Genomic DNA, 57,671 nt, shown 5'->3' on the forward strand with positions numbered 1-57,671 from the left:
CTCGGTAAACTTGCTTTTTTTCATGTGACAGTTAAAATTTAAAGTTAGAAAATTCTAATTTTAAGCTGTCCTATTTTTAGGGAAGGCTACAGAAAATTGTGTGTAAAATAAATTGCCAGAGCAATTTGATTTTATAAAACAATCGAGCGCTTGGTAGCGGCTATTTTACATAACGGCTAATTATAGATACAAATGTTTTAAAAAACGCTGCGAAGCAAACCGCTTAATAGTTTAATGACCCAAGTTCCAATTATTCTTATGAAAACAAATGCTTCTGGGATATTTTACATAATACTACATTATAGCTATCAAATGGACTTCTCTCTTAAAATACCAATGATAACATTTGTACTATAATGTACCGCGTTATGTAACTTTGCTTGGGAAAAGCAAAGTTTTCTTCTACAATTTCTCTTCAAATTTTTCTTCTAAAAACTTTCTCTGAAAAGGTAATGGAACACTTATTATGCGACCCGACTAGCTTGTCCGCCGAATCCGCTTTTGGCGGAGAAGGAGGATAGGTGGGGAGTGTAATGTGTGTGGAATGATTAGATGTTCCTAGGTTTTTATTTCTAGAGTTAATATATTTGGTCTATAAAAATTTTCGCCAACGAAAAAATGGAAGGTACCAAAATAACCACAAAAGAAGCTGCATCAAAATTAAATCTAACTCCGCAACAAGTTCGAAACCTTTGCCGGTATGACAAATTACCAGGAGAAAAACTTGGTAACTCCTGGATTATTAATGAGGAGGAAGTTGAGTATTATAAATCTAATAATAGTTGCGGTAAAACTGAGGATAAAAAATTATCCAAACAAGAAAACACGAATAGATTTAAGTTTAATGAACCAATAGCTCTTTCGTTTTTTACAGGCGCAATGGGATTGGATTTAGGTATAGAGAAAGCAGGCTTTAAAACATTATTGGCCTGTGAGGTTGATAAAGCTAGTAGAAAGACGATAATTCGTAATAAGCCGGAAATAGCATTAATAGGTGATATTCGCGACTATAGTGCTCAGGATATTCGAGAAAAAGCTGGTCTAACTGAAACGGACGAAATTGATTTAATTATTGGTGGCCCACCTTGTCAGGCTTTTAGTACGGCGGGTAAAAGGAAAGGATTTGAAGATGAGAGAGGCAATGTTTTTTTAAAGTTCATAGAAAGAATTCTTGAATTACAACCAAAGTATGCAGTAATAGAGAACGTTAGGGGTATATTATCTGCCCCTTTAAAACATAGGCCACATAATCAAAGAGGTAAGGAGTTTGATGATTTAGAGTTTCAAGAGTTAAAAGGCGGTGCTTTATTAAATATTGTAAATACAATGCGAGATAATGGTTATGGTGTAAGCTTTAATCTCTATAACTCAGCAAACTTTGGTACCCCACAAAAAAGGGAACGTGTAATCATCATTGCTTCTCGTGATGGTAGTAGATTGCCATATTTAACTCCTACGCATTCTGAAAATGGCGAGTTTGGTTTACCTAAATGGACAACTTTCGCGGATGCTGTAAATAATTTGACTTCTGATTCAAAGAATCATGTCAATTTTCCAGAAAAACGACTAAAATACTACAGAATGCTCGGTCCGGGGCAGTATTGGAAGGATTTACCATTAGAAACTCAAAAGGAGGCAATGGGTAAATCATTTTATTCTGGTGGTGGGAAAACAGGCTTTTTTAGAAGGTTAGCTTGGGACAAGCCATCCCCAACTCTTGTAACGCACCCTGCAATGCCAGCAACAGATTTAGCGCATCCCGAAAAAAACAGACCTTTGACTGTTGAAGAGTACAAGAGAATTCAACAATTTCCTGATGATTGGAATATCGAAGGAAGTTTGATTGAACAGTATAAACAAATTGGAAATGCCGTTCCTGTAGGATTGGGAAAAGCGGTTGGCAAAGCTATTTTGGCCCATATGAATGATAAGGTGCCTATCCAATACAAAGATTTCAAATATTCAAGATATACATCAACTAACGACAGAAGCTGGGAATTGAATATTATGAAAATAATGAATCAATATAAAATGGTCATTTGATGAATGATTTGAATCTAGATGACGTAAAGCAGTACGTTGAGGATAACATTGGCACTTTCCACAAGAAAAGAACAGATAAGCTGGCCGACCTTGAGTTAAAGACAATTCTAAAAAGGAAAAATCCCTATTTATTTAAAGCCAAAAATGTTTTGGTTGCTGCTGAGATAATCCAAGGTATTTTAGATGCATGGGTTTCATCAAGTGAAGAAGGTATTTTTGGCGACTGGCTCGAAGGACTTGCAATTTTTGTAAATCAAAAAGTATATGGCGGTTGGAAATCTGGTATGGATGGTATAGACTTGGAATTTGATAAAAATGGTGCGAGACACATAGTTACTATAAAATCCGGACCAGATTGGTCAAATAGTAGTTCTTGGAAGAAAATGATTGATAATTTTGATTCCGCTAGAAAAAGGCTTAAAACTTCAGGTGGGGGAGTCAATGTTGTAGCCGTAAACGGATGTTGTTACGGTAGATCATCAAAACGTTATGAGTATAAGAAAAAGGGTGATCTATATAAATATTGTGGGCAATCATTCTGGGCTTATATTTCCAACGATGATGATTTATATAAGGATTTAATCGTACCAATAGGTTATAAGGCTAAAGAGAAGAACGAAGAATTTCTAGAATCTTATTCCAAAATATTAAACAAATTTACTTTAGAATTTTCGCAAAGTTTCTGCTTTGAAAACGGAGAAATTGATTGGGATAAATTGGTAGAATTCAATTCAAGTAGACGCTAGTTACACTTATTAAAATGATTAATTGGCAATACTTTCCGAAGTCCGATAAAATTCCTTCACATTTAAGCGAATTAGTTGAAGTCTTTGAAAACCATAAAGAAAAGATTGCATCAGAGAATCATCAGTTTTCTAGTGATGAAGTCTTAACAAGACTACGGGATGGGTTTGAGCTAATTGGATATAAAGTGGAAAAGTCAAAAAAGTGAGTCGATAAGATTCAGGTACCTGTTTTATTTGGTAGAAATGGGAAGCTCGATAAATATTTCGAGGCTGACGGTTTAAATGAAGAGTTTAAAACGGTAATAGAAGTAGAAGCGGGAAGAGCTGTTGCAAACTATCAGTTTCTGAAAGACATTTTTCAGGCCTCTGTTATGCACGATATTGAATATCTAGTTATTGCAGTTAGAAATATCTATAAATCTGGTAGAGATTTCGAAAAAGTAATATCGTTTTTGGATACTCTTTATGCAAGTAATAGATTGAAGCTGCCTCTATCAGGGATATTAATTATCGGTTACTAAAATGAGGATTCTAGGTACAAGGTTAATGGCCTAAGAGAATTTTAGCAAAACAATAGGCTAGTGGAGCGGCCATATTCTAGAGGGCTGGTAATTAGGTTTCTTCACCACCTTAATGCTTCAAAGAGTTGAGAGCAGTCTTAAGATTTAGAATGCTTTCTAGAATATAGCGACTGAGCCGTACATTGTTTCTAAGATTATCTGTAAGCCTTGATTTTTTTGTTACTTTTTTTATCAAGAAAAAAAGTAAAGAAACACTATCGAATGAAAGAATTTCGCAAGCAAGCAGAAAGCGTATTAAGGATTAAGTTGACCAAAGAAGGTCTTGAAATCAGTGCTAAAGAAAATGGTAGAGATGGAGTTGATTTTACTGTAAAAAGTGAAAACGGAAAGCAATCAGAAATCTTTTTACAACCAATGGAATTGATTGCGCAACAAAGCTCAAAAGTTCCAAAAGAAAAATTAGGCGAACCTAGAGAAACCCTTTGGGTAGCATTAATAGGTTTTATTCCTAATAAAGATCCATTAATATTTTTAATTCCTTCTGAAACCCTTGTAAAACCAGATAATTTCGTGTTTTTTGAGAATAATGTTGGCATGCACACATACTTATCAAATTGGGAAATAAAGGTCTTTACAAAAGGTATGGAAAAGTTAGGCGAGTATATTAGCTACAATCAAATAGAGCACTTTTGGTAAAGTTCTTTGGAGTTTTCTCGATAAATATTTTGTATTATTTGATATATCAAATATATTTACATCAAATAAGTTATCATGAACCTAAAAGCACCAACTGATATCGTCATCTATTCTATTGAAAAAGCTATCAAAACGTATAGAAAATTTGCTCAAAATAACATTCGTAAAATTGAAAGTAACATTACCGTAGACCAAGCACTTCTGCTTATACTTTTACAGAATAGACCTGAACTAACACAAGTAGAAATGGCAGAGGTTTTATTTAAAGATTATGCTTCGATTACCCGAATGATTGAACTTATGGTAAAGAATGAATACTTGACAAGGAACGAAAGCCAAGAGGATAGAAGGCGAAAAGAATTGATTATTTCTAAAAAGGGCGAAAATATAATAAAGAAACTCTTTCCGGTAATTGAAGATAATAGAAATACTGCTCTGAAAGGATTAAGTCAGTCAGAAATAGAGCAATTGGATTCCCTTTTAAAAATAATAATAAATAACTGTAATTGAAATAAAAATGAAATACTTATCTATCATAATACTGATTACCGCCTTATTCGCAAGCTGTAAAGATGGCGTGAAGAAAAACGTTGATAAAAATGAAGATGGCAAAATTCTAGAAATAAAAAGCTATCTAACTGAACAGGCTAAAAAAGACAGTTTGCATGGGGTAGTGCTAATTGGGAAAAATGATGAAATAATTCTGAATGAAGCATACGGATATGTCGATTTAGATTCTATTGAAAAGCACACTTTAGAAGGTCAACTTGGACTGGCCTCAATGGGTAAAATGTTTACCGCCCTTGCTATTATGAAGCTTGAATCGCAAGGTAAACTTGCTTTAGAGGATTTAGCAAGCAAATATCTTAATAATATTGAAAATAATGTGATTAGAGATAGCGTAAAGATTAAGCATTTCCTTTCTCATACTAGTGGCTTAGGCAGCTATTGGGACGAACTCGGAGATGATGAAAGAGGTAATGACCTAGAATATATTTATTCATTAATAAAGAATGATACATTGGTAGGTTCATTTGGAAAACATAATTATAGCAATTCGGGCTATATATTCCTTGGTAAAATAATTGAAAAAGTTACCGGAATGCCTTACAGCGAATACGTGCAAAAAAAAATATTGAATCCATGTCAAATGTCCAGTACAGAAATCAATTCGCCAGATGGTGGAGGAAAAACTACAGCTGAGGATATGTGGAAATTTGGTCAAGCACTAAGAAAAAAAGAATTTGTTGATGATAAATTCAAGATTATGATTCAAAAACAATCCGATGGTGACTACGGCTATGGATTTATGGTCAAAACTTTAAACAGCAGCAAAATTTACGGACATACAGGAGGATATTGGGAAGAAGGCGAAAAGCTTGGAGTTGCATCAGCTTTGGATATCATCCATGAGGAATATACGGTTGTTGTTCTTACCAATAGAAACCCTAGTCTGGGAGGAAAGAAAGTCCGAGATTATTTGCACGAAACTTTAACCTCAGAAATTGAAAACACAAAACAATAGTTTCTATTTGACATAATGTTAAAAGCACTTAAAGTAAAAGTTGAAACAAAGACGAGAGGTTAGCAAGGGCTTAGAAATTTCCTCGCAGAGAAATTTTAAGCTGTTGCGGCACGCTGACGAGAAGTCTGTGAAAAATTTATTGACGAGAAGTTTCTCATAAATCGCGTATTTCTAAAGAATCTAAAAGTTTTGCTTTTTTTGGCGCTGGCCAAGCGGCTGGGAATTGCGTATAAAATAAAATGCCTGAGCATTTTGATTTTATGAAAGCAATAAGCTGTTGGCTGTGCGGCAATTTTACATAACGACTAATTATAGATACAGCCGAAAGGTTTCTCGCAGGGTTGCTAAAAATTTGAAATTTTATAAAAAGTTTTTTCTGTGTAGAAATATTGAAGCTACGTAAATTAAACAGGTTGATGACCCTGTTGGTAATTCCCTTAAAAGCTATAAACGTGAGGGATATTTTACATAATAGAATTATAGCTTACAGCTAAAGTACTGAATCAGAAATACTTATAATCCATTCTGTACTATAATCTATATTATGTAAAATAAGAATTTAAGATATCATGATTATACCACCTCTCCATCCGTTAGTTTCTAAGTAACTGGTTCTATATCAACATTAAAACGAAATCCCAATATAACTCATAGGTAATTTATATTCAATCACAATGATATTTTTCAGGAGAGAGTTCCATTTTAGAAAGTATCTTCGCACCTTCATAACCTTTCAGGTAGCGTTTATTGTTGCTTTTTCACGCTCCTAGACCAAACAGGAAAAATTGAACCAGTTGAAATCTTTCGCCATTGTTGTAACCTTAGCTTTATTTTTGGTAAATCACTCATCTTACGGGCAAGAGCTTCCTGAAAAAATTGTAAATGAAAATGCTCAATTTTGGGTTTCAACAAATAATGTATTCAGAATTGCCAATCGTTGGGCCATTTTGAACGATATACATATTCGTAGAAACAATTTTTTAGCGGACCCAAATTTCTACTTCCTTCGCGTTGGTGGCCAATACTATTTAAATGCTAACCTTCGATTAGCGACAGGTTATGCACATCTTTGGTTGACCCCCACCGGTGATTGGGACAATTTTCTAAACGAGGATAGAATTTACCAGCAGTTAAGTATATCTAAACGTTATGAAAAAATGAACGCTTTGTTTCGAATCAGATTAGAGCAACGCTTTTTCAATAATGTGGAAAATGGTCAATCCTTAAATGACGATTTTTTTGTTAACCGTATTCGATTTCTGGTCAGTGCTGGGCTTCCCTTTAAACAAAATGGGCCTACGGAACTTATATTGGCTAATGAAACACATCTGAATTTTGGTAAGGATGTTGTCTTTAATACCTTTAACCAAAACAGGTTAACTGTTGGCATAAAGCATAAAATAAATAAAAGTTGGAAAGTGGATTGCGGCTATATGATGGTCTATCAACAACTCGCTGCAGGTAATGTTTATAACCTTAATCATACCCTGCGTCTCTTCTTTTATGGCAGCTTTGATTTTAGGAAGAATAAAAAATTACCATTTAACGAAGTAAGACATGGTGACGAGTAACACAGATTCTTCCCTTTGGTGAACATTCACGACTATTTAAGAACTTCTTTACGAGACTTCGTTTTTTCAAAACTCATAAACAGATTGATCCAAATATTTCTAGAGATTCTTAAAATCAACGGTAACGAGGCAAACATAACAACTACGATAATACCATAGGTTGTGATTAGGCCTATATCAAAAACCAAATAGGATAATACAAATGCAAACCCGGCGAAAAAAAGTCCGACCGGATAACTCACATACATGGCTCCATAGAAAAATGACGGTTCAATTTTATACTTGGTTTTACAGTTGCTGCAGCGCTCCTTCATTTTTAAGGTTTTGGACAGTTTGTAGGGGTTCCGTTCCAAATACATACTCTCACTTTGACAAACAGGACATGCACCCTTTACTATACTATAAATTTTAGTTCCCTTTAAAAACTTCACGACATATGTATTTGCCTTGCAAATGTAGGTAACAACTCCAACAACGCTTTCGCACGGATATCGCTACTTTTTGTACTTTTAGGACATATTCTGTGCAATGAAGCCCGTTATAGTACTTAATATTGAACAATTTGAACAAGAGGAATCACTTACCGATTTTTATAGTAATGATCTATCACTGCATTTAAAAAAGAATGCGGACATTATTCATAAACCCCATAAACATGATTTTTTTCTGTGTGTACTGTTCACCAAAGGCACTGGCAAGCACGAAATAGATTTCAACTCCTATTCCGTAAACCCAGGGAGTTTATTTTTTCTAAAACCTGGTCAGACCCATTCTTGGGAGTTCGATACTGCCCCATCTGGTTATATCTTTTTTCATACCCAAGCGTTTTATGAATTCTTTTTTTCAAAAGGGAAACTCTCAAGTTTTCCATTTTATAATTCGTACAACAATGCATCGACCATAACCTTACGGCCACAAGAATTGCCGCTGATAGCTAAATATTTTAACGAGATCAATACTGAATTCCATCAAAACGCTTTATACAAAAAGCAAAAAATGGCCAGTCTTTTAAACCTTCTCTATATTGATGCAACCCGTCTGTTCAGTAATTTTGAATCTGAAATGAAGCCACTCTCCCCTACTTACCTGCAAACTTTGGAAGCTTTGGAGAATACCATAGAGCAGCATTACAGAACAGAGAAATCTGCAAAGTTTTTTGCGGATAAACTGCACATTTCCACAAAACATTTAAATAGGATTACGAAAAGTACCTTGAACAAAACCACGACAGAACTCATCAATGAACGTGTTTTGCTAGAGGCGAAACGACTCATTGTATATTCCAAAGAATCGCTAACTACCATTTCTGAAATTCTTGGGTATGACGATTATGCCTATTTTTCAAGGGTCTTTAAATTAAAAACAAACACGACACCTTTAGAGTTCAAAAAAAATTATCGCCATTTATGATAATCAAATATGCCTACCAGTTTGCCTTTATAAAAGATGCATCTACTTTCTTAAGTTCCACTTTCCCAAAAGGGAAACCATCGTAAGAAATCCATAAATGATAAATTTTACCAGCCTCTAAAACTAATGGCAGCTCACTTTTGCCAATGGTGAATTTCATAAACTCAGGGTTTAAATGAACGATGGTGTGACTGTTATTTTTAATCTTGGATATAAGTTTGTTATTTCCGTTTAATTTAAAAACTAAGCCTGAGCCTACAAATCGTTTCGGACGGTACATATGAACCACTGCTTTCCTTTGTTCCTTAATAGTCGTAATAGCATTTTTGATCTTGGTATTCTCAGTGATGCTCAAATTTAGTTTTGGTTTTACCGATTTCACATCAACTTTCTTAGGTATACTGTCAGAAGGCATTTTAATTGGTGAATGGGTATCAAGAGTAGTCTTTGTTTGACGTTGTGTGATTTGTTCTGAAGTAGTTGTTGGATTCGCTATGGAATCTTCTATCCCTATTTTGTTGGTTTTTATTTCTTTCTCTTTTTTCAAAACTGTTTTAGGGAGCTCATCAATAGTCTCTTTTTGAACATCTAGTGTGTTGGGCCAGTAATTATATACCATAACTGCCGCCATAATAAGTATAAATCCTATTGTTAATCTTCTAAAGAAATTCCATGATGATTTTACACGAATTCTAGGATGAATGGTTTTCCAGACCTTTTCTTTATCATAGGGCACACCAGGAACTTGGTTTAGTTCTGCTATTTTGCTTTTAAAAAAATGGTCAAATTCTTCTTTCATATATTAGTTTTGGCCATTAAAATTTTTAGCATTCTCCTACTTTTGGCAAGCTGGGACCTAGAGGTACTCTCTTTTATACCAAGCTGCTGTGCAATTTCTTTGTGTGAGAAGCCTTCGATTGCAAACAGATTAAAAACGGTTCTGTACCCTATAGGCAAAGCAACAACAAGTGAATAGATATCCTCTGCTTCCAAAATACCTTCGACTTTGAACGCAGTCTCTACCGTATTCATTTCCAATTCATTAAAAACAAGCCGCTCTTTTTTACGCAAGAACATAAGGCATTCATTGATCATAATACGCTTTATCCACCCCTCAAAACTTGGAGCGTCTCTATATTCAACGTTTGAAAGATTCAAAAACACTTTTATAAAACCTTCAGATACGATTTCCTCGGCGTCTTCTTTTTGTTTGACATACCGGTAGCAATGCACGAACATTTTCTCAGCATAAGAATTATAAAGTAACTTTTGCGCCTTTCTGTTGCCTTTAAGGCATAGTTTTACGGTACGTTTTTCTATCAAACCACGCTCTTTAAAAACCAGTAATGTATAGTGCTATTACCATGCTATTACTCTTTTGCTGCCAGTTTCATGGGTTTGTGTTCAAATTCTTGTTCTGCAAAACGTGCTGTTACTTCCACCAAGTCAAGTTTCCCTATATAAAAACCTTGCTGTATGAAGGAGCGTAGATAATAGGATTTTCCTGCCTCTAAATCGATGGTTACCTCCTTCTTTTTTATACCAAAAGTTGTTTTTCCAGGTTTTAAGGACAAGATAAAGTACTTTCCATTTCTGATTTTTGCATACTTTTCTCCATTTAGTTTTAAATTGAACACCCATGCAAATCCAACTAAATTAGCAGGGCGGTAAATATACACCCTGGCATTTTGTATTGGGTCTATGTTATCATTATTGGCAGAAACATCTGTGTTTCCTAAAAGTGAAAGAGTTATACAAAATTTAATTAAGGTAGTTTTCATAAGTATAGATTAAAGGTTAAAACAAAATACATTACTGCACTATCTATATATAGAATGCACAAAAATGGCCATTCGCTGCCTGTATACTTAAAATTTAAATCTATTAGGAGTTTACCGCAATAACAATACTGGAATATCTAATTTTCGTAATAGTGGTTTCACAGATGCTGTCACCTTGGAACCTTTGGGCTCTTTGGCTATGCACAATATTTGAGTGTTTGTTTTTAGTACATAAGAAGCTAAACCGTCCAAAGCGTTTGCACCCTCAGAGAATACATAGGAAGTAGCATTCGTATTGCCCTTTTCTTCTTTCTGGGTTTCTTTATTCGAATCGCGAACACTAAAGTGCTTTATGCGCTTGGAGGTTTCTTGCTTCAAATTATCCAAGATTTCTAAACTACTTTTATTTTGTATCGTACCATAGATTCCAAGAGAGATATCTTTATAAGAATCCAGCGTATTGCCTTCTCCAACGATAAGAACATTTACGTTGCTTTCATTTAGAAGGTATCCCGTAAGATCATCGGATAGAAAACCAATCAATTTTGGTCTTTCTTTTCCTAAAATTACAATATCCGGTTGACGCTGCTCTATATGTCTTTGAATTGTATTTTTTACATTGCCATAAGATATTTGATAGCCAATTTTAACGCCTTCTTCTGCTATGGTCTTTTGAATGAGCTCTTCCAATTTACTTTTAGTGCTACGGCTTTCCTGGTGTATACCCCTTATTGCGGATAGTTGATTTTCAGATTTAACCACATCTGTTGGCGCTTTAACATGAAAAACATCTATACTGCCATGTATTGTTTTCGCTAATTGTACGGCGTTTTTTAAAGCATTTTCAGATGATTTGGACAAGTCCATCAATACCAATAAGTTATATTTTGTATTGAGGTCTTTTTGATTCATGTGCCGCCTATTTTACTTATTGGATGAAAGATATACCCTTAAAAATAATACTATAACGGTTATAAATTAATAGTTTAACTTTTGATTAATACGAGTAACCTATTGAAGTAGAATGTCCAAAGAAGTCACCGTTGACCATACTGGCAAAACTGGTTTTAAAATGTTTCTTCCAAGAGTTTTTGTAGGCTTGCCCACGATTTTTCATCTGCCTCGGCGTTGTATTCCAACGGTAGATCAAATTTTTCACCATTGGCATCTGCCGCTTTACTGGTAAAGCTATGTTTTACACCAGGATAGGAAATATAGTCATAGTCGGCACCAATGGAATCCATCGTCTTTTTGAAGGCTATCACCGATTCTGGACTAATAAATGGGTCATCCGCACCATTGCATACCAATACGGCAGCTTTTAATTCGCTACTGGGCATCACGGGAAGTTCCACACCGCTATGAAAAGCAGCTACGGCATCCAATTCCGCTCCCGCATTTGCCATGGTCAAGACTACACTTCCCCCAAAGCAATAACCAATGGCCGCAATGTTTTCAGCATCTACTGATTCATGTTTTTGTAGCAACTCCATCGCCGCATTAAAACGGGCTTTGGCTTCTGGAAGATTGGTCATAACGCTCATGGCAAATTTGCCGGCATCATCTGGGTGTTCTGCCTGTTTTCCGCCACCATACATATCAACGGCCAGTGCGGTATACCCAAGTTCCGCTAGCATATCGGCGCGCTCACGCACATAGTCGTTGTGCCCCCACCATTCATGTACGATCAGTACTCCAGGACATTTTTCTGGATTATTCGCATTAAAAGCTATATATCCTTTTAAGTTGGTCGAGTCCGATGCATAAGTAACCTCCTCTCCTTTTACTTTCACGGGTAGTTCTTCAGCAATAGGCTCCTCAACTTTTTTGTTCTCGGTCTTTTGTTTACAAGATGCTACGATTATCATACAAAGGCATAGCGAAAAAAAGGTCAATCGTTTCATTTTCTATGGTTTTATAGATGGATTTAAAGATAACCAAAGTAGTTCGGTTTTTGGTTCCTCTTTCGTACTTCCTGCTTCAATTTTAACAATGTAAGACATCCGTTAAAGCAGGTGTTTAATTTTCTTCACCCACTTTATAGGAATGGTATAAGGCGCATAACGTACCGGAACATCAATCCAGGTAGCTCTTTTAACAATGGCTTTTTTGTGGGAGAACAAATCGAAAGTATGCTTGCCATGATAACCGCCAATACCCGAGCCCCCTACTCCACCAAAAGGTAATTTTTTGTTGATGATCTGAACTATGGTATCGTTTATCGCACCTCCACCAAAACCGTACTTGGCAATAATTCTTTTCTGAAACCGTTTATCGTTCGAAAATATATAGAGTGCCAAGGGTTTATCATAGTTGGTCAAGTACGTATCGATATCATCTTCAGATTCATAGGAAATAATGGGTAATATCGGTCCAAAGATTTCATCCGCCATGGCTCCTTCATTAAAATTGGGTTCGTGTACCAAGGTTGGCGCTATATACAGTTCCCCATCATCAAAACTCCCACCAAACAAGACATCTTCTCCTTTCAAGATTTCTTTCAACTTATTGTAATGGCCTTCTGTTGCTATTCTTGCAAAATCATCGGATTTTTCAATATCCTTGCCATAAGATTTTTCGATATGCTGTTTCAACCCAGCAACCAGTTCGTCCTTTTTGGAAGAATGGACTAAAATATAATCAGGCGCTATACAGGTCTGTCCTGCATTTAAGAACTTGCCCCAAACAATACGCTTAGCTGCCAATTGTATAGACGCAGTTGCATCGACGATACAGGGGTTCTTCCCGCTCAGCTCCAAGGTAACCGGGGTAAGATGCTCGGCGGCACTTTTGTACACAATTTTACCGACCCGACTGCTTCCTGTAAAAAAGATGTAGTCCCATTTTTTTGATAGCAGCTCTTGCGAAACAGAAATTCCACCTTCAACTACGCTCACATATTCTTTTGGAAACACATTTTCAATAAGCTTGACAATAATTTTAGAGGTGTTCGGGCTAAGTTCCGATGGTTTTAAAACAACAGTGTTACCAGCTGCCAAAGCTCCGATTAAAGGAGATATAGATAACAAAAAGGGGTAGTTCCATGGAGCAATGACCAATACATTGCCAAACGGTTCAGGATAGATCCAATCCGAAGAAGGAAAATTGGTCCAAATTGATTTTACTTTGGTGGGTTTGGCCCAAAACTCCAGATTATCTATGGCATATTTCAGTTCGGAAAGTACCATTTGCGTTTCGCTCGCCAGTGCCTCAAACTTTGGTTTTTTAAAATCTGCATAGAGTGCATCACAAATAGCATCTTCATGCAAAATCAATTCCTTATGAAAACCCTTAAGAAGTTGTTTGCGATATGCAATATCCTTGGTTTGCTGTGTTTTAAAAAACTTGCTTTGCTCCTGTACTAGATTGTCGATCATCATTTAAGTTCTACTATATTCTCTTTTCTCAAGTTATCAAAAATAAGCAGATAATCTGAAGCATAAAGTTATGCCAGATGAAAGAATAGTACCAATCGTAATCTACCGATTCAATTGAACAGCGAAGAGTTATGGAATTTTTACGGCTAATCCTAAAATGTAACTTCTTGGGATTCTCCGTCGGGAAGTGTTATCGTAGCTTGGTTATCGCATTGACCTTCACCAAAATCTACATTGATGATAAAACCATTCTTATCAACATTCATGCTTCCACCAATTAAGTGTTCGCATGTAAGGCTACCTTTTAAATCATCTACGGTTTCTACCATATACGTTGTGCCGTTTGCCTCAACTTTCCAGTTTCCACTTAGGCTAAACGTGCTACTGCCCAAAGTATCGCCAAAATTAAAGCTAAACGTTTTTGCTCCACTTTCAGTAACCAAAGTTCCCACTTCTGTTTCAACGGTCATGGAACTGGTCACGGTAAACGAAACTGTATTCTGGTCAGGAGCGTTCGTAAGTACATAGTTTCGAGTACCATTTATCTTCAGGTTACCAACATAAAAATCAGCATACGTTGCCGTGAAAGCCGAAGATTCATTTTCAGCAGCATAGGTAATGGTCAAATTACCATTGATATAATCGGTTCCATTAATTGTACAATTATTGAAAGATACCACAAAACCTGTTTGGGAAAATTCAGCTGAATAGCAATCATCGGAACTGCTAAAAGACTTGCCGGCCGTTGTATCGTTCAAGAAAATCTCGGCCAAAACAGTATCGACCGTACTAGCAATTTTATCTGTTTCCAAAACAGTCTGTAGTTCGGTCTGTGTAAAATCTTCGCTAGTACCTGGGGTATTTTCGTCTTCACTACAGCTCTGCAAACCTATTACAGCAAAAACTGCAAACCACAGTTTAAAAGCTAAATATCTAGAATTTTTCATGATACTATATACCTTTGAGTCATGCTGTGCTAACGAAAACTGAAGCCGTTTTAGTATAGTTTTTTCAAGTAATCGATGAAAAACATAGACCAGAAAATAATAATCTAGGATTTACGATGCTATTATTTTGGTTTGATCCGCATTGAATTGCATACGTTGTCCAGACCAATACGAAGCTGCCGCAAGATGTGATGGCTTTACAGCGTTAAGCCCTACTTCGATGGGAGCGCTTAGTCTTGTTTTCCCTTTTATTGCATCTAAAAAGTTCTTTGCATGTGCGTAGGTGAGGTTTTCGGCATTCTGAAAGGCCATGGGTTTGCCCTTATGGGGCGTATACCTATAGCCCGAACGAAAGAGTTCCAATTTTCCTTCGGTACCGTGAAAAAGAACGGAATCGTGTTGGTTCTTAATAGGTAGTATGCTACATTCAAATGTAAAGTTCCATCCCCCTTTATATTGAACAATTGTGTTTACCGTATCAGGGTTGGTCCTATCATCTTTCATGTGATAAATACCTCCCGTGGTGACTGCATTTAACGGGTTGGTATCATCCATCATCCATTGCGCCACATCACCCCAATGGGTCAACAAATCGGATAGTATGCCGGTGCCGTATTCCTTATAATGCCTCCAACCATCATATCTTGGCCAATAATACTCTGTTTTTGGTGCAGGTCCCAAGAACATATCCCATTTAAAATTTTCAGGTTTGGGCCGCTGTTCTAATTGTCTCCGTTGCCACCCAAAATTGCTCCAAACCGCTCTAACAAAAACGATATCCCCTAATTTTTTCGAGCCTCCAAAAAATTCTTCCTTCACCCGCTGGTACATTTGCGCGCTACGCTGTTGCGTACCTGTTTGACAGATTACATTGCTGCCTACTACGGCTTCCTTTAGCTCAGTTCCTTCATCAAAATGTAATGTCACCGGTTTTTCCAGCAATAGGTGTTTTCCAGCTTCAAGTATTTGGATTGCATAATTTTTATGCAAATGGTCAGGAGTTGCCAGTAGCACCGCATCTACATTTTTGTTGGTCAGGACTTCATCCAAATTGTACGTCATTGGTATGTCCCCAAGAGCTAGATAATCGATGGTCCTTTTTACCTGTTCGTCCCAAACATCACAAAATATTACCGGTTTTATTTGATTGGTCTTGAGCATCTCTCCCAATACCCATCTGCCTCTTCTTCCCGCGCCTACTACGGCAATACCAATTTTATCATTTGCACCTAAAATATTGCCATAGGAAACTGCGGTTAGAGCTGCTGCTCCCGTACCAACGATAAAATCTCTTCTTTTCATGGTGTTACTAGTTATTCATTTCCTGCGGATGCATGGAGTAATTCCATCCCAACCGAAGTTCTTGGCTTAAAACCCTTCCAATCCCCTGTATTTGAATCTGGTTCTAGATTTAAATAGTCACTGTAGTCCTCCCCTTTTAAATACGTGCCCAAAAAAGCGGTTATAAAATGCTGATTGACATTGTTGATTCTTCTCATATCCCAAACTGAATCCGCATACCTTAAATATTCATCAATATGTAACCCTTCTTGCATTGTTGCAGGTGCTGGCGGATTGGGAGCAACGTTGTGCCTTGCATTTATGTAGGTCAACAAATAACGGTCACTGTTTACGGTCCCTTCATAAATGGCCTTGATTCCTTTTTCATATCCGGAAATATCGTCCTCGCTACCTGCTACAAAAAACGTAGGGGTTTTTAGACCTGCAAGACCAGTCTCATCCCATACCCCATTGGCCATTCCCCAAGGCGCCAGTGCTACAAACGCTTTTATTCGTGTATCAATGGAAGCGGTATAGAATTCATAGGCCATGCCGAGTTTATCCAATGCATCACTGCCTCCTGTCATCGATTTAAAAAAAGCTATTGCCGCTTTGCTATAACCAGCACCACATGTATTAAGACCTCCATAGCCGCCCATAGAATAGCCAACGAGTCCTGTATTGGAAGTATCTACCAAATTGATAAGGAAACTATCGCTTGTGGTTGTGGAAAGCCGTTCAATCTCGTTTAAAACAAATAACTGGTCCAACGACCTGTTTGCTAAAGTACTCGTAAAATTAGCAGCATCTTTATATGTAGAATCGGTATGGTCAATGGAAACCACTACGTATCCTTTTGATGCCAAGTTTTCTGATAGGTATGTGAACAAAAATCGTGAGCCCACATATCCATGGGATAAAATTACCAACGGAAACTTCCCCTTATCTTTAATAATAGCAGCATCCCTAAGTGCCCGACCTTGAAAAGTGAAAGGGATGACAGGACGGCCTTCAGTAGCATTTTTCCCTAGTACTTGAGTGTACGTTTCCAGTTCTTCAACATTTTCTGGAATATTTGCCGGATACCAGACTTCTACAGTGATAGGACGGTCATACTGCTCCCCCTTACCATCTTTAATACTCAGTACATTCAACTGATCTTTATGCACTAAATCGATGGTCTTGACTCCAACGCCATAAGTGCCACGATGAGCCAGTTCAGGGGCATCTGGTAGTGCATCCCCAATCAAGAATTCACTTTGTGAATGTACGTTTTGACAAATCAAAAAAGAAAAAATAATAGAAAGGAAAAAATAAGCCGGTCTGGTCATTTAAAACGTTTTAATGAATCTCTTAAATGTAGTGAATTTATAGGCAAAAGATAAATATGGACTTCGTGGAAGTTGCAACGATTTAGCATTCGATAAATGAATTTTGATTAAATTGTTTTACTTTCAACCCAAAAAGAATTCAACCTATGAAAACAATTAATAAAATTCTCTGTATTTCAACCATTCTCACTTTTTGCTTTTCTTGTAGTATTGATGATGGTGATGATGGAATCGACCCACCTAATTTCGAAGTTCTTGGGCTTTGGGATTTGGTAGCCGTGAATGTCAGCGAAGCGCAAGACGTCAATATGGATGGTACAGCCTCTACAAATCTGTTGGACGAATTGGATTGTATCTCTGGCACGCTTTTGATTGATGGTGATTTATTATGGACATACGAGCAGACGGCCATAACAATAACCTCCATTACAAACAATCAATACGCCGTAAGTTGTTCAGATACTATTTCAGCAACTGGAACTTGGTTTTCTGATGAAAACGAAGTCACTTTTGCTGGTAATGATGTTCTATCAACACTCGAAATTGATGGACAGCAGTTGATCAATGAATCGGGTGAAGATTTACCAGGTATCATGAGCTATGTTTATGAATTAAGAAAGAATTGATAGTATAAGCTCCCATTCATATCTTTTTGCTAATTGAAAGAAAACAGTACTACTTCATACAATTTTTATGGCTTCTGGGCTAAAATCACCCACATTTGTTTATCGTCCTCCAGTTCCCATTTTCCATGATTTTCAATTTCGGAAATTATAATAAAACCTGCCTGTTTCAATTCTTTTCTAACATAACCTGGACTTAATGAATGGGCGCTTATCTGCTCTTTTCTTGTTTTGCCTTTTACCCTGTCCTTTAACTTCTCTAAAATCATTAATCTTCCACCTGATTTTAAAGCATTTTTAACGTGCTGAAGAATTTTTTCATGTGCATCCATTTCATGATAGGTGTCCATGATAAAAACCACATCAAAACTGTTCTCAGGTAGTTTTGGATCATCATAATCTCCAAGTACCGTTTTTATATTGGTAAGTTTACGTTCTTTTGCATTGGCCCTAAGTGTCGCCAATCTATCTTCTCTAACATCGACGGCATATACTTTTCCATAGTCCTTGACCAGTTTTGACAAGTAAATGCTCAAATACCCTTCATGACATCCAATATCAGCGACCCTATCATCCTCAGAAACATTGGCCATATCCAATAAAGTTTGGGTTTTCATCCATTTATCGCGTTCCGCCCAGTCAGATTCAGTGTACTGCGCCTGCAAACCAATAAAGGAAAACAAACAAAAAACTATTACAAAGTGGAAATAGCTCATGCTGTTGAATTTAGTTTCCTAGAAGCCCTTGCCCTTCAATCCAAGGCGCTCCAGCGGCTTTAAGTTCATTTTCCAAACTGGACATTGTATTTGCCAATACACCTAATTCTTTTTTAATGGTCCTCAATTGGTTCTGCGCTCGTTCCATCGCAGCTTTGTGATTGCCCGTTGGACCATATGTATTCCCCAATGCAACATAACCAACAAAGCTACCATCACCCGGGGCTGGAGGTGTCTTCTCCCCTACTTCGTTTTTAGCTGGATTGCCTTTCATTTGTTTATTAAGCTCCAAAAGTGCTGCTCGGGCATTGGATATTTTTGAATACAATGCCGGAGTAGGTCTTTCGGCCTCATTAAGGGCACGCTTCATAGCATCAGTTTTCAAAATACTTTTTTCCAAGATAGAGTTTGTGGCTGCGATATCTTGTTGGAAGTTCTGGTGCATCTCTCGGAAGGCATCGATTTCAGATGTTGGTTTAGCTGGTAAGGCACCCTCTTTTAAAAGCTTTACCTGAAAATTCTGAGACTGTGAAAGTTGTTTTATTTCTCCATTTACGCGTTGGTGCAATTCAACGGAATAGGTTCCCGGAGTAGCCATATAGGGAGAACCAAAGAAATTATCGTCATCGCCTTTTGGTTTTTTTAAGGGGATACCTGATCTATCAGCATATGTAAGATTCCAAGCTACCCGATTGAATCCCTTCTTATTTGTTCCTTCTACTGTATTGACTACATTTCCATTGTTATCTTTTACTACGAGCATTAGTGCAGGTTTCTCCTGATTTTTCTCGTTTTCCAATGCTTCCCAGCTTGGAAAATTGATATTACTATTCTGTTTGTTAAGTACTTTCTCCTTTTCCGTTCGCGAATCTTTTAAGGTTTTCAATTTTTCTGGAAGATAGTATGTGAACGTGGCTCCAAATGCAGGATTTTTTGCTACATATTGTGTGTTACCTTGGCTACCAAGAGCGCTTCGTTGAATGTACCAATAAGCTGGTTTAACCTTAAAAAGAGTGGTTTGGTTCATTTTTGTGGCATCAAATTCCCGTAACGGGGAAATATCATCCAAAATGTAGAATCCCCTACCAAATGAGGCACCCACTAAATCATCTTCTCTACGCTGAATGGTGATATCGCGAAACGATATGGTCGGTAAACCACCATCAAGCTGTATCCAATTGCTTCCTCCATCGTTGGTAAAATAAATCCCATATTCAGTAGCGGCAAACAAAAGTCCTTTTACCTTATGGTCTTGTACAATTCGCCATGTCAACAAACGCTCAGGCAAGTTTCCATTTATAAAGTCCCAATTTTTGCCCTTATCCGTACTTTTCAATAGAAATGGCCTAAAATCTCCTTCTTTATGATTGTCGAGCACAAGATAGACCGTGTTGGCGTCATATAAATCGGCTCTTACATCATTTACAAAAGCCCGATTTGGAACTCCTTTGATATCTCCAAGCATTATTTTAGACCAACTCGTACCACCATCTTCGGTCATCTGAAGGATTCCGTCGTCCGTACCGGCATAAATAAGACCTTCCTGTAGCGGCGACTCGGCCAAGGAAGTAATGGTATTATAGTTGGACATGGCACCTACGTCCCAGGGATTGTCCCAGCTTTGTTGCCTTCCCAGGATTGGTAAAGTCAATCGCTCTTCATTTCGGGTCAAATCTTGTGAAATGGCTGTCCAATCATCACCTCTATTTTCTGATTTCCAAACCCGGTACGATGCAAAATACAAACGCTTTGGATTGTGTGGACTTACCAATATGGGCGCGTCCCAATTGAAGCGTTCATGAGGTTCGCCCGCTGATGGTTGAGGCTGAATAAACACAGTTTCACCCGTTGTTTGGTCAATTCGCCATAACCAGCCCTGTTGGAATTCACCATAGGTAATATCTGGATTGCCCGGTTCTATTGCTGATTGATGGCCGTCTGCCCCTAAAGTTTTCCACCAATCTGAGCTTAGGATTCCAGCTTCGCTTGTTGTTCTGGATGGTCCCCCATGCGAACCGTTATCTTGGGTACCTCCATAAATATTGTAAAATGGTTCGGTATCATCAACTGCAACTTTGTAGTATTGCGTAAGCGGAAGATTTTCAAAAAATCGCCATGTTTCGGTCAGATCATAGGATTCATAAAGTCCGCCATCAGTTCCAAAAAGCACATAATTTGGGTCAGATGCCTTAAAAGCCATGGCGTGACTATCTACATGCTTCTTTTTTTCGTTCATTTGTTCAAAACTCTTACCATGGTCGTTGGAGATTTGGACATAATTGCTCATAAGGTATAGTTTCCCTTCTTGATGTGGTGATGCATAAAGCTCTTGATAGTAATGTGGACCAGTTCCGCCAGATACGGCATCAGATTGTTTGGTCCATGATGCTCCTTGGTTATTGGAAATGAAAAGGCCACCTTTCTTTCGGTCCAACTCTATTGCTGCATAAATCGTCTCATTGTCGAAAGGAGAAATCGCTAGTCCAATTTTACCTAGGTTGGACTTTGGAATGCCATTGGTCAATTTAGACCAAGTTTCTCCGCCATCAGTGCTTTTATGGATACCTGAACCCGGACCACCGCCCATATACGCCGCCACTGTTCTGTGCCTATCCCATGTTGCGACATACAATACATCTGGGTTGGTAGGGTCAATCAACATATCGGTAACACCTGTCCATTGATTGTCTCCCAGAGTTCTTTTCCATGTTTTCCCACCATTTGTGGATTTATAAAGCCCACGTTCGCCACCTTTGCTCCAAAGAGGCCCCTGCGATGCCACCCATATTGTGTTTGAATCTTCTGGGTGTATCATTATTTTGGAGATATGCTCTGATGTTTTGAGCCCCATGTTCTTCCATGTCTTTCCTTCATCATGACTTACATAGATTCCGTCTCCGAAACCTACGTGTCTTCCACCTACGTTTTCTCCCGTACCAACCCAAATGGTATTGGTGTTGTTGGGGTCAATCGTAACACAACCAATAGAATAGCTGGTTTCTTTGTCAAAAATAGGTTTCCAAGTAGTTCCTGCATTTATAGTTTTCCATACACCACCAGAACCAACGGCAACATACCAAACACTTTCATTCTTTGGGTGAATGGCAATATCGGCAATACGGCCCGAAGTCATGGCTGGACCAATACTCCTAAATTCCAATCCTTTAAAAGTCGTAGAATCTGGTTTTTGGGCTGATGTATTAAAAGTTAAAGAGACAAATAAAAGTGCTACGAGGAAAAATTTTGAGAAATGTGACATGTGAAGTTTTTGGTTGAAATTGCATCGTAAGATAACCAAAAGCGTACGTCTTAATTCTAAAAGAAATGTGAAAAAAAGGCTTTTTTGAAAAAATAAGCACATTGCGCATACATATTGAAAAACCTACTTTAAGACCTAATTTTTTTACCAATGGTGTTCCTGAATATTCGTTTGACTTATTCAAGGTGTTGAAAATTAATTTCTTATGTAGATAAATATGTTTACAATATTTAAATGCAACCTTTTAGTTGCTTTTTAAAATTATTTACATAAATTAGCAACCAATTAGTTGCATTATTAACCAATAAAACAAAATAAAATGAAAGATGTAATCAGAAAAGAACACAGTTTTAATTACCCCATACAAAAAGTTTGGGATGCCATTTCTAAAGCCGATGAAATCTCCTCTTGGTTTGTTAAAGCGGATTTTGAAGCTAAATCAGGATATGCCTATACGTTTTCCAGTCTTGAAGAAGATTGTCCAAAAATTACTGGAGTAGTTAAGCATGCGGATCCATTTACGCTAATTTACACTTGGATCGTAGAGGGCACGGATATTGAAACGATTGTAAAGTGGGAACTTACCGAAAACGACAAAGGAACTAAGCTCGTTCTTGAGCACTCCGGTATTTCCAACTATCCAGAAAACTCAGCTGTAACGTTCTTTTCAAGTTTTGATACGGGATGGAATGGTTGTATAGATAAACTTGAAACCTTTTTACCACAACAGATTCATGCAAGATAATATTACAAAAATTTTAAAGGCAATAGCAGATCCTAAAAGGCGTGAAATTTTTCATGCCTTGGTCATTGCCTCTTCTGCCCTATCCATAACCCAGATTTCAGGTCAGTTTGAAATTAGTCGTCAAGGTGTCACAAAGCATATAAAAACACTTCAAGATGCAGGATTGGTAGATATTACTGCAAAAGGAAGGGAGCGCTTTTGTGTTGCGGATGCCAGACCGCTTGAAAAAATTACGGAATGGGCCAAGTTTTATGAGAGATTTTGGGATAAGACCCTAAACGACTTGGGTACTTTTTTGGACAATAACGAATCTTAGATTATTTAAACTGAAAAGGGTATTATACATCTCAAATTGGTTTACGACCAAACGCAAGAATTTATTTATTGTCTTCGCTAAGTTCCTCCAGTATCTTCTTGAACCCAAGCGCAACCCCGTTGGTCCATCCAAAACCATCTTGAGTTTCGTACTCCCCTCCTCCAGAAAGCAATGTTAAGTCCTCAACATTGTATTTCTCCATCATTTTTCCAGTGTTTTTATACACTTTCTCGTTCAGTGCCAGCCATCGCTGCATAATTTCCTTAGCTTCATTGGTATATCCGTAGTTAAGTAACCCTTTAACGGCAATCCATTGTAAAGGGGCCCAACCATTCGGAGCATCCCATTGCTGGCCCGAATGTTCCAAAGTAGTGACCAGTCCACCTTCTTTTAGGAATTTATCCATTATCACTTCCTTTACTTGTTTGGCCTGCTCCTCTGAAGCTACATTGAAGTATAAAGGAAAAATTCCTGCCAGCGTGAGCTCTGTAGTATTTTCATTTTCTACAAAGTTATAATCGTGATAAAATCCTGTTTCCTCATTCCAAAAATAGTTTGAGATAGCTTTCTTACGATTTTCGGCCCTAGCTTTAAACTGAAGCCCTAAATTGGTAAAGCCATCTTCTGAATATATTGTTGAAATGGTACATTCCATGAAGTATAACAAGCAATTTAGGTCGACGGGAAGTATATCAGCGGTTTTTGTGGTACTGAAACTTCCTTTTTCCGTATACCATCTAGAGCTAAAATCCCAGCCCGAAGCTGCAGCTGATCTGAGGTTATTGAAGAGTATTCGCTGTAAAGAATCAGATTCAAATACACTGGCCAAATGCAAATCCTCCTTATAAGCTTCGGGTCTTGGCGTATATCCTTTGTCCCAATACCTGTTCAAGACTTTATCCACTCCTAATCGAACCACATGATTCTTGGGACCAATGGTATCTGTATCATAGATTCCGTCCATCCAAAAATTATACTCCTTGTCCAGTTGGTACAGATATGATTTTAATATTTTTTCATTTTTTCGTGAAATGGCATCAACCATAAGGGAAAAGAATGGCGGTTGCGACCTGGTTCTATAGTAGTTACGCGTACCATTTGGTATAAAGCCTACGGTATCGATCAAAAAAGCAAAATTATCGACCATGTCCTTTGCTAAATCGTCCCTGCCATCAGCCAATAAACCTTCTAAGGTAAAATAGCTGTCCCAATAGTAGATTTCTTGAAAACGACCGCCGGGAACAACATATTTTTTTGGCAACGCTATTCGTGAGGAGTTGGCAATGCTACTATCCGGACCTCTGGTCAACTTGTCCCACATCAACGAGATATGCTCATACATGGTTTTTGTTGTGTCCGTTTCAAATTCCAAGGCTTGCATTGACCTATCCTCAAAATTTTCTTCAACAAAAGCTTTAAGGTCAAAGCCTTCTTCTTCTTTTTCAACAAGATATTTAGCCTCTAAAATTGAAATGGTTTTTTTTGGAACCAAATCGACAAAAGTTTTTGAATCCTTAAAAATAGCAGTCAGCTGAACGTCTTTGAAAAGCTGTGAATCGTAAAAATCAACCTCTTTAACCGACTTGGTTGCTTCCTTACAGTTAAAAACAATAAAACACAGTACTATTCCAAAACAAAATTTATACATGCCTATAAAATTTTAAAGTGATTAAATATAAGCGTAATAACCTAAAGTGAAAAAACGTTAAAATCGTATACGATTTGTATCTTAAAGCCATGAATAGTATAAGCATTCTACGAAATCAAGTAAAATCGCATTTGTTGGAACAAATCCAGATGGGAGAATTAGAGGTGGGCAAAACCATTAATCTGGCGCGTTTATCCAGAACAATGGGGATTAGTGCCACTCCAATTCGCGAAGCCTTGAGCCAATTGGAACAGGCTCGAATTATTAAGGCGGTTCCAAATCGAGGTTTTGTTATTTTTGAACTAAGCAAAGCTGAAGCAAAAAACCTCTATGAAACCATATCACAACTTGAATTAATGGCTTTGGAGAATTCTTCGTTCACTGCTGAATTCATTCAAGTGTTGCGAGCACATCAGACAAAATTAAAACAAGCCAATACAAATGCTGGAAAATTGAAAGAACGGTTTGGGTTTCATAGAGTTTTAACAAGCCGTTGTGCAAATATCATTCTAATACAACTACTTGATGACTTAAAAGCAAGACTATTATTTTATGAGCAGGGAGTCGGGAACCATAATGCCACTTTTTATGAAAATATAAACAATCAAAACGAAGCTTTGATTCAGGCTATTGAAGATAATAACATTCCGACCGCTGCTTTAATATTAAAAATGAACTGGATGTTCATTTTGGAGCATATTGAAAATCAAATAGAGAATTGAATATTTAGACTAAACACAGGAACAAACCGTTATGAGTAGTATATAAAAACGATCTAATGCAATTCTTAAATAAAGAGATTGAGGCTTTGGTCAAGCGAAAAAAATCCAAATCATTGGTGAAAAAACAGATATCTTGTGGAATTTTTCAGGATTTGGAAAATGAGAAAACCTCAACCAAAATTCATCAAACTAGCAAATAACCGTTATTGTTCAAATAATGATTTGTCCACCCCCGGAATTAGATTCAGGGCATTTTTATAATATACCTTTCGCAATACTTCATCTGGTAAATCCAATCCGTACATTGCCCAAAAAGCATGGTATTTTTTGTAGTATGGGAAGTATTCATCATCAGTTTCCAAAACCCTAAAATAGGTTGGAAATTCTTCTGGTTTCCAGCTGTCTTTACCAAATAGGATTCTATCTTGATATTTTAAGAAGAACTTCTTTGCCATTCTGGGTTGGCGTCCCAGTTCTGCTATAATAGCACCTATACCAACAGACATATTGGGAATTTCATCCATTAACTCCCCTAGCATAGCCAGGTTATTTGCATACCATCCCATGTGCGCATTGATAAACTTGGTTTTTGGATGCTTTTTGAACATACGATGTTGTTCGTCAATAATCTGTTGCCAAGGTGCAGGATTGGTAGCGGAGCGTTTCCTTCTAGGCCTCGTTTTCAGTTCTAACCATCTTTCATTGTCTTTGTCCATAGGGTCCCAGAATGATTTTGGATCAGCTGCATGAATCAATACGGGAATTCCCAGTTCACCACATTTTGTCCAGATAGGGTCTAGCCTAGAGTCATCGATCGCAATACGTTTTCCATTGATATCCTTGTGTCGTAATCCCAAGCTTTTGTAGATTTTTAGTCCTTTTGCTCCACTTTTCACATCAGATTCTAACTGTTTTGCAGCTTCTTCTCCCCAATTGGGCTTACCAACTCCGCTAAAATCTACGTTGGCGAAAATTACAAACCTATTGGGATAATTATTGTTCACGTTTTTCAGCATATCCTGTAAACCTTCACCAGAACCACCGCTCAGATTGACCATGACGCCCATATTCATTTTATCCATATCCCGCACCAGAGTAGACAAATCCTGTGTTGCCATCCTGAATTGATGGCTATGGACATCGATAAAGGTAAACTTGGCTTTGTCGACAAGGTTTTCTGGAACTACCAATGTTGATTTGGGATTGTACTCCTCAAACCCCATTTCTTGACTCTTTGTATATAAAAAGCAAAGAAAAAACAGTAAAGTTATAGTATAGGTTTTCATATCTAACTCATCATTTTATCAAGTAGTTGTGAATATTTTTCTAGTGTATCAATGTCAATTTCTTTTCCATTGGGAAAAACACGTTCTGTATCATCTATGTACTTTTCTATAATCTGTTTTGCGCCAGAATCCTTATCAAGTTCAAGAAGTTCTGAAAGAATGGAACGGTGGAAAATTGCAGGTACACCAACTTTATTTTCATAAGCTGTTGCTATTATGATTGATTCACCATCATCAAATTTCTTTTTCATCAAATCTAAGTATACCGAATCTATCATTGGCTGGTCAGCAAGCATGACTAAAATTCCATCAAAATTCTTATCATGTTCTAAAATATGTTTTACTCCTGTAGCAATTGAACTTCCAATACCGGATTGCCATTTGGGGTTATAAACCAAGTTTGCTTCAGAAATGGATGATCGTATCTCATTCGCATTGGACCCTAAAACAACATATGTGTGAGCCGTTACTTTCTGTGCTTGTTCAAGTGCATGTCCTAAAAGTGTGGTCTTTCCCCAAGGAAGCAACTGCTTTATTGTATTCCCCATTCTTTTTGAAGCTCCTGCAGCCAATATCAGTGTAGCAATAGATTTGGACATATTAGTTGTGAATCTTACCCATTTTGTTTTTTAAGAGCATTGGCTCTTTACGACGTGCAACAGTTAAAATTTCAGCCAAAACAGCTATTGCGATTTCTTGCGGTGTTTCTGCTCCAATATCAATTCCAGCTGGACCGTGTATTTGGTCTAGGAAGTTTTCCGAAATATCTGGATGTCGTTCCAATAATTCATCAAATAACTTTTCCCGCCTTTTAAAAGGGCCCAAAAGACCCATATAAGCTGGTTTTTGGTCTTTCAAAGCGACGAGATACTGTAAATCCTTAACAAAGCTATGGGTCATTATGGCCACGGCGGTCTGCTCGTCCAGTTTTGGTCGGAACGATTCTGGCTCGACGGTAATGAGTTTGTGAATGCCTGGGAAATCATTTTCAGTTTTCTCTTCTCGCGGGTTGGCAACAATGGTAACTTCCCAACCTGTTAAAGCTGCATATTTGCACAATTGTACGGCATCATGCTCTGCGCCAATGATCATTAACTGAAAACAAGGTTGCATCTTTTGCTCAAAACACAACAAATCTCTGTCTTGTTTTTGGACACTTTGATTTAGAGGATATGCAACGGCTCCCAAACGGAAAAAGGTTCCAAAATCTTCATGCGCAGTATGCTCCTTTTCATAGAATGATTGTATCTCAAATGTATTTCGTTGCAAAATGGTGCTCCAAAATTGGGTTATCAGGTCTGGGCTTGGATCAAAAACCTCCAATAGAATATACAGAATGCCTTCACAGCCTAAGCGATATCTGCCATCGTAGACCATTACTTTTGGTACTCCATTGGTAAAAACCGATTGTGCTTGCCTTAGGATTTCCTTCTCCACACATCCACCACTTACTGCGCCCACCATATCGCCATTTTCAAAAATCAACATACGTACTCCAGGTCTACGATATGATGAACCTTCTAAGGAAACAACGGTCGCCAAAATAGCTTTTTGGGCATTTGGCCTGCTTTCTTCATATTGTTGGATGATATTTTTTAGCTCGTGGGTCATTTAAAAGGGTTTCAAGCTTTTGAAATCTCAATTCTTACATCTAATTGCTAGTTGACGATTATCGCCATAATTCATTGATATGTTTTAAACAATAATACTTTTCGTAGGTATAAATGACAATACAGCTCCATCCTCTCCAACGGATTGATTGGGTTCCATTTGAACAAAGCCACTTGCCCTAGACAGATTTAAAAGATCACCGGACCCTGATGTATTCAACGTATTTGCACATAGAACACCTGCTTTGATTCTAGTCTTCACACCTACAAACATTGTTAAGTCAGTTTTGTTTACAAAAGGTTCTTCTAAAAATACAGTAAATTGAGATGATTCTGTATCTAAAGATTTGTTAAGCCATGGTTTAAGATATAGATGGTAATTTACAAAAGTTGATACTGGATTGCCTGGAAATGCAAATACTATTGATTTTTTGGTTTCATGTTTTCCAAACCAAAATGGTTTACCAGGTCGCTGGAGCACTTTATGAAATATCTTTTTAACGCTCAGTTCTTCAAAAGTTTTAGGTAAAAAATCAAACTTTCCTTTGGAAACCCCGCCACTTAAAAGTAAAACATCATAATCAGTAAGAAGTGATTCCAAATTACGTTGTAATATGGATTCATCGTCGTTAAAATGATAGGTTTCCGCTGTTATATTTTCATCAGCTAAAAGAGCTGCCAGTGAATGTGTATTCGATTTTCGTATTTGATGTGGTAACGGAGTTTCATCAACTTTGACCAGTTCGTTGCCTGTAGCAACAACAGCTATTTTCGGTAGTTTTTTGACCAGAACTTCAGATTTGCCAACGGTTGCCAATACACCAATTTCAGCTGCGGTAATTTTGAGCCCCGGTTGAAGTAATTCCTCACCACTTGCAACATCGGTTGCCCGATAATGGATATTTTGTCCTTTGACCACCGTATTTTCAACGGTAAAAATCCCATTATCTTCTGTTGTGTGCTCGTACATGATGACTGTATCTGCATTTTTAGGCACCATGGCACCTGTCATTACCTCGATACATGTAGCATCATCCTTTAGAATAAGTTGCGGACTTCCAGCTTGGGCCACCATTGTAGCTTTGAACACTGTTTTATTCGGTTCAAGGTTCTTATATTGTATTGCAATACCGTCTTTGGTAACTCTATTAAAAGGTGGAAAATCCCTATCGGCAACGATGCTTTCGGCCAAAATTCGATTGTTTGCCTGTAGCAATGGAACAGATTCAGTTCCGTAGTCTTCCGTATTTTCAAGTACAGCTTGTAGTGCCGCTTTGAACGTAATCATATCATTTGGCTTGATAGTTATGACGATAAGGTCATTAATTTGTTCATTCCTCCCAAAATATTATAAAACTTTAATTCAGGATAATCCATTTGGAGTTGTCTTGTAGCAATTGCACTCCGTTTTCCAGATTGACAGACGATATAAATATCGTGATGACTTTTAGATAGTTGTTTGGGCAGTTGCAACATATCCAATGGCAGATGTATGGCTTCCTGAAGGTGGCCACAATCAAATTCCCCTTTAGTTCGAACATCCAACAAGGTAAAAGGTGTTTTGGATTCTCTGAGTTCTAAAAAGGTTTCTACACTGACCTCAGCTACTATTTCGCAACGATCGGTTTGATAAGTTTCCCTGAGTTCAGTGATTTTAGTATTCGAAAGCTGCAGTTTAAACTTCATTTTGGTGGTACGCTGGCTTAATCCATCATAGACCAGCAAGCTTCCAGAAAGTACTTCTCCTACCCCGGATATCAATTTTATGGTTTCCAAGGCCTGTAATGTTCCTATTATTCCAGGTAAAACCCCCATAACGCCATTTTCATTGCAGTTTGGTACTTCATCTGGGGTTGGCATATCTGGATATAAACAGCGGTATGTAGGTCCGTTTTCATGGTTAAATACGCTAACATGCCCTTCAAAACCATGTAAAGCTCCGTAAACAAAAGGCTTATTTAGAATTACGCAAGCATCATTTATCAAATAACGTGTTGGGAAGTTATCGGTCGCATCGACCACCACATCATAATCCTTTATAGTGTCCAGTGCATTATCCTTGGTCAGAAAAGTGTCATGTAAGCCAAAAACGGTCTGTGAATTTTGAACACTTAATTTTTCGTGGGTAACCTCCAGTTTTAATCTTCCTAAATCTTTTTCGGTATACAGTACTTGTCGCTGCAGGTTATGCAATTCCACGACATCCTGATCTAGAAGCCCTAACATTCCCACGCCCATGGCATTCAGGTACTGTAGGACAGGAATGCCCAGCCCACCTAGGCCAACTACCAGGACCTTGCTATTTATCAATTTAGATTGACCTTCTGGGCCAAATTCCTTCAAACTTGTTTGTCTACTATACCTATCCTCCATCGGTCAAAGCAATTTTTGATTTGATAAACTCGTAATCTTCAATGGAATTGGCATTGTACAGTAGTTCATCCTGTTCTGGATGAACGAGTTGAATATCAGAATTGATAAGAAATTTTCGTGGACAGCTACTTTTCGCAGTTTTTAAAAATGAAATGGACTTTTGCAATCCAGCCGGCTCCCAAATTGTAATCAAAGGTTCGGGCAATCCAGTTTCTTTTGTTGCAAAAGAGGTGGCCAATCTATTTGTGTTTCGACTATTTGAAAGCAATTGCAGTGCTTCTTTGTCGATCATTGGTAAATCGCATGCCAGTACAAGCCAAGCCACTTCTGAATAATTGCTATGCGCACTGAGTATGCCGTTGAACGGCCCCCGATATTCATTTTTATCAACTATTGTATTGAAGCTATTTGTCAATGAAGCCTCTTGCTCTTCCCGTATACTAAGAAAGACAGTATCGCAGATGGTCTCCAAAAGTTGGTACAGATACTCTTGCTGCGGAATACCGCGATAAGGAATCAACCCTTTATCGGTTCCCATACGGGTACTCCTGCCCCCTGCGAGCACTAAACCATATAGCTTTGGTGTTTTATGTTCGTTTGTATTTTTCACACTTCAATCTTAGTTAACCGCCAATGGATGTCATTGAACTATCAAATACTGTGGTAGAATGTTCTTGCTGCGCATCAAAACCAGTTTTGGCTCTATTGCCAATAGCATTAAGAATGGCACTTTTTACATTTTCTTCTCCGTCTGCTTCACGAATGATATCCCGAAGATTCACTTTGGGTTTTCCGTACAAACACGTGACCACGTCGCCAGTTGCAGTCACTCTTAACCTATTGCAACTTCCGCAAAATGTTCTGCTGAAGGATGGAATAATACCAAAAGTACCTTGATGTCCCGGTATTTTATAGTTTATGGAAGTAGATGTTTTGGGTGACTCCAGTTTTTGATAATCGGGATATGCTTGCGCTATATGTTCTAAAATAGCTTTGTAATTCCATTTGATGGAGGTGAAATTTTTTGAACCACCATTAAAGGGCATTTCCTCCAAAAAACGAACTGAAACATTATAGTGCTTCATAACTTCTATAATGGGAAGGATATCTTGTTCATTCTGGCCATCCAATACGATAAAATTAATGCGGACATTAAACCCTTCGGTAATAAGCCGTATGAGGTTATTGTGTACAGTTTCAAATTGTTTTCTACGTGTGATTCGCTCAAATGTCTCCTTGTTGATGGAATCTAAACTAACGTTGATATTCTTGATGCCTAGTGCTTTCAATTCATAGATATGGGAGCCTATCAAAGTGGCATTTGTGGTAATTGAAATATCCTCAAGCCCTTCCATTTTGGTCAACGCCCTCATGAGTACCATAACATCTTTACGGACAAAAGGTTCCCCACCCGTAATACGGATTTTATCTATTCCCTGCTCCACCAATATGCTGCCAACTTGAATGAGCTCTTCAATAGTAAGCAACTTGTCATTTTTCGCAAAGTTGATTCCTTCCGAAGGCATACAATAATTACAGCGCAGGTTGCACCTGTCCGTTACGGCAAGTCTTAAATAGTTAATTTCCCTATTGTGATTGTCTATCAACATAATTATCCTCCAAAACGATGGAAAAGATAGTACTTCTGTTTTTATTATCCACCGCTCACAGGTGGAATTAGTGCTATTTCATCGTATGAATTGATTATTCTGTCATCTTCTGCATAATCATTGTTCACAGCTATTGCAAGCGAAGATAATTTGTTCAACTCTGGATATGTATCGCCTAAAAACTGCTTAAGCTCTTTTACGGTTTTTGGAATTTTTCTACCTGTAATACTGGATGTGGGGACAGACAAAGTAGCGGTCCCTACAATGTCTTTTGTAATCCCGAATAATAATATCGTCATAAATCAACCTATAATTTCTTTTTGGGGCATTTTTAAAAGTTCTGGTGTTTTGGTGAATGGTTGTTTATATAATCTATTTCCCGTAGCCGCCTTTAGGGCATTAGCTACTGCCCCGCCTGCCGGAGGAAGGGTTGGCTCTCCCAATCCTGTTGGAGAATATTCGTTTTCCATCAAAAAAGTTTCCACTACGGGAGCTTCTTTCATCCGTATTAGTCGGTATCTGTCAAAATTATTGGCCATTGGTTTTCCATCTTCAAATGCTAGTTCTCCAAACATGGAATGTCCAACACCATCAATGACCCCACCTTCAATCTGGTTCAGGGCGCCTAATGGATTCACCACAATACCGCAATCGACCACACAGGTTATCTTCTTGACCACAGGCGCACCGTTTTCTATTTCAACATCGGCGACTTCTGCCACGTGGGTATTATGGCAGTAATAGTTTACAAAGCCTTGGTATACATTCTTGGGTTTGGTGCCCCAGCCTGATTTTTCCACGGCCATTTTAATAACATCTTTCATGCGTTCAGGAGAATACTGGATTCTCTCGTCTTCTTCTGGCTTCACCTTATCCAATAAATCCAATCGCAATTGAATTTTATCAACTTCCATTACTTCTGCCAACTCATCAAAAAAGCTTTGCTCCGCATAAGCCAAAAAATTGGTGTAGGGTGCTCTCCATGCCCCGGTAGTAATGCTACTGTTATATTTTGCAATATCAACCTGATAGTTTTCAATAGCTCCCGCAGGGAAAAAATTAGGAATGAGACCGTACATATTATCATTAATGGCTGCCTCTTTTAAATGGTATGCGGTTAGTTTCCCATCCTTAACTCCCGCTTTTATACGGTATTTGATGGCAGGCCTGTAAACACCCGTTTGCATATCATCTTCTCTAGTGCTGACTACTTTTACTGGTTTTTTGATATGATTTGAAATCTCGGCAGCTTCAAGCACAAAGTCACCATACAGTCTTCTGCCAAAACCACCGCCCATACGGGTCATTTCCAAATAAATATCACTTTCTTCCCTGCCCAACATTTTGGCAACCAGACCAGCTTTCCACTCTGGAGTTTGTATGGGACCGACCAAGTGTACTTTTTCACTCGTAACATCTGCATAAAAGTTCATGGGTTCCATACAGTTGTGCGGTAGAAAAGGAGACTCGTATGTTCGTTCTAGAATTTCGTCCGCTTCCGCGAAGGCTTTTTCTACATTTCCATCGGAACGAGGGGTTTCAAACTTGTTGCCGTCCAATAACTCAATAAGTTTTTTATCGTGTTCTTCAGTACTCTCAATGGTTGTATCTTCTTCCCAAACAGCTTGTATGGCTTCTTTTGCCTTAAACGCTTGCCAAGTTGAGTTAGCCACTACTACAACTTTATCACTGGATGAAATCTTACTCCCAAAGCTTGGGTCTTCCGCCAACAATCCACGTACTTTTTCCCCAATCTTAAAAATATCGATGACACCCGACATGGCGCGAGCTTTTGTATCATCGTAAGAAACAAGTTTTTTTCCAAAAGCAGGTGGTCGTACAACAGCGGCGTAGACCATTCCTTCCGCTTTATAATCCAATCCAAATAACGGTTTGCCCGTTGCAATTTCATCAATGTCCACATTGGATGCGTCCTTGCCTATAATTTTGTATTCCTTTGGACTTTTTAGGGTAACATCTTCTGGAACCTCCAATAATGCAGCTTCTTTTACTACATCGCCATAACCCAAAGTTTCGCCTGCAGCATTGGTGATTACCCCTTCGCTTACGGTCAATTCAGATGCATCTACTCCCCAACGGGCTGCTGCTGCATTTACCAACATCTGTTTGGCAGTGGCGCCTGTTTGCCTGAGTGCATCCCATCCATGACGAATGGATTGACTGCCTCCTGCTACTTGTCTCGTATAGTTCTTAGTGTCTAGAATACCTTGCTTAACATATACATCTTTCCAAGCCACATCCAGTTCTTCTGCAATGATCATGGGCATAGAAGTCTTCACCCCTTGCCCTATTTCTGGATTGGGCGAAAAAATGGTAACGGCTCCATTGTCAGCAATTTCTATGAATGCGTTGAAGTCATTATAATTCAATTCAGCTAGGTCTATTGGTGGTGCGGCCTTGGGCTTGCACGCCTGGAATAAGTTGAAACCAATCAGCATGCCGCCTCCTGCTAATGAAGAAGTTCGCATAAAGGCCCTTCTGCTGAATGTTAATGTTTTATTTGTTGACATTTTGAGTGTTTTAATTGAAGAAGTACTGCTTTTATTGATCCATGTTCTCCGAAGCAATCATAACCGCCTTACGGATTCTGGTATATGACGCACATCTGCATATATTACCGTGCATTGCGTTTTTTACATCGTCTTCAGTCGGATTGGGATTGCTTTCCAAAAATGCGGAAGCTGTCATAATCTGTCCTGCTTGGCAATAACCACATTGGGGAACGTCCACTTCCTTCCAAGCCTCTTGCACCGGGTGTGTTCCATCTTCGGATAGGCCTTCAATGGTAGTTATAGATTTACCATCAATTTGGGCCAAGGTCAAGGAACAACTTCTCATTGCCGTACCTTCAACATGTATGGTACAAGCACCACATTGGCCTATTCCACATCCGTACTTTGTTCCCACTAACTCTAAATGGTCCCGTAGTACCCATAGCACTGGAGTGTCTTCAGAAACATCAACTGTTTTGGATTCCCCGTTTACTTTAATCTGATACGTTGGCATAGTGTTTTTGAATTGATTGAATTTCAAGTTGTTTGCATGTTCAAGTTACCAAAAATTGATTGGACTCCTTTTTTTTTAACAAACGGCTATTTTTTTTAACTTTTCTTTAATCATATAATGAACTCCAAAAGTAATTTTCAAACAAAACAAGCGTTTTGCAAAAAGAACCTCAACTTTTTGTAAAATGAAAAATGTATTCAAACTCTTCTGCTTTGTTGTCCTAACCGTTTTTATCTCTTCTTGTGGAAATTCCGATGATGATGTCGATTTTGATATTAACCAGCGGGAATTGGGCCAAGGCGAAGAAGCTGATGATTGTTTAGGATTTGAAGAAAATGAATTATTACTTTCTATTCAGGACCAGTTCACCACACTTCCTGGAAAAGTATCCATTCTTTTTAAAGTTTCCGACAGTGCCGGGACACCCATATCTGGTTTAACGGCAGATCAATTTACAATCTATGAGCAGGGCCGAAACGACGATTGTTTCAATACCATATCTTCTTCGGAATCTTCAGCGAGAATTTCATCAAACTCTCAAATTTTCAATAATACTACGCTATTGGTGCTCGATTTAAGCAATAGTGTCCTGGAAAGTAGCTTGGATGAACTAAAAACTGCATCTACGAGTTTTATCAACAATGTAATCCCTACTCCTGAGGGGGATTCTTTTAAAATGGCCATTTATTGGTTCGATGGTGAGGATGAGTTACACCTTTTAAACCCACTTACTTCTTCTGCAACGGAGCTTACCGCTGCCATCGATGGTATCACTACGGACATAAGTAACGACCCATCAACAGATTTATATGGTGCCGTTATAAAGTCTACTCAGATTGCCGAAGATGAAATTAAAGCAAACAATGAGGCCTCTGTTATAGGGGCTGCTTCTATTGTACTTTTTACCGATGGCACTGACCAAGCCTCACGATTTTCAGAAGAAACTGCGTTAAGGGCGGTAAACGATGCAAATCAAAATATTTCTTTTTTCACCATTGGATTAGGTTCTGAAATTGATACAAGTATCTTAATAAATATTGGAAAGACCGCTAGTGTATTTGCAGGAAACAAAGAGGAATTGGAAGCTACGTTTACACAGATTTCCCAACGTGTTTCGGAACAGGCCAACAGTTTTTATTTGTTTGAGTACTGTACTCCAAAACGGGATGGTAGCGGTGACAACAATCTAGTTATTCAATTGACCAATGGTGGACTGCAGGGCGCAGTACAGACCAAGTTCAGTGCCAATGGATTTATGGGAGGCTGCGAATAGCACTTTATTCAGATTAACATAAATCCTATTCTTTCGATTTCTTTAATGTTCGACCATGTCCTAAAAGTAGGGTTTTTGGTGCGATAGTTGTTATAAATACATAAACAACAACTAATTACATCCTTTTAAACTGACTTAAGTTTAACTCAAAAATAATGATTATGGATGTGGTAAAAGAGATTATTCAGAAAAGTGCAATAGGTCCATTATCCAATTGGTCAAAAGGAGTGGTACTATCTTTATTCACTTCAATACTAGGTTTGCTCTTAACAATGCTCGTGTTACTTTTCAAGTACGGTACACAAATAAACATTCAATTTGGATATTAACGGTAAATCAACGCATTACCAAAATTTTGCTTTTCTATTGGTTTTGAAAAATCGATTAAAAACCCGTTGATTACAGCATGGGTCAATTTTCCATCTTTTTCTAAAAAGAACGTTGGGTTTACTCCGGGACGAAGTCTAAAATCTGGTACCTTATAGTTTTTCTTTACAAAATGTCCGGGCATTTCCGTGTACGGAATTGGAGGTAAGAAATTGGTCGTAAAATACCCATAGCCAGATTTAAACGGACTGTTCTTATCATTCCATAACTTTCGTGTATTCGTATCCATACTTTTAGGGTACATTTTTGGAGGCACTATTTTATAGCCTGTAGCATCAAAAGTTTCGTAGCCATAGAATGTGGACAAATCTCCTTGATCAGCAACCATACTTCGATAATAGAAAGATTCATGATTTTCATCATCTACTTCTTGACGATGAATTCCTAAATCTAAGATGTAATCCTTTCCTAAAAGCTCATAGGTTACATTTTCAATTTTCAGGTCAAAGAGTTTACGGTCATTCCTTGGAATCTTTTCATAATCGGCTTCTGGAATGCTTTTGTAGCTTTCCTTTGCAATAGTATACAACGCCGACAGGATGGAAACATAATTTAACTTTCGTATTTCTTGCTTTTCCACATCATTCGCATAACCACCAGATTCGATTAAAATTAAGCTTGTGCCCCATTTGGCAATATTATCGCCAAAAGCACGTGGTTCAAAATCATCACTGTATCGTCCTACCTGACCTGGTGCATATTTTTGGATGATATTGTTCATGTAAACGATAACCTTCATAGCGTTTGAGCGAACTTCATTAATATCCTTTTCATAATTAAAGGCAGTTGCCAAATATGAAATCGTAGCTGGTTTACTTGTCAGTTCTGCATTGTAATAAGTACTTTGATCATGAAGGTTAAACCCAAATTTGGCATCCAAACTATCACGGAGTCTTTTTAATGTTCTTCCTTCAGGAGATTGCAGTCGTAATGCATCTCTGTTGATATCGATTCCCAAAGCATTTCTACGCTGGTATATCTCTGCCCCATCTGGATTGAGCATTGGAAGAAAATGAAGCTTTAATTTTGAAAGAATAAGTTCCTTTTCCGATTTGAATTCCGGGGCATCTAAAAAATTAAGGATATCGAAAATAGCCATGGTCGCGGTTGGTTCGTTTCCATGCATTTGCGACCATAAAAAAATATTTTCCGATCCAGAACCTATACTGATCAAATGCAGATCGCGCTCTTCTATGGATTCACCTACTTTTTGTACCTCAAACTTTGCATTGGCTTCAAATCGTTGAATCAAAGGCTGTATTTGTTTGTGCTTTATACGTCTTTTTTCCAAAGTAGCTTCTTTATACGTATCGTACGTTTCGTATAATTTTGACGTAATCGCTTCTTGGGAATAAGACGCTATACTGAGCAATCCCAATAAAAAAAGTAATGTTCGTTTTTGCATGCTTTTATTTTGAGGGAACAGGCTTAAAATTAAATCTTTTTGTGGCTTCACGCACACCGTTCATAAAATCAGTTCCCGGGTCTGTTTTTGTGGTGCGGTATCCATCGTCCACTTCCAACCATAACGGATGGCCTTCAAACTGGGTATACTCATAATGTCCTATCACATATTCAATATCATATTTATCCGCCAAGTATTCCACTAAAAAGATATTCGCTTCTAGCTGTTCTTTGGTCAACGGGGTGTTTTCGGTACCACCTACATTTTCAACGCCTATGGCGCAATGGTTCAGCCCAATTACATGCCTGGCCATTGTAGTTTCTGGCATTAATCTATAAATAGTACCATCTTGATCTATCAAAAAATGGGAAGATACGTTTAGACCGCTTACGCTTTCTATATCGGGACGCCAATTGGGGAGTGTTGGTTTTTCAAAAGCTTCAAAAGATTTTTGAAGTGTTGGAATGGCCGTCCAGTGCAACACAATCATTTTGGGAACTATCTCTGGTGTTTCCTGTTCTAAATTGTAACGCTGTGCCAGATATTCTTTCGTTAGCTCGACACGTTCTTTATCAAAAACAATTGGTCTATCCACTATCTCATGTTTCGTATTACAGGACCATAGAATACTTAGTATCAAAACCAATAATCCAGCTTTTTTCATCTTTAGTTTATTTGGAAGTAAATATAGTATCCAAAGGGACGGCATAACGAATTTTCAGTTTCTTTTTCCCCCACTGCCTTGCTTTTTTAACATCCAGTCCCATATAGATATCGATTCTATTGTGCCACTTTCGGTTCATTTTATCCATGACATAAAAAGTATCGGGAAAGGTATCTATTTTCACCATGGTGTTATGCTTTAAACCTAGTTTTAAAAGATCTCTGGAAACCGCAATACTTTTCATTCCGGGTTTTAAGGTATCTCCCCAAGCTGCGATACTTGGATTAGTGCCAGTGGTCTGCCATGAAACCGAATTATATGCTGAGGCGGTCACAGCTATAGTTTTCCATTCCCATTTAGGTTGGGGGACAGTTTTTTGCTTACAAGCAAGAAATATCAAGAAGCAAAGCAAAAAATTCTTCAAAGAAGTTAGTATTGATTGATTTCTAAAGATAGAAAATCCTTTTGTAAATGGGACGTCTATTGAATGATGATCGATTAGAGTACAAGAACGATGCAAGCAACAGAAAATATAAAACACACGTTAGGACATATATTCACTTCTCTGGTTTTATTAAAATATTTCTTTGCAATTGAAGAAAATACTCAAAGTTTTATTTTTTGACCACCAATGTAATATTGTTATATTTATTCGTAAGTGTTCGATTTGAGATTCCTTTAGGTATTGTTAACCAGCTATTCTTATTGATTACAAATCTAAACTCGTGTGTGTTTTCGTTTTGGAAGTTTGATATTGGAACCGATAGTTCATAAACTCCTTGTCCTAAGTTATTCATTTGGTATGAATCGTTATTTGGATTCCAATTATTGAAGGTTCCGGTAACCGAAACGCTTTTAATCATATCATTATTTAACTTTTCAGAATGCGTATATTGAAAAACGATAACATCATTTTCAATACGGTAACCATAGATTTTCCCATGGTATCGGTTAAAGTCACATAAGTCACTTACAATTGAGTTAATGACAATATGAAGCTTTTCATGTGTTGTAGGTGTACTTTGATTGATAACCAATGAAATCCCCAAATTCTGCTCAGGGAAAACAACGAACATATTCTGCACTCCATATGCACCACCATGCTTGAGACAACGGAGACCATTCCTTGTCACGTTAATATCATCCCACAAGTATCCATTCCAGTTTTCATTAGAATTTGTAATATTTCTTCGAGATTCTAAAACCAATTTGTCATCAAGTCTTAACTGGTATTTCAAAAATGTATTGAGGTCACTAATCGTGGATTTTAACATTCCGCCAGCTCCCCAGATACGATACGCAAAATTTGGCATCAATTTTTCGTTTTTATTGTAGCCATTCAATAATGTTTTAGAACTCGGTACCATAAAAGAGGTTGCCTTCATTCCAAGTTTTTCAAGAAGTTCGTCCTCAACGATTTCTCTAAAATCCTTTTGATAGACTTTTTCTAAAATGTATCCTGTAAGTTCGGGGCATAGCTCATTATAGTAGTTCGTTGTACCTGGAAAAGTATCCAACTTCACTTTTTTTAAATCTTCAAAAAAATCTGATTTGTCATAAGTTGCACCAAACTCTTTAAGTCTAAAAACAGTGCTATCATCTTCTACTATCCGTAATGAACTTATATCTGGAAAACTCCGATTGATCCCAGACTTGAATCCTAGTAAATCTTTAACTCGAATAGGTCGACCTTGAAACTCGAGGTTTGGATATTTTCCTGGTAAAAATTTTCTGATATCATCCTCTAGATTTACTTTTTGGTCCAAAACAGCCTTCGCCATCAAAGTTCCGGTAAACACTTTGGTGACAGATGCAATTTCAAAAAGCGTTGTATCTGTAATTTTGTTGCCCTTTCCCTTGTCAATTTCCCCATAATGTTTGGTATAGGTTTGCCCATTTTTTATTACGGATATGGATGCGGCAAACGCATTGGTGTCTTTTAGTAGATTTTGGCCATGGATATCCAATACCTTATTGATATAAGTTTTGGTCAATTCTTCTTGTGAATAACACGAGGTGACTACTATTGAAATGCAAATAAAGGTCTGAATTAGGTATGTTTTCATTTAAGTATCTATTTATTATGGTTGTATATTTCTTTTAAATTAGATAAAGCGTTTATCGTTGTTTCGGATTTTGTTAAAAGTTAGTGCAACGTATAGGAGTAATTCTTTTTGATGATTTATTGAATTAGGGGCTATTTTGAGCAAGTACTCCCAAAAATTGATATGGTTACAATAATTCTATTTTTTTGCTCTTTTTGAAAATAACTACAGCTAAATGAAAAGAAAACTATAAGGAAGAGTGAAAAGCCCCCAGCTTCAGGTTAGATAATGGTAACGTTCCAAAACATAAATAAGAAACTATCAATCCTGATTACTTAAGCAGCAACAAAATATAAAAGGATAATATATACCGTTAATGTAGCACCAAGGGATATGTGGCAATACTATTGTTTTTGAAAAAACCTTAGCTTGGAAGTGGAACGTAAGTAGGGTCATGTTCCATCATTGGAAAAGTTTTAGCGTTCCATTCCTGTTTAGCCTTTTCAATTTTCTCTTTGCTCGATGAAACAAAGTTCCAATAAATATGCCGCTCTTCCGGAAAAGGCTCACCTCCAAAAAGTAAAATATGGGAATTTGATTTTAGTAAAATCTCGCACGTATCTTCAACCTTGGAAACCAAAATATTTCCTTTCCCAATGTCTTCACCACAAGCGGTAATTCCGCCTTCCACGATACAGATGCCAATCTCACCTTTGAGGTTATCTTTAACATCTAGTGGGTATTCAGATTCATTTTTCACTTCGACCATAAAAAGAGGGGAATATGTGGGTACGGGAGATTTTTTATCGTAGCCTTCACCAGCTACTAATGTGAATTCAGTTGGGCCATCCTTCCATTTAGGCAAATCATTCCCGCTGATATGATGAAATTCTGGCTCTATGTCTTCCAGTTCTTTTGGAAGTGCGACCCAAATCTGGTAACCGTGTGCAGTAAATATCTTTCCGTTACGTAAATCCGTAGGGGTTCTTTCCGAATGGGAAACTCCTTTGCCTGCTGTCATCCAATTTACAGAACCTGGGCTTATCCGTTGGTTTGTGCCTATACTGTCTTCGTGCACAATTTCGCCCTCTAACATAAAAGTAAGCGTGGACAGTCCGATATGGGGATGTTGGTCCACATCCATATACCGATTAGGTCCAAGCACTGTAGGTCCCATATGGTCAATAAAAATGAAAGGGCCGATCATTCGCTTTTTTCGAAACGGAATGAGCCTTCCTACTAAAAAATCACCAATGTCACGACTTCTTTCTTCAATGATCAATCCTATGTTGGACATACTGTAAATGTTTATATTTAGTCCCTCTAAGTTACGATAAATCCATATCCATGAAACTATTGAAACGTTCATTAATTCTGCTGATAATCATTATCGGTGTTGTTGTCTATTTAAACTACCCCAAACTAAACATGATATCTGGGTATGCCGTTAAAAACATGGCATCCGCTGTATTCGTAGCCGAACGTTCAGCAGCATCGGTGACCCAAAACGATAATAATGTACCGCTCATTAAATTGGCAACGACAGAAGTTGATAAGGGCACTAAGTCAGCTACAGCAGCTGTTTATGGACTTATGGACCGTAAAGCAGTGTACAGGGAAGGATTGGGAACCGTTCTTGTAAACGAGGATTATGACAAGGCAGCATTTATGCTTAAACCGAATAGAAATTTTTCTGCGGATACGATTCCATATCCCTATGGACAAGCTAGTCCTAAGGATACTATTTTCCCGGAAATCAATGAGCTGCAAGTGAGCAAGGCCATCGCAACTGCTTTTGATAGTCCTGGGATTCAAAAAACAAGAACGCTTCTAATATTGTATAAAGGACACCTGATTGCAGAAAAATATGCGGATGGTTTTACAAAAGATACTCCTGTTTTGGGATGGTCCATGACCAAAAGTGTCTTAGCTACATGCTATGGTGTCCTGGAACATCAAGGAAAATTAGAAATGTCTTGGCCCGCTCCTATCGCCGAATGGAAAAATGATGCCCGAAAGGAGATTACATTAAACCATTTGTTGCGTATGCAAAGTGGCCTGGCCTGGGAAGAGGATTACACCAAAATTTCCGATGTTACCAAAATGCTCTTTCTGGATAGCGACATGACCCAAGCCCAAAAAGAAAAAGAAGCAATTGCAAAACCAACAGAAATCTGGAACTATTCTTCCGGTACTTCAAATTTACTTTCTGGAATACTACGACAACAGTTTAGGTCGCACCAGGAATATCTTGATTTTCCTTATGCTACCTTAATTGATAAAATTGGGATGCACTCTATGATATTGGAGGCCGATATTGCCGGTAATTATGTAGGTTCTTCCTATTCATGGGCCAGTACTCGCGACTGGGCTCGCTTTGGGCAGCTGTATCTGGATAAGGGTACATGGAACGGGGAGCAAATCTTTAGTCCAAAATGGGTCGACTATATCACCGAGCCTACGCTCCATTCCAAAGGTACGTATGGAGCACATTTTTGGTTGAACACAGAAGGAAAATATCCCGATGCACCTAAAGACCTCTTTTCCTGTAATGGATATCAAGGACAATATGTTTTTGTGATTCCATCAAAGAATTTGGTAGTTGTACGTACTGGATTAGCTGAAAACCCAACATTTGATGTAAATGCATTCTTGTCAGAGGTCGTTAAAATCGTACCATAAATCGATATTACTATCCAAAACATTGCGCTAACCACAACAAAACAACCGTTCACAACAATAATTTCATTTGGGTGAACTGTCAGGCTACATTTACAGTGTAATAACTAAGAAAAGATATTTAAAGACAAGTAAATTTTTTCATTTTCATATAGTGTTCTCGTAAAAGAGTCTTGACCGTAACGGCAGGGCTCTTTTTAGTTTATGGCTATATTGATTGATGGTTTTTGGTTTTTCAGTTGATGGTAGGGTTGTTTTACATTACTTCGAAAAAAGGGGGAAGATAACTTTTTTGAGAAGATATGATAGAAGACTAATGACGGAAGTTAGAGGTTAGGAAATTGAAGTTAGGAGAATGTGGAACTGCTTACCGCCCACTTAAAAATGAGAGCTGAAAACTTAGAATTAAAAGATGCTTCGACAGGCTCAGCATTACATCGTGTAAAGAAGAACTTAGAGATAAGAAGTCAGAGATCAGAGAACTGAAAACTGAAAACTGAAAACTGAAATTAAGGTATCCAATTGTTCTTCCCAAAGTTGGGTTTTCTTTTTTCCAGAAAAGCATTTCGTCCTTCTTTGGCTTCATCCGTCATATATGCTAGGCGTGTGGCTTCTCCGGCAAACACCTGCTGCCCTACCATACCATCATCTGTAAGGTTCATAGCGAATTTGAGCATTTTTATAGAAGTGGGTGATTTTTCAAGTACCTCTTGAGCCCATTGGTATGCAGTATTTTCCAATTCTTCATGCGGAACAACGGCGTTGACCATCCCCATTTCACAGGCCTCTTGTGCCGAATAGTTTCTGCCCAAGAAGAAAATCTCTCTAGCTTTTTTTTGCCCCACCATTTTTGCCAAATAGGCTGATCCATATCCCCCATCAAAACTGGTGACATCTGCATCGGTTTGTTTAAAGATGGCATGTTCTTTACTGGCCAAGGTCATATCGCAGACCACATGCAAGCTATGCCCACCACCAACGGCCCAACCAGGCACTACGGCAATAACCACTTTGGGCATAAATCGAATCATACGCTGCACTTCTAAAATATTCAAGCGATGTTGTCCATCTTCGCCTACATAGCCTTGGTGCCCCCTAGCCTTTTGGTCTCCACCACTACAGAAGGACCAAATGCCATCCTTGCTGGAGGGACCTTCCGCAGAAAGTAATACTACTCCAATCGAAGTATCCTCCTGTACATCATAAAACGCTTTAATGAGTTCGCTTGTGGTTTTTGGCCTAAAAGCGTTACGGACATTGGGTCTGTTAAAAGCGATACGGGCCACGCCATTACATTTTTTATAGGTAATATCTTCAAATTCTATCGCATTCCGCCAGTTGGGTGATTTCATCTCAATTGTTTTAAAGGATTACAAAATAACGGAATTTGTGCACAGCTATTTTCAAAATCAGTACTTTTTGACGTATGTTATTTTTTTCAAACCTTCAATTTTATGGTTTAAGGGTAATTTTGGTGAATCTTAAAACGTATTCTACTTTATTTTTAAATACTTCTATGAAAAAAATAGTATTAGTATTGATTTTAGTGGTTGCAAGGAGCAATAGCAGTGCACAATCCGGCTTTTTTGAAGTTTCGGAAAAAAAAATAGAAACTCCGTATGAGCAAATTAGTGAATGGGGTAAGTACAGGTATGATAGTCTATCCTATAAAGCTGCCCAAACGCAAGGTGACTATGTATTTGAACATTTTAAGTACAAAAGTGATAGTGTTAAGGTTGACGGTTTTTTATGTCGTCCAAGATTAGTTCAAAGAAAAAAAATACCAGTAATCCTATACAATCGCGGCGGTACAGGGAATTATGCTAAACTTTCAGAAGAAGATTTCCCAGATTTCTATGCTTTGGCAAAAGAAGGGTTTGTAGTTTTTGCCTCTAACTACAGATATGTGGGAAACAGGGGCAAGTACGACCAAATTGGAGGGGATGATATTGATGACGTGATTAATTTGCACAAGTCGATAATGACTTTGGATTATGTGGACAGTGAGAATATTTTTATGATGGGCATATCGCGTGGTGGGCTTATGACCTATAAGAGCCTTACCAAGATTGATGTAAATGCTGCCGTTGTTATTGGTGGAATTGCCGACTTTGAACTATTTGTAAAGAAGCGACCTATATTTTTGGATGGATGGTCCGATCTATCTGAGGAGGAAAATTATCTTGGTTTGAAGAATCTCCTTCTTCATTTTGATAAAAACAGATCGAACTACTTAAAAAATCGGTCGGCTACAACTTGGGCAGATAAAATTAATTCGCCCGTTTACATACTTCATTCAAGGCAAGATGGACGTGTGCCTGCTAAAAGCGCTCTTGAACTTGCAAAGCAATTACATATAAACAATAAGCCCTACAAGCTTAAGATATATGATAAAAAAAGTCACTCCCTGCCCTATTCAAAATTTGATTCTTTTGAAGAAATAATTTCGTGGTTTAGAAGACATCTAAAATGAGACATTTTTGATTTATCATATTGTATCCGTATAGCGAGACTATGTTTATGAATGGGCATACCATCAAGTTTTTATGCAAGCATCAAACCACTTAAAAATATGTAGAACGGTCTTACTGGATTTAAAGGATACACGAGTTGAGTATGTTATCAGCGGAGAATCCAATACTGAAACGATTCTTTTTGTACATGGCTTAGGTGCCAATGCTTCACAGTTTAATGGCCAGCATGTCTACTTTCATAATAAGTTTAAGGTGATTTCCATTAATTTACGGGGACACGGTAATTCATGTACTGTACATAGATCCAATAATCCTGAATCACCATTTCAAAAAATGGGTAAGGATATTGTGGGGCTACTTTATAGACTGGGTATTAAACATGTTCATTTTGTTGGCAATTCCATGGGTGGTAACGTTGGTTATGAAGTGTTGCGATTAGCGCCAGAACGCATAAAATCATTTACCACCTTTGGTACGACGGCACAAATGAAAACTTCAAAATTTATGTTGGGATTATTGCTATTGTCTTACAAAGTATTACCATTGAGATATATTGCTTTTTTATCCAAATCTGCTGGACAAACGGCTGTTTCCAAAGAGCGGATCGAAAAAATGCTAATACAATCCAACAAAAAGACAATCATGACATTAGTGCCCCATTTGGCAAACTTTGACTATCTGGACATTGTTGAAGAAACCAATGTACCAGTCACGATACTCAAAGGAAAACTGGATAAGGAAATCAATAAAGTGCTTGGGAGCACACTGACCAGCTTTAAAAAACGAGGTAATTTTGGCATGGTAGTTATGAAAAATGCAGGACACTTTGCCAATTTGGACAATCCTGCTACATTTAATGCTATTTTAGAAAATTTTATACTGAAGATTAATACGCGTTAAGAGGATTTGGTTTTTAATACCGTGACATATCATACCCCATTTACTTATTTGATTTTCTAAATATATCATAACCAAGTATTCTTCAATAACGCTGTTTTGAGTGGTTATTGCAAAATCCTAAAAAAGGTATACTATAACCGATGTTTTACTTTGGATATGCCTACTTTTATGATAAGTTGTATTTATCCAACCGTTAGCCACCTTTTGAAAAAAACAATACTTTACATATCATTCATAGTTCTGATTTTGAACTTCGGTTGCAAAACGGAAAAAAAAATGAATTCGAAATCGTTGGCGGAAGTGGACGCTCAAAAAACTACGGAATTAATAACGCAGATTCTAAAAGAGGAAATTGATGGATATTTAATGTCAAGTTGTATAACTGAAAAACCGAGAGCTGTTTCGCATCCTATGGTTTCAGATTTTAAGGACTATTTAAAAGACAATTTAAAAATTCAAGATACTACTCACCTAAATGCACAATCAAATCTCTACAAGGTATTTCAAATTACATCGGATTTAGTACCAGATAAAATATACTTACCGAACAACAATTTAAAGAATTTGGAATAAAATCAGAAAGTAGGGAATTTAGATTTTGGAACTGGTTAGATACGAGTTGTGAAAATGGATATTGTTCGATAAGCAAGCCAATATTTAATGAAACATTTGACTTAGCTTATGTACAAATCGGAACAGTTTGCGGAAGATTATGTGGTGGTGGAGAAGAAAGAATCTATGAACTTATCGATGGAAAATGGATTGAAAAAGAAAGCCTCGGACATTGGATAAGCTGAACGAAAAAATGTGGTTAACAATGTATATAAAAATGGCGCAAGTCTTTGCCAACATAAAGGTTTAGCATTCTTACAATTTAAGAATTGGTTTGTGTATAATCCGAAAAGTAATAGCTTATTTTTAGCACTACATTTTCATATACGGAGCCGTTGACAATAATTTAAAGGACATACTCCCTTCAAGTTTTGGAATAAAAATGAAATACTTTTCTATAAATCTATATCTCAAAATGCTCAATTGTGCTATAGCAGAAGGTATGTCTAGAAATGAATTTAAAAATTGGCCTACTCCAATTGAAGAAGCTGAAAAATTACAAGTCATCTCAGCAAAAGAGTTTTTAACTGCGCACGAATTACTCGATGATAAACTTGGCCCTGGTTTTGGGGTTCGTGTAGGTCAGCAAATGATTATTGAAGATTATGGGGTTTTAGGGCTTTCCTGGCGCACTTGCTCAAGAGTTGGTGAGATTTTTGAACGTAGCGAACGCTATTTTAAATTGCTCTCAAATACCTTTGTATGGCAAATTAAAGAAGAAGGAAACGTTTCTCACGTACTACTTAATAGAGAAGCCCATAGAAGAGGTATGGAATTATCAACTGAAGCAAGTTTATCTGCTACTGTTGTGGTGTTGCAAGCCATGTCCGAAAAAGATATTTTACCAACCCAAGTTAGTTTTAAGCACAACGCACCCAAAGACCTGACTAGCTTTAATGCCGCTTTTAAGTGCCCTATACACTTTAATCAGCCGTCCTATTCCATAAGTTATAAAACAGCTGATTTAAATCTGAGAACTGCCAAAGCAGATACAAGTATCAATAGCTACTTGCTACAACAAGTAGATGAAAATACGAAAGGAATTAAAATACCGGGCAATACATTTGTCCGCGATGTTGAATCGCTAATTAAAGATGCCCTTCCAACAGGTATACCGGGAATTCAAGATATAAGCGCTCTTTTGGCAATGAGCAATAGAACACTTACCAGAAGACTTTCTGAAGCAGGTGTGACCTATCGGGATTTAATTAGAAAAACTCAAGAACATCTCTCTAAGGAAATGTTACTTGATGATGTACATAGCATTGGCGAGATTGCCTTCTTAACGGGGTTTTCAGAACAAAGTACATTTAATCGTGCATTCAAGAAATGGACCAACCAAACGCCCACAGAATTTAGAAAAAAGAGCTAAAACTCCATTTTGGCGTAAAATGTCAAAAGGTTGTCCTGAAGTGTCAAAAATCCCATTTGATCACTGTGCAACTTTGTATCATCAAATTATTTAAGATATAAACATTATGAAACACAACATTTTAGTTATCGGAGGCACTGGAAAAACTGGTCGCAGAGTTGCAGAAAACTTAACACAATCTGGACATAACGTACGGGTTGTTGGGAGAAAAACGAACCCGGCTTTTGATTGGGAAAATCCAGAAACCTATAATGTAGCTTTAAAAGACATGGATAGAGCCTACATTGTGTATTATCCAGATTTGGCTGTCCCAGGCTCAAGAGATGCGATCAGCACACTTACTAAAAAGGCATTAGAGGCAGGTTTAGAAAAAGTAGTATTACTCTCTGGTAAAGGTGAAACTGAAGCTGAAGCTTGTGAGGAAATTGTCGCCAATTCTGGATTAAACTATACCTTGGTAAGAGCGTCATGGTTTAATCAGAATTTTAGTGAAGGTGCCTTTTTAGAATTTGTATTAGATGGTGTGGTCGCACTGCCCATGCCAGAGGCCGAAATTCCATTTGTGGATGTGGATGATATTGCTGACGTAGTTTCAACAGTAATTTTGGATGATTCGTATAACGGACAAACCATCACCGTTACCGGGCCTCAAAAGCGAACCTTTAAGGAGGTCGTTGAAATTATGGCAGAAGCTTCTGATAAACAGATTCAATTTGTACCCATTTCTATTGACGAATTTAAGGAAGGTATGCGAAAGGCAGGATTACCTGATTCTTACGTTTGGCTATTCGGTTATTTATTCCAAGAAGTATTGGGGAATGCAAAGAACCAAGAGATCTCTAATGATGTTGCCGAAGTTTTAGGTAGACCTGCTAAAGATTTTGAAACTTATGCAACAAAGACAGCAGCATCTGGTGTTTGGAATCAAAGTGTTGCGAATACTTTGTAAAATCTGAAGGTCGTAGTTTAAAAAAGAAACAACTGTTAAAATATATGTAGGTTGTTTTACAATACCAACTATTCCCAATAAGGCGTATAAGTAATAGCGACATGAGCCTGAGTTCAAGTTGCTATTACTTTTTATTTTGTAAATTCCTTTTAGAAAAAGTAGTCTGTATAAATTCGCTACTGCTATTTTGTAGCTATTGTACAGTTGGGCACAAACTAAAAACCCTACTCCATCGAGAATGACACATTTGGAACCCACATATTACTTCGATTTTGAAAACAAATCAGTTCAAGACCTGATTTCCGAATTTAAAACTGATACTTTGTCCGATAAAGAAAAGGCAATTGGAATTTACACCAAAGTACGTGATCATTGGAAATATGACCCTTACAGCATAAGTCTTTCAAAAGACAAGTATAAGTCAAGTCATATTGCGCAAAAACAGTCGGGAAATTGTGTGGAAAAATCAATACTGTTAATTGCTTGCCTCCGTGCTTTGGGGATACCTGCGAGATTGCACTTGGGCAAAGTAAAGAATCATATTGCCGTTGAACGACTGACCGAAAAATTTGGTTCAAATGAATTGACGCCCCACGGAATGGTCAACGTCTATCTAGATGCGAAGTGGTTGAAAATGTCGCCAGCATTCAATAAATCACTGTGTAAGAAACTGAATGTTGAACCATTGGAATTCGATGGTGAAAACCATTCGTTTTTGCAACAATATGATAGCAAAGGAACCCGGTTTATGGAATACTTGGACGATTATGGGTATTTTGATGATGTCCCTTTTGATTTCATGGTCGAAAATATTAAAAAACACTATCCTGATATCTTTGATACGAATGAAAAAATAACTGAGTTTAAATTGTGAAAAACCAGTTATCAATAATGCTGCAATACTGAAACGACAAGGACTATTCAAAATATATAACCAAACACAATAAAATAGCTGAATTAAAATGAAAATAAAAGCTTTATTATTGATCTTTATAGTAACAAAATTCCCTTATGACACAGTCTACGGACAAGGCAATGAAAATAAAATTTCAGTTCAAAAAACCAGCAAAATAAATGCAAGATTGATTGTTAGTTCTGGAGTGTCAGAAAAGAATATTCCTTTGAATAATCTAAAAGAGATTAATGTAAAAGAGGGTGAAAAGGTATTCTTTTATATTAATTGGTTCAATCTAACCAAGAACTCCTATACAACTTCAATGGATTTCTTAGATGTCAACAATAACTTTTTAGCCCAAAGTAGCGCATATAAGTTCAGGCCTAAAAAGAAAACTCACAATACATGGAATTCAAGAAAATTCAGAGAAATAATAATACCTGAAGGGGTTCTAAAAATTAGAATAAATCTGGACCAAGAAATTATTTTGGAACGTGAAATTAAGGTCAAATACAAGACTGAATAATTTCTTTGTCAAGAGAATACAGATGTCATTCAATCGATAATCGATATATGCACAATTAGTCATAAAATAGAGCTAGAACAAATTCTTTACGGTCAGTCTTCTATTTTGAAACTGCACACAATCTTTATGAATAATGCCCTAATTTTAAAATTAAATTAAAACTGGGATGACAGAATCAACTCAATGGATTCTATGGGCTTTGTCCATAGTGGCGACTATAATCACTTTTATTATTCCCTTATTAAGGGCAAGAAAGAGCAATAAGTTTTTACAATCTAGTTTAAAAGTCCTGCAAGATCAAATAAAACCTTATCGGAGAAAATCTCTGAATTAAGCACCAAGTCGGAAATGGAAGTGTTCTATGTCAAATTGAAAAATGATATCAATCAAGCGTTGGAATCAGAAACTGAGTTGAAGGATATAGATACTAAACCAAGAATTAAGCAAAGTTTGGGTGAAGCTTTTGGAATTGATCCTCTTCAAAATTCAACGGAAAGAGAAGGATGGGAATATTTTACCAATTGGCGTGTTAAAAGAAGGGTTGAAGGATAATCGAAGACCAATTAGTTTAAAACAACTAATGCTTTATACACTACATAATCTATACACTAAACCGTTGATAATATCGTGAACGAGCAAGTAAAAAACATCGTAGATGGGGTTTTTTCAATATCCCAAAAATCATTTTGTAAGATTGACGGTTTACTCACGCTTGAAACCTTTAAAAAAGGGGAAATATTTATACAAAACACCAAACACAATGAAAAGGAATATTTCCTTTTAGATGGAGTTTGTAAAAGCTATTTAGTCAATCCGGATGGTGACGAAATTACCATATCCCTATTTACTGAAAATACCATTTTATCCCCTCAGTCCATTAGGACTTCAAAAAATATTTCCAACCTAAATTTCAAAGCGATAACTGATATAACATTAGCATCGATGAATGCCGAAGCATTTGAAAATTTAAGAATAGTGAATAGAGAAATTCGCAACTTCGGAAACGCCGTTCTTCAAAATGAGCTAATATCAAAAGTTGAAAAAGAAATTGGTCTAGCCTCTTTAACGGCAAAAGAAAGATTGATACGATTCCGCAGAAAACACCCACTTTTGGAAAACCGTATTCCACATACCGATATTGCATCGTACCTAGGAATTACAACCATCTCTTTAAGTAGACTTCGCAAAGAGTTGTCCCGCTGACCGTTTTTATCATTTGTTAATGGAAAGGTGTAGACCGCATTCTAATTTTGCTTCATACCAAAAATGAGCGATTTGAGTGCAATAGCAGTATTGGTATAATCTCGGAGTATATGGATTCAACAGCACAAAACGCAGAGTTTATAAGAAATGGAGCACACACATTAAGTTTAAAAACATATTCAAATAGAGCTTCTGAAACAATTATGTTACTTCATGGAGGGCCAGGAGTTCCTGATGATATGTTGGAAATAGTTGAACTACTTAAAAATGATTTTCGGGTAATAACTTTTGAGCAAAGAGGAGTTGGACAATCGGTATGTAATGCGTGTGGATATGCTATGGAAGATTACATTTCGGATATTGACGCCATTAGTGAAAACTTAAAAATAGACAGATTTCATCTGTTTGGACATTCATGGGGTGGCCTATATGCCCAGATATATGCAGAAGCAAGACCTAAGAAAATTAGAAGCTTATTTCTCTGTAGCCCAAGTTCCGGTACGAATGAAACATGGAAAAAGACTGAAAAGGAAGTCATGGAATTCAATAAGAAGAGTACATCCAAAAAAGAATGGATACAAATGGGCTGGAATTCGGTATTAGGAATGTTGGGAAGTGATAGCGCATATCAAAAGCTTTTTAAACAAGTACTTAAAAACTACCATAGTGCGTATGGTGAAGTGAAAATTGAAGAAGCTTTTTTTAATAAAATACATGCAGAGCCAATTAACAAGACTACAAAAGAAATCGTGAACTATAGGCCGCTGTCAATATTCAACAATCCAAATTATCCGATACTAATAACCTATGGGAAAACCGATATTTATGGAAATAGCAAAAATGAACTTCTAAAAAGATTTCCAACAGCTAAAGTTGAACTTATAGAAAAGAGCGGGCATATACCTTGGAAACATAACCCAACTGAATTTAACAGGATAGTAAATGAGTTCTACCTTGCATATAAGTATCTATGAAAATTAAAATACAGTGACTATGAATTTAATCTTACAGACAATCTTAATAGGTATTGGAGCTACCCTTTTTATGGACTTGTATGCTTTGTTGTTAAAAATCTTCGGTATAAAATCGCTTGACTATAGATTTTTAGGCCGGTGGATAGGGCATTTCACAAAAGGGCATTTTCGTCATAACCATATCATGAAATCCTCAGCTATGCCTTATGAACTGTCAGTTGGGTGGACTGCCCACTATCTCATTGGAATCACGTTCGCACTTTTATTGGTTTTTGCTTTTGGGAAAAAATGGTTGGAAAATCCAACCGTACTACCTGCTTTGTGTATTGGCATTATAACTATTATTGCTCCTTTTTTTCTGATGCAACCTGCTTTTGGATTTGGTGTTGCAGGCTCAAATTTACCAGACCCTGGTAAAGCCAGACTTATGAGCTTTATAACCCATTCGGTATTTGGATTGGGTCTATACCTAAGTGCTATAATTCTAAAGCAAATAATAGAAAGATTTGCTTAGATACATAAACACTACTTATAACAACCGTAAAAGCCGTTGTGATAGTTATTAATAGGTAACAACGGACAGCTATAAGTCTATTTAACAGGTCTTTTGTCAGTGAATATTAAAGTTAAAGTCTAAATGGTCCATCGGTTGAAATGTCATAATGAATCAAAATTATTTGGACTCCCTGGTTACGAACTGTACCTAAATACCAAGTAGCTCTACGTATTTATTTGCAAAAGCGTACAAGAACTTTTACAGACTTGGTTATGCTTGTAAAGAAATACATTTACTCTGTTCTCAATTCAAATAGTATCCTCTATATTTATTGAAACAATCGATTTTGATGAAAACACAATTTGTCAGCAAATATGGAATAGATTTTAATCATGTGGAATCTTATGACTCGCCAGATGGAGAACAAATATTGCTAAAGAACCAACAATTCTTTAAAAACTATGAATACAAAAGGGATTGGGACGGAACCCCCGTCAGGGTGATTAGATTGCAAGATGGTTCCACTAACTATGCCGATTACATAAAAACGAAGACCGCTACTCTATGCAGGCAAGTAAATGTACTGAGCGTTGATGATAGGTACATAGATGACCTGACCGAGCAGGAATATTATGAGCTATGCGACTTTTATATCGCCCGCAAGCGATTTTTGGCACAGGTTGATGAAAGTAATTGTAAATCAAAATATAGGTTTAATAAATTTTTTCGTTTTAATGGATCAACGATAAGAGCAAGATTTCATAAAAACGGCGAATATGTTATGCAAATTTTGAAACCTGACAGCACTTTACTTGTTGAAGAGTTAGGATTAACGGCCGAAATCCCATCAGACCAACTTAGAAATGAACTGACGGAAGCCGAATATTACGAACTAAGCTTATCGCTTATGAATATGGACAAAGGTTTGTCATAAACCAAACTCATTTATTGTTTTTAGCTTCAATCCACTTTGCCATGTACTTAGTACTTGCCATGGTTTGCTGTTGCAAAAGTTTTCCAATAAAATTATTGTTTCGATGCGAACACAATTCACTTTGAAGTGTTTTAAGATGTGCTTTCAGCTTTTCTTCCCAAACATCCTTATCGTATAATTGGTTTATTATGGATACTCCGCTTCGTTGAGCTTGCAGCCATTTTTTTTCATCACTATAAAGTGTAATGGCAGCTTTTGCAAATGTTTCCCAATCATTGGTAATTGTTCCGTTCCACGGCATACTTTCATGCATACCTTCTGCCCCAATGTCCGTAGTAATGCTCGGGGTACCATTTTTCATCGCATCTATTAGCTTTCCTTTGATTCCTGCACCAAACTGTAACGGTGCCAGTAACACACGGGATCTTCTCATAACTGATTCTAAATCCTTGGCCCAACCCTTCACATGAAAACCCTCTTTTGGGTTATGCATTTCTAAAACTTGCTGCGAAAGGTAAGCTCCGTGTATATGTAGCTTCGCATCTGGCAAAACTTTCGTGATTAAGGGCCAAATTTTGTTTTTTAGTATAGCAATCGAATCTACATTGGGAGCGTGTTTCCCATTGCCAATACAAACAAAATCTTTACGATTTTCAAAATTGGGCCAACTTGTTATGTCTGCTTCTAAGTTTTTTTCCAAAAGAAATGGAAGGTGGAAAAGTAAGTTTGCTGGAAGCTGTAATCTGCTCTCCAAGATTTCAACTTCGTAGGAAGAAATTAACAGTGTACAATCAGAACGGTAGATACTGGCAACTTCACGGATAGTTTTTGGGTGATTTCTCCACTTTTTTAATGTGAACCCCTCCCCTTTCTCAACACATTCCGCTCTGGCTGTTCTAAGTGAATGTAAATCTTCCGTATTGAGTATTCTAATGGCATCTGGAGTAAATTCCGCTACGCGCCATCCAAACTGTTCTTCGACCATAAATCGGTCAAAAACTACCAGGTTAGGATACAAGTCCTGTACAAACGTATCAAAGCTGGAATGATTGAGTTTTAAGGAAACCGTTTCTACTTCAAGAGAATCCAAATCGAAACTATGCTCGGTCTTGGTTGCTGTTGTCCCAAAAATAATTTTGTAATCATGAGTTTTGAAGAAATTCATCAATTGCAACATACGATGCCCGGCAGCTGTTGTGGCAGGTTCTGGCCAAACGTAACCAATTATTAATACAGTTTTGTCCATTATTTTATGACCTACCTTGAAAAGAATAGCTGTCAACTATAGCATTGCAGCAAATTTTTTGGAAATACTGGAACGTAATTTACGTTCATAATCTTCTTCCAACCACTCTTTGTAGTTTTTGGTGTTGTTCATGATACAGTACGAATATTGGCGAACCCGATAGGCAATTTCCTCTTTAAGTTCTTTGGCCAAGATACGGGCATCAAACACATCTTCGCTATTTTCCACACAAATTTGTGCATGTTGCTCAATACTCATCTCCAGCACCAATTTAGATTTTTTACCTTGGGCAAAGATTTTTTTGTACTCTTCTTTTATGTTGAACGTAATGTTTTCAGATTTGCTGAACTTCTCTTTGAGTTCTGCCGGCATCTCATACACAAAATCCCGCTCTATTTCATCATCGTTTTTGATATTCTCTAAATAAAAATCGGGAAAATGGAATATTTCTTGCCAGTCCAATGGATCGTCCCACGGGCCAAATCTTGCAAGATTGTTCCCCATATCAATAACCGAAAACTCGTCTTTATTAGGTAAAATACGCGATCCCCTTCCAATCATTTGAAAATATAGTGTGAGTGACCTCGTAGCACGGTTAAGAATGATGGTTTGTACGCTGGGTTCGTCAAAACCTGTGGTCAGGATACTTACAGACGTAAGTATGGCATCGGGTGTATTCGCGAACCATTCCAATATTTCGCTTCGTTCGGATGCCGTGTTCTTGTTATCTAGATGCCTAATGTTGTAGCCCGCCTTTCTAAAAGTTTCATAAACGTATAGCGAAGTATTGATACCGTTGTTAAAGATAAGCGTCTTGGTTCCCTTGGCTATTTCTTCATAGGCAGAAACGAGTTTCCCCAACATACTGTGGTTACCGTAAAGCTCATCGGACGATTTTACGGTATAATCACCATGAATGCCCAGCTTTAGGGTTTTTAGGCTTACATCATAGCTGTAGAGGTTTGCTTTGGCAAGAAATTGTTTTTCTATCAAAGACTTAATGGATTCCCCAATGATCAAATGTTTGTAATGATCCTTCATGGGAAGCTTTATATTGGAACTTAAGGGAGTTGCCGTTACCCCAAGTATTGTAGCTCCTTCAAAATATTTGAACAGTTTTCTAAAGGAATTGTAGTGTGCCTCATCGATAATGACCAGTCCAACATTGTTTATGGTAACTTTCTCTTCTTGAAGCCTGTTGTTCAAGGTTTCCACCATGGCCACAAAACACATGTATTCATCTTGGTCCTGAAGCTCTTTTACCTCACTGTTAATGATTTTATTGGCGACCCCAAATCCGTGAAGCATTTTAGATGTCTGCCTGCTCAATTCAATCCTGTGGGTAAGTACCATCACCTTCTTACCCGTATCCTGAATATATTTACGGGTTATTTCCGAGAAAACCACTGTCTTTCCCCCACCAGTAGGCAATTGGTACAAAATATTGGTACCTGCCGGTAGCTCATCAACGTG

At 37.5% G+C, this 57,671-nt stretch carries 56 protein-coding genes (1 of these 56 running past the window's edge); 25 read left to right on the plus strand and 31 right to left on the minus strand.

Annotated elements, in window-relative coordinates:
* The first annotated feature begins 618 nt into the window (after positions 1–618).
* The 6 genes from KIM67_RS13940 to KIM67_RS13965 all read left to right on the plus strand — a co-directional run bounded on the left by KIM67_RS13940 (position 619) and on the right by KIM67_RS13965 (position 7,102).
* Positions 619–2,043: a DNA cytosine methyltransferase gene (locus tag KIM67_RS13940; protein WP_213832171.1), complete on the plus strand. Its 1,425-nt coding sequence runs from the start codon at positions 619–621 to the stop codon at positions 2,041–2,043.
* Positions 2,043–2,789, plus strand: coding sequence for a PmeII family type II restriction endonuclease (locus tag KIM67_RS13945; protein WP_213832172.1), 747 nt, complete (start codon positions 2,043–2,045; stop codon positions 2,787–2,789). The genes KIM67_RS13940 and KIM67_RS13945 overlap by 1 nt, the downstream gene beginning before the upstream one ends.
* Positions 2,790–3,571: 782 nt before the next feature.
* The gene (locus KIM67_RS13950; RefSeq protein ID WP_213832173.1) at positions 3,572–4,006 is read left to right on the plus strand and encodes a hypothetical protein; all 435 of its coding nucleotides are present in this window, start codon (positions 3,572–3,574) and stop codon (positions 4,004–4,006) included.
* 75 nt (positions 4,007–4,081) lie between these two features.
* Positions 4,082–4,516 carry a MarR family winged helix-turn-helix transcriptional regulator gene (locus KIM67_RS13955; RefSeq protein ID WP_213832174.1) on the plus strand — a complete coding sequence of 145 codons (435 nt, stop codon included), beginning with the start codon at positions 4,082–4,084 and terminating at the stop codon, positions 4,514–4,516.
* Positions 4,517–4,523: 7 nt separating this feature from the next.
* Positions 4,524–5,531, plus strand: coding sequence for a serine hydrolase (locus tag KIM67_RS13960; protein WP_213832175.1), 1,008 nt, complete (start codon positions 4,524–4,526; stop codon positions 5,529–5,531).
* Between the two features lie 785 nt (positions 5,532–6,316).
* Positions 6,317–7,102 (plus strand): DUF2490 domain-containing protein, encoded by a 786-nt coding sequence (locus KIM67_RS13965; protein WP_213832176.1) that lies wholly within the window; start codon positions 6,317–6,319, stop codon positions 7,100–7,102.
* Positions 7,103–7,134: 32 nt separating this feature from the next.
* On the opposite strand, the gene KIM67_RS13970 is transcribed toward KIM67_RS13965, so the two are convergent.
* Positions 7,135–7,533 (minus strand): DUF983 domain-containing protein, encoded by a 399-nt coding sequence (locus tag KIM67_RS13970; protein ID WP_213832177.1) that lies wholly within the window; start codon positions 7,531–7,533, stop codon positions 7,135–7,137.
* A gap of 97 nt (positions 7,534–7,630) precedes the next feature.
* On the opposite strand from KIM67_RS13970, the gene KIM67_RS13975 reads away from it, so the two are divergent.
* Positions 7,631–8,512, plus strand: a complete 882-nt coding sequence (locus KIM67_RS13975) for an AraC family transcriptional regulator (RefSeq protein WP_213832178.1) — start codon at positions 7,631–7,633, stop codon at positions 8,510–8,512.
* A 13-nt stretch (positions 8,513–8,525) separates the two neighbouring features.
* Here KIM67_RS13975 and KIM67_RS13980 read toward each other — a convergent pair whose 3' ends face one another.
* The 9 genes from KIM67_RS13980 to KIM67_RS14020 all read right to left on the minus strand — a co-directional run bounded on the left by KIM67_RS13980 (position 8,526) and on the right by KIM67_RS14020 (position 17,229).
* The gene (locus tag KIM67_RS13980) at positions 8,526–9,311 is read right to left on the minus strand and encodes a hypothetical protein (RefSeq protein WP_213832179.1); all 786 of its coding nucleotides are present in this window, start codon (positions 9,309–9,311) and stop codon (positions 8,526–8,528) included.
* Entirely contained in the window at positions 9,308–9,835 is a 528-nt protein-coding gene (locus KIM67_RS13985; protein WP_250149268.1) for an RNA polymerase sigma factor, read from the minus strand. Before KIM67_RS13985 ends, KIM67_RS13980 begins: the two co-directional genes overlap by 4 nt.
* A gap of 47 nt (positions 9,836–9,882) precedes the next feature.
* On the minus strand, positions 9,883–10,293 hold the full coding sequence (locus KIM67_RS13990) for a DUF2846 domain-containing protein (RefSeq protein WP_213832180.1): 411 nt from the start codon (positions 10,291–10,293) through the stop codon (positions 9,883–9,885).
* Positions 10,294–10,404: 111 nt separating this feature from the next.
* Complete coding sequence (locus KIM67_RS13995) at positions 10,405–11,205, minus strand: universal stress protein (RefSeq protein ID WP_213832181.1); 801 nt, start codon at positions 11,203–11,205, stop codon at positions 10,405–10,407.
* Between the two features lie 155 nt (positions 11,206–11,360).
* Positions 11,361–12,197, minus strand: a complete 837-nt coding sequence (locus tag KIM67_RS14000; RefSeq protein ID WP_213832182.1) for a dienelactone hydrolase family protein — start codon at positions 12,195–12,197, stop codon at positions 11,361–11,363.
* Positions 12,198–12,299: 102 nt separating this feature from the next.
* On the minus strand, positions 12,300–13,673 hold the full coding sequence (locus tag KIM67_RS14005; RefSeq protein WP_213832183.1) for an aldehyde dehydrogenase: 1,374 nt from the start codon (positions 13,671–13,673) through the stop codon (positions 12,300–12,302).
* A gap of 149 nt (positions 13,674–13,822) precedes the next feature.
* Positions 13,823–14,617: a hypothetical protein gene (locus tag KIM67_RS14010; RefSeq protein ID WP_213832184.1), complete on the minus strand. Its 795-nt coding sequence runs from the start codon at positions 14,615–14,617 to the stop codon at positions 13,823–13,825.
* A 111-nt stretch (positions 14,618–14,728) separates the two neighbouring features.
* Positions 14,729–15,919: a Gfo/Idh/MocA family protein gene (locus tag KIM67_RS14015; protein ID WP_213832185.1), complete on the minus strand. Its 1,191-nt coding sequence runs from the start codon at positions 15,917–15,919 to the stop codon at positions 14,729–14,731.
* 11 nt (positions 15,920–15,930) lie between these two features.
* The gene (locus tag KIM67_RS14020) at positions 15,931–17,229 is read right to left on the minus strand and encodes a dienelactone hydrolase (RefSeq protein ID WP_213832186.1); all 1,299 of its coding nucleotides are present in this window, start codon (positions 17,227–17,229) and stop codon (positions 15,931–15,933) included.
* 146 nt (positions 17,230–17,375) lie between these two features.
* On the opposite strand from KIM67_RS14020, the gene KIM67_RS14025 reads away from it, so the two are divergent.
* The gene (locus tag KIM67_RS14025; protein ID WP_213832187.1) at positions 17,376–17,855 is read left to right on the plus strand and encodes a hypothetical protein; all 480 of its coding nucleotides are present in this window, start codon (positions 17,376–17,378) and stop codon (positions 17,853–17,855) included.
* Positions 17,856–17,920: 65 nt separating this feature from the next.
* On the opposite strand, the gene KIM67_RS14030 is transcribed toward KIM67_RS14025, so the two are convergent.
* Positions 17,921–18,568, minus strand: coding sequence for a class I SAM-dependent methyltransferase (locus KIM67_RS14030; RefSeq protein ID WP_213832188.1), 648 nt, complete (start codon positions 18,566–18,568; stop codon positions 17,921–17,923).
* A 10-nt stretch (positions 18,569–18,578) separates the two neighbouring features.
* Positions 18,579–21,827 carry a glycosyl hydrolase gene (locus KIM67_RS14035; protein WP_213832189.1) on the minus strand — a complete coding sequence of 1,083 codons (3,249 nt, stop codon included), beginning with the start codon at positions 21,825–21,827 and terminating at the stop codon, positions 18,579–18,581.
* A 319-nt stretch (positions 21,828–22,146) separates the two neighbouring features.
* On the opposite strand from KIM67_RS14035, the gene KIM67_RS14040 reads away from it, so the two are divergent.
* Together KIM67_RS14040 and KIM67_RS14045 are read left to right on the plus strand one after the other, a co-directional pair.
* Positions 22,147–22,572, plus strand: a complete 426-nt coding sequence (locus tag KIM67_RS14040) for an SRPBCC domain-containing protein (RefSeq protein ID WP_213832190.1) — start codon at positions 22,147–22,149, stop codon at positions 22,570–22,572.
* Positions 22,562–22,888 (plus strand): helix-turn-helix transcriptional regulator, encoded by a 327-nt coding sequence (locus KIM67_RS14045; protein WP_213832191.1) that lies wholly within the window; start codon positions 22,562–22,564, stop codon positions 22,886–22,888. Before KIM67_RS14040 ends, KIM67_RS14045 begins: the two co-directional genes overlap by 11 nt.
* Positions 22,889–22,949: 61 nt before the next feature.
* On the opposite strand, the gene treF is transcribed toward KIM67_RS14045, so the two are convergent.
* Positions 22,950–24,536 (minus strand): alpha,alpha-trehalase TreF, encoded by a 1,587-nt coding sequence (treF, locus tag KIM67_RS14050; RefSeq protein WP_213832192.1) that lies wholly within the window; start codon positions 24,534–24,536, stop codon positions 22,950–22,952.
* Between the two features lie 89 nt (positions 24,537–24,625).
* On the opposite strand from treF, the gene KIM67_RS14055 reads away from it, so the two are divergent.
* Positions 24,626–25,258: a GntR family transcriptional regulator gene (locus tag KIM67_RS14055; protein ID WP_213832193.1), complete on the plus strand. Its 633-nt coding sequence runs from the start codon at positions 24,626–24,628 to the stop codon at positions 25,256–25,258.
* Positions 25,259–25,461: 203 nt separating this feature from the next.
* Here KIM67_RS14055 and KIM67_RS14060 read toward each other — a convergent pair whose 3' ends face one another.
* The 10 genes from KIM67_RS14060 to KIM67_RS14105 all read right to left on the minus strand — a co-directional run bounded on the left by KIM67_RS14060 (position 25,462) and on the right by KIM67_RS14105 (position 35,164).
* The gene (locus tag KIM67_RS14060; protein WP_250149269.1) at positions 25,462–26,481 is read right to left on the minus strand and encodes an amidohydrolase family protein; all 1,020 of its coding nucleotides are present in this window, start codon (positions 26,479–26,481) and stop codon (positions 25,462–25,464) included.
* Positions 26,482–26,546: 65 nt separating this feature from the next.
* Positions 26,547–27,143 (minus strand): NTP transferase domain-containing protein, encoded by a 597-nt coding sequence (locus KIM67_RS14065; protein WP_213832195.1) that lies wholly within the window; start codon positions 27,141–27,143, stop codon positions 26,547–26,549.
* A gap of 1 nt (position 27,144) precedes the next feature.
* Positions 27,145–28,155, minus strand: coding sequence for an XdhC family protein (locus KIM67_RS14070; protein ID WP_213832196.1), 1,011 nt, complete (start codon positions 28,153–28,155; stop codon positions 27,145–27,147).
* A gap of 84 nt (positions 28,156–28,239) precedes the next feature.
* Positions 28,240–29,442, minus strand: a complete 1,203-nt coding sequence (locus KIM67_RS14075; protein WP_213832197.1) for a molybdopterin molybdotransferase MoeA — start codon at positions 29,440–29,442, stop codon at positions 28,240–28,242.
* A 17-nt stretch (positions 29,443–29,459) separates the two neighbouring features.
* A complete protein-coding gene (locus KIM67_RS14080; protein ID WP_213832198.1) occupies positions 29,460–30,527 on the minus strand; it encodes a HesA/MoeB/ThiF family protein in 1,068 nt (355 codons plus the stop codon).
* Positions 30,517–31,137 carry a molybdenum cofactor guanylyltransferase gene (locus KIM67_RS14085; protein WP_213832199.1) on the minus strand — a complete coding sequence of 207 codons (621 nt, stop codon included), beginning with the start codon at positions 31,135–31,137 and terminating at the stop codon, positions 30,517–30,519. Before KIM67_RS14085 ends, KIM67_RS14080 begins: the two co-directional genes overlap by 11 nt.
* A 13-nt stretch (positions 31,138–31,150) precedes the next feature.
* Complete coding sequence (gene moaA / locus KIM67_RS14090; protein ID WP_213832200.1) at positions 31,151–32,137, minus strand: GTP 3',8-cyclase MoaA; 987 nt, start codon at positions 32,135–32,137, stop codon at positions 31,151–31,153.
* A 44-nt stretch (positions 32,138–32,181) separates the two neighbouring features.
* A complete protein-coding gene (locus KIM67_RS14095) occupies positions 32,182–32,436 on the minus strand; it encodes a MoaD/ThiS family protein (protein ID WP_213832201.1) in 255 nt (84 codons plus the stop codon).
* 3 nt (positions 32,437–32,439) lie between these two features.
* Positions 32,440–34,668, minus strand: a complete 2,229-nt coding sequence (locus KIM67_RS14100; protein ID WP_213832202.1) for a xanthine dehydrogenase family protein molybdopterin-binding subunit — start codon at positions 34,666–34,668, stop codon at positions 32,440–32,442.
* Between the two features lie 31 nt (positions 34,669–34,699).
* Positions 34,700–35,164 carry a (2Fe-2S)-binding protein gene (locus KIM67_RS14105; RefSeq protein WP_213832203.1) on the minus strand — a complete coding sequence of 155 codons (465 nt, stop codon included), beginning with the start codon at positions 35,162–35,164 and terminating at the stop codon, positions 34,700–34,702.
* Between the two features lie 184 nt (positions 35,165–35,348).
* Here KIM67_RS14105 and KIM67_RS14110 point away from each other — a divergent pair, with 184 nt between their 5' ends.
* Positions 35,349–36,437, plus strand: a complete 1,089-nt coding sequence (locus KIM67_RS14110; protein WP_213832204.1) for a VWA domain-containing protein — start codon at positions 35,349–35,351, stop codon at positions 36,435–36,437.
* Between the two features lie 325 nt (positions 36,438–36,762).
* Here KIM67_RS14110 and KIM67_RS14115 read toward each other — a convergent pair whose 3' ends face one another.
* The 5 genes from KIM67_RS14115 to KIM67_RS14135 all read right to left on the minus strand — a co-directional run bounded on the left by KIM67_RS14115 (position 36,763) and on the right by KIM67_RS14135 (position 42,235).
* The gene (locus tag KIM67_RS14115; protein ID WP_213832205.1) at positions 36,763–38,229 is read right to left on the minus strand and encodes a M14 metallopeptidase family protein; all 1,467 of its coding nucleotides are present in this window, start codon (positions 38,227–38,229) and stop codon (positions 36,763–36,765) included.
* Positions 38,230–38,233: 4 nt separating this feature from the next.
* Positions 38,234–38,893: a peptidoglycan recognition family protein gene (locus KIM67_RS14120; protein WP_213832206.1), complete on the minus strand. Its 660-nt coding sequence runs from the start codon at positions 38,891–38,893 to the stop codon at positions 38,234–38,236.
* 7 nt (positions 38,894–38,900) lie between these two features.
* On the minus strand, positions 38,901–39,227 hold the full coding sequence (locus tag KIM67_RS14125; RefSeq protein WP_313788444.1) for a hypothetical protein: 327 nt from the start codon (positions 39,225–39,227) through the stop codon (positions 38,901–38,903).
* Positions 39,228–39,507: 280 nt separating this feature from the next.
* On the minus strand, positions 39,508–40,959 hold the full coding sequence (locus tag KIM67_RS14130) for a serine hydrolase (protein WP_213832207.1): 1,452 nt from the start codon (positions 40,957–40,959) through the stop codon (positions 39,508–39,510).
* Positions 40,960–41,362: 403 nt separating this feature from the next.
* Complete coding sequence (locus KIM67_RS14135; protein ID WP_213832208.1) at positions 41,363–42,235, minus strand: pirin family protein; 873 nt, start codon at positions 42,233–42,235, stop codon at positions 41,363–41,365.
* A gap of 50 nt (positions 42,236–42,285) precedes the next feature.
* On the opposite strand from KIM67_RS14135, the gene KIM67_RS14140 reads away from it, so the two are divergent.
* The gene (locus tag KIM67_RS14140) at positions 42,286–43,620 is read left to right on the plus strand and encodes a serine hydrolase (RefSeq protein ID WP_213832209.1); all 1,335 of its coding nucleotides are present in this window, start codon (positions 42,286–42,288) and stop codon (positions 43,618–43,620) included.
* A 506-nt stretch (positions 43,621–44,126) separates the two neighbouring features.
* Here the strand turns inward: KIM67_RS14140 and KIM67_RS14145 are convergent.
* A complete protein-coding gene (locus KIM67_RS14145) occupies positions 44,127–44,969 on the minus strand; it encodes a 1,4-dihydroxy-2-naphthoyl-CoA synthase (RefSeq protein ID WP_213832210.1) in 843 nt (280 codons plus the stop codon).
* Between the two features lie 164 nt (positions 44,970–45,133).
* On the opposite strand from KIM67_RS14145, the gene KIM67_RS14150 reads away from it, so the two are divergent.
* The 12 genes from KIM67_RS14150 to KIM67_RS14205 all read left to right on the plus strand — a co-directional run bounded on the left by KIM67_RS14150 (position 45,134) and on the right by KIM67_RS14205 (position 54,952).
* Positions 45,134–46,090, plus strand: coding sequence for a S9 family peptidase (locus KIM67_RS14150; protein WP_213832211.1), 957 nt, complete (start codon positions 45,134–45,136; stop codon positions 46,088–46,090).
* A gap of 73 nt (positions 46,091–46,163) precedes the next feature.
* The gene (locus tag KIM67_RS14155; RefSeq protein WP_213832212.1) at positions 46,164–46,991 is read left to right on the plus strand and encodes an alpha/beta fold hydrolase; all 828 of its coding nucleotides are present in this window, start codon (positions 46,164–46,166) and stop codon (positions 46,989–46,991) included.
* A 276-nt stretch (positions 46,992–47,267) separates the two neighbouring features.
* Positions 47,268–47,564, plus strand: a complete 297-nt coding sequence (locus KIM67_RS18645) for a hypothetical protein (RefSeq protein WP_250149270.1) — start codon at positions 47,268–47,270, stop codon at positions 47,562–47,564.
* 421 nt (positions 47,565–47,985) lie between these two features.
* A complete protein-coding gene (locus KIM67_RS14165) occupies positions 47,986–48,975 on the plus strand; it encodes an AraC family transcriptional regulator (protein ID WP_213832213.1) in 990 nt (329 codons plus the stop codon).
* Between the two features lie 106 nt (positions 48,976–49,081).
* The gene (locus tag KIM67_RS14170; RefSeq protein WP_213832214.1) at positions 49,082–49,924 is read left to right on the plus strand and encodes an NmrA family NAD(P)-binding protein; all 843 of its coding nucleotides are present in this window, start codon (positions 49,082–49,084) and stop codon (positions 49,922–49,924) included.
* 238 nt (positions 49,925–50,162) lie between these two features.
* On the plus strand, positions 50,163–50,798 hold the full coding sequence (locus tag KIM67_RS14175; RefSeq protein ID WP_213832215.1) for a transglutaminase family protein: 636 nt from the start codon (positions 50,163–50,165) through the stop codon (positions 50,796–50,798).
* A gap of 88 nt (positions 50,799–50,886) precedes the next feature.
* Positions 50,887–51,345 (plus strand): hypothetical protein, encoded by a 459-nt coding sequence (locus KIM67_RS14180; protein ID WP_213832216.1) that lies wholly within the window; start codon positions 50,887–50,889, stop codon positions 51,343–51,345.
* A gap of 348 nt (positions 51,346–51,693) precedes the next feature.
* Positions 51,694–51,897: a hypothetical protein gene (locus tag KIM67_RS14185; protein WP_213832217.1), complete on the plus strand. Its 204-nt coding sequence runs from the start codon at positions 51,694–51,696 to the stop codon at positions 51,895–51,897.
* Positions 51,898–51,972: 75 nt separating this feature from the next.
* A complete protein-coding gene (locus KIM67_RS14190) occupies positions 51,973–52,548 on the plus strand; it encodes a Crp/Fnr family transcriptional regulator (RefSeq protein WP_213832218.1) in 576 nt (191 codons plus the stop codon).
* 110 nt (positions 52,549–52,658) lie between these two features.
* Complete coding sequence (locus tag KIM67_RS14195; protein WP_213832219.1) at positions 52,659–53,522, plus strand: alpha/beta fold hydrolase; 864 nt, start codon at positions 52,659–52,661, stop codon at positions 53,520–53,522.
* 19 nt (positions 53,523–53,541) lie between these two features.
* Positions 53,542–54,036 (plus strand): DUF2938 domain-containing protein, encoded by a 495-nt coding sequence (locus KIM67_RS14200; RefSeq protein WP_213832220.1) that lies wholly within the window; start codon positions 53,542–53,544, stop codon positions 54,034–54,036.
* Between the two features lie 331 nt (positions 54,037–54,367).
* Positions 54,368–54,952, plus strand: coding sequence for a hypothetical protein (locus tag KIM67_RS14205; protein WP_213832221.1), 585 nt, complete (start codon positions 54,368–54,370; stop codon positions 54,950–54,952).
* Between the two features lie 7 nt (positions 54,953–54,959).
* Here the strand turns inward: KIM67_RS14205 and KIM67_RS14210 are convergent, their stop codons facing one another.
* Both KIM67_RS14210 and KIM67_RS14215 read right to left on the minus strand, forming a co-directional pair.
* Entirely contained in the window at positions 54,960–56,198 is a 1,239-nt protein-coding gene (locus KIM67_RS14210) for a glycosyltransferase (protein WP_213832222.1), read from the minus strand.
* A gap of 36 nt (positions 56,199–56,234) precedes the next feature.
* A protein-coding gene (locus KIM67_RS14215; protein ID WP_371815763.1) for a DEAD/DEAH box helicase crosses the window boundary here: on the minus strand, positions 56,235–57,671 show its 3' portion. 102 nt of this gene lie beyond the right edge of the window; 1,437 of the gene's 1,539 nt are visible here — the last part of the coding sequence; the start codon falls outside the window, past its right edge — the gene reads right to left on this strand; its stop codon occupies positions 56,235–56,237.

Origin of the sequence: Flagellimonas sp. 389, from assembly GCF_018449435.1 — a bacterium.
Taxonomy (GTDB): Bacteria; Bacteroidota; Bacteroidia; order Flavobacteriales; family Flavobacteriaceae; genus Flagellimonas.

Coding starts and splice junctions, on each gene's coding strand:
- KIM67_RS13940 (WP_213832171.1), top strand. CDS start 619: ATGGAAGGTACCAAAATAACCACAAAAGAAGCTGCATCAAAATTAAAT.
- KIM67_RS13945 (WP_213832172.1), top strand. CDS start 2,043: ATGAATGATTTGAATCTAGATGACGTAAAGCAGTACGTTGAGGATAAC.
- KIM67_RS13950 (WP_213832173.1), top strand. CDS start 3,572: ATGAAAGAATTTCGCAAGCAAGCAGAAAGCGTATTAAGGATTAAGTTG.
- KIM67_RS13955 (WP_213832174.1), top strand. CDS start 4,082: ATGAACCTAAAAGCACCAACTGATATCGTCATCTATTCTATTGAAAAA.
- KIM67_RS13960 (WP_213832175.1), top strand. CDS start 4,524: ATGAAATACTTATCTATCATAATACTGATTACCGCCTTATTCGCAAGC.
- KIM67_RS13975 (WP_213832178.1), top strand. CDS start 7,631: ATGAAGCCCGTTATAGTACTTAATATTGAACAATTTGAACAAGAGGAA.
- KIM67_RS13980 (WP_213832179.1), bottom strand. CDS start 9,311: ATGAAAGAAGAATTTGACCATTTTTTTAAAAGCAAAATAGCAGAACTA.
- KIM67_RS13990 (WP_213832180.1), bottom strand. CDS start 10,293: ATGAAAACTACCTTAATTAAATTTTGTATAACTCTTTCACTTTTAGGA.
- KIM67_RS13995 (WP_213832181.1), bottom strand. CDS start 11,205: ATGAATCAAAAAGACCTCAATACAAAATATAACTTATTGGTATTGATG.
- KIM67_RS14000 (WP_213832182.1), bottom strand. CDS start 12,197: ATGAAACGATTGACCTTTTTTTCGCTATGCCTTTGTATGATAATCGTA.
- KIM67_RS14005 (WP_213832183.1), bottom strand. CDS start 13,673: ATGATGATCGACAATCTAGTACAGGAGCAAAGCAAGTTTTTTAAAACA.
- KIM67_RS14010 (WP_213832184.1), bottom strand. CDS start 14,617: ATGAAAAATTCTAGATATTTAGCTTTTAAACTGTGGTTTGCAGTTTTT.
- KIM67_RS14015 (WP_213832185.1), bottom strand. CDS start 15,919: ATGAAAAGAAGAGATTTTATCGTTGGTACGGGAGCAGCAGCTCTAACC.
- KIM67_RS14020 (WP_213832186.1), bottom strand. CDS start 17,229: ATGACCAGACCGGCTTATTTTTTCCTTTCTATTATTTTTTCTTTTTTG.
- KIM67_RS14025 (WP_213832187.1), top strand. CDS start 17,376: ATGAAAACAATTAATAAAATTCTCTGTATTTCAACCATTCTCACTTTT.
- KIM67_RS14030 (WP_213832188.1), bottom strand. CDS start 18,568: ATGAGCTATTTCCACTTTGTAATAGTTTTTTGTTTGTTTTCCTTTATT.
- KIM67_RS14035 (WP_213832189.1), bottom strand. CDS start 21,827: ATGTCACATTTCTCAAAATTTTTCCTCGTAGCACTTTTATTTGTCTCT.
- KIM67_RS14040 (WP_213832190.1), top strand. CDS start 22,147: ATGAAAGATGTAATCAGAAAAGAACACAGTTTTAATTACCCCATACAA.
- KIM67_RS14045 (WP_213832191.1), top strand. CDS start 22,562: ATGCAAGATAATATTACAAAAATTTTAAAGGCAATAGCAGATCCTAAA.
- treF (WP_213832192.1), bottom strand. CDS start 24,536: ATGTATAAATTTTGTTTTGGAATAGTACTGTGTTTTATTGTTTTTAAC.
- KIM67_RS14055 (WP_213832193.1), top strand. CDS start 24,626: ATGAATAGTATAAGCATTCTACGAAATCAAGTAAAATCGCATTTGTTG.
- KIM67_RS14060 (WP_250149269.1), bottom strand. CDS start 26,481: ATGGGGTTTGAGGAGTACAATCCCAAATCAACATTGGTAGTTCCAGAA.
- KIM67_RS14065 (WP_213832195.1), bottom strand. CDS start 27,143: ATGTCCAAATCTATTGCTACACTGATATTGGCTGCAGGAGCTTCAAAA.
- KIM67_RS14070 (WP_213832196.1), bottom strand. CDS start 28,155: ATGACCCACGAGCTAAAAAATATCATCCAACAATATGAAGAAAGCAGG.
- KIM67_RS14075 (WP_213832197.1), bottom strand. CDS start 29,442: ATGATTACGTTCAAAGCGGCACTACAAGCTGTACTTGAAAATACGGAA.
- KIM67_RS14080 (WP_213832198.1), bottom strand. CDS start 30,527: ATGGAGGATAGGTATAGTAGACAAACAAGTTTGAAGGAATTTGGCCCA.
- moaA (WP_213832200.1), bottom strand. CDS start 32,137: ATGTTGATAGACAATCACAATAGGGAAATTAACTATTTAAGACTTGCC.
- KIM67_RS14095 (WP_213832201.1), bottom strand. CDS start 32,436: ATGACGATATTATTATTCGGGATTACAAAAGACATTGTAGGGACCGCT.
- KIM67_RS14100 (WP_213832202.1), bottom strand. CDS start 34,668: ATGTCAACAAATAAAACATTAACATTCAGCAGAAGGGCCTTTATGCGA.
- KIM67_RS14105 (WP_213832203.1), bottom strand. CDS start 35,164: ATGCCAACGTATCAGATTAAAGTAAACGGGGAATCCAAAACAGTTGAT.
- KIM67_RS14110 (WP_213832204.1), top strand. CDS start 35,349: ATGAAAAATGTATTCAAACTCTTCTGCTTTGTTGTCCTAACCGTTTTT.
- KIM67_RS14115 (WP_213832205.1), bottom strand. CDS start 38,229: ATGCAAAAACGAACATTACTTTTTTTATTGGGATTGCTCAGTATAGCG.
- KIM67_RS14120 (WP_213832206.1), bottom strand. CDS start 38,893: ATGAAAAAAGCTGGATTATTGGTTTTGATACTAAGTATTCTATGGTCC.
- KIM67_RS14130 (WP_213832207.1), bottom strand. CDS start 40,959: ATGAAAACATACCTAATTCAGACCTTTATTTGCATTTCAATAGTAGTC.
- KIM67_RS14135 (WP_213832208.1), bottom strand. CDS start 42,235: ATGTCCAACATAGGATTGATCATTGAAGAAAGAAGTCGTGACATTGGT.
- KIM67_RS14140 (WP_213832209.1), top strand. CDS start 42,286: ATGAAACTATTGAAACGTTCATTAATTCTGCTGATAATCATTATCGGT.
- KIM67_RS14145 (WP_213832210.1), bottom strand. CDS start 44,969: ATGAAATCACCCAACTGGCGGAATGCGATAGAATTTGAAGATATTACC.
- KIM67_RS14150 (WP_213832211.1), top strand. CDS start 45,134: ATGAAAAAAATAGTATTAGTATTGATTTTAGTGGTTGCAAGGAGCAAT.
- KIM67_RS14155 (WP_213832212.1), top strand. CDS start 46,164: ATGCAAGCATCAAACCACTTAAAAATATGTAGAACGGTCTTACTGGAT.
- KIM67_RS18645 (WP_250149270.1), top strand. CDS start 47,268: ATGAATTCGAAATCGTTGGCGGAAGTGGACGCTCAAAAAACTACGGAA.
- KIM67_RS14165 (WP_213832213.1), top strand. CDS start 47,986: ATGAAATACTTTTCTATAAATCTATATCTCAAAATGCTCAATTGTGCT.
- KIM67_RS14170 (WP_213832214.1), top strand. CDS start 49,082: ATGAAACACAACATTTTAGTTATCGGAGGCACTGGAAAAACTGGTCGC.
- KIM67_RS14175 (WP_213832215.1), top strand. CDS start 50,163: ATGACACATTTGGAACCCACATATTACTTCGATTTTGAAAACAAATCA.
- KIM67_RS14180 (WP_213832216.1), top strand. CDS start 50,887: ATGAAAATAAAAGCTTTATTATTGATCTTTATAGTAACAAAATTCCCT.
- KIM67_RS14185 (WP_213832217.1), top strand. CDS start 51,694: ATGGAAGTGTTCTATGTCAAATTGAAAAATGATATCAATCAAGCGTTG.
- KIM67_RS14195 (WP_213832219.1), top strand. CDS start 52,659: ATGGATTCAACAGCACAAAACGCAGAGTTTATAAGAAATGGAGCACAC.
- KIM67_RS14200 (WP_213832220.1), top strand. CDS start 53,542: ATGAATTTAATCTTACAGACAATCTTAATAGGTATTGGAGCTACCCTT.
- KIM67_RS14205 (WP_213832221.1), top strand. CDS start 54,368: ATGAAAACACAATTTGTCAGCAAATATGGAATAGATTTTAATCATGTG.
- KIM67_RS14210 (WP_213832222.1), bottom strand. CDS start 56,198: ATGGACAAAACTGTATTAATAATTGGTTACGTTTGGCCAGAACCTGCC.